Annotated in this window: 42 protein-coding genes (1 of these 42 only partly in view); 12 read left to right on the top strand and 30 right to left on the bottom strand. The window is 40.5% G+C overall.

Annotation, left to right across the window (positions count from 1 at the left end; translation table 11 throughout):
• Positions 1 to 479: 479 nt before the first annotated feature.
• A complete protein-coding gene (locus PHU20_RS13145) occupies positions 480 to 1,784 on the top strand; it encodes an NCS2 family permease (RefSeq protein ID WP_274825846.1) in 1,305 nt (434 codons plus the stop codon).
• Entirely contained in the window at positions 1,775 to 2,578 is an 804-nt protein-coding gene (locus PHU20_RS13150) for a 5'-methylthioadenosine/adenosylhomocysteine nucleosidase (protein ID WP_274825847.1), read from the top strand. Before PHU20_RS13145 ends, PHU20_RS13150 begins: the two co-directional genes overlap by 10 nt.
• A gap of 31 nt (positions 2,579 to 2,609) precedes the next feature.
• Here the strand turns inward: PHU20_RS13150 and PHU20_RS13155 are convergent, their stop codons facing one another.
• From PHU20_RS13155 to PHU20_RS13250, 20 genes are all read right to left on the bottom strand, one after another.
• On the bottom strand, positions 2,610 to 3,404 hold the full coding sequence (locus PHU20_RS13155) for a gluconate 5-dehydrogenase (protein WP_274825848.1): 795 nt from the start codon (positions 3,402 to 3,404) through the stop codon (positions 2,610 to 2,612).
• Positions 3,405 to 3,783: 379 nt separating this feature from the next.
• A complete protein-coding gene (locus PHU20_RS13160; protein ID WP_274825849.1) occupies positions 3,784 to 4,707 on the bottom strand; it encodes a polysaccharide lyase family 7 protein in 924 nt (307 codons plus the stop codon).
• 103 nt (positions 4,708 to 4,810) lie between these two features.
• On the bottom strand, positions 4,811 to 6,289 hold the full coding sequence (locus PHU20_RS13165) for a PKD domain-containing protein (RefSeq protein WP_274825850.1): 1,479 nt from the start codon (positions 6,287 to 6,289) through the stop codon (positions 4,811 to 4,813).
• Positions 6,290 to 6,311: 22 nt separating this feature from the next.
• Entirely contained in the window at positions 6,312 to 7,514 is a 1,203-nt protein-coding gene (locus tag PHU20_RS13170; RefSeq protein ID WP_274825851.1) for a hypothetical protein, read from the bottom strand.
• A gap of 12 nt (positions 7,515 to 7,526) precedes the next feature.
• Positions 7,527 to 9,122, bottom strand: a complete 1,596-nt coding sequence (locus tag PHU20_RS13175) for a RagB/SusD family nutrient uptake outer membrane protein (RefSeq protein WP_274825852.1) — start codon at positions 9,120 to 9,122, stop codon at positions 7,527 to 7,529.
• Between the two features lie 6 nt (positions 9,123 to 9,128).
• A complete protein-coding gene (locus tag PHU20_RS13180) occupies positions 9,129 to 12,341 on the bottom strand; it encodes a SusC/RagA family TonB-linked outer membrane protein (RefSeq protein ID WP_274825853.1) in 3,213 nt (1,070 codons plus the stop codon).
• 968 nt (positions 12,342 to 13,309) lie between these two features.
• Entirely contained in the window at positions 13,310 to 14,584 is a 1,275-nt protein-coding gene (locus tag PHU20_RS13185) for an Nramp family divalent metal transporter (protein WP_274825854.1), read from the bottom strand.
• Positions 14,585 to 14,588: 4 nt separating this feature from the next.
• The gene (locus PHU20_RS13190) at positions 14,589 to 15,257 is read right to left on the bottom strand and encodes a bifunctional 4-hydroxy-2-oxoglutarate aldolase/2-dehydro-3-deoxy-phosphogluconate aldolase (protein ID WP_274825855.1); all 669 of its coding nucleotides are present in this window, start codon (positions 15,255 to 15,257) and stop codon (positions 14,589 to 14,591) included.
• 6 nt (positions 15,258 to 15,263) lie between these two features.
• On the bottom strand, positions 15,264 to 16,487 hold the full coding sequence (locus PHU20_RS13195) for a 6-phosphofructokinase (RefSeq protein ID WP_274825856.1): 1,224 nt from the start codon (positions 16,485 to 16,487) through the stop codon (positions 15,264 to 15,266).
• 43 nt (positions 16,488 to 16,530) lie between these two features.
• On the bottom strand, positions 16,531 to 17,571 hold the full coding sequence (locus PHU20_RS13200) for a sugar kinase (protein ID WP_274825857.1): 1,041 nt from the start codon (positions 17,569 to 17,571) through the stop codon (positions 16,531 to 16,533).
• Between the two features lie 41 nt (positions 17,572 to 17,612).
• Entirely contained in the window at positions 17,613 to 18,377 is a 765-nt protein-coding gene (locus PHU20_RS13205; protein WP_274825858.1) for an SDR family NAD(P)-dependent oxidoreductase, read from the bottom strand.
• A gap of 31 nt (positions 18,378 to 18,408) precedes the next feature.
• The gene (locus PHU20_RS13210) at positions 18,409 to 19,698 is read right to left on the bottom strand and encodes an MFS transporter (protein ID WP_274825859.1); all 1,290 of its coding nucleotides are present in this window, start codon (positions 19,696 to 19,698) and stop codon (positions 18,409 to 18,411) included.
• Between the two features lie 181 nt (positions 19,699 to 19,879).
• On the bottom strand, positions 19,880 to 20,590 hold the full coding sequence (locus tag PHU20_RS13215) for a FadR/GntR family transcriptional regulator (RefSeq protein WP_274825860.1): 711 nt from the start codon (positions 20,588 to 20,590) through the stop codon (positions 19,880 to 19,882).
• 439 nt (positions 20,591 to 21,029) lie between these two features.
• Positions 21,030 to 22,370 carry a RagB/SusD family nutrient uptake outer membrane protein gene (locus tag PHU20_RS13220; protein WP_274825861.1) on the bottom strand — a complete coding sequence of 447 codons (1,341 nt, stop codon included), beginning with the start codon at positions 22,368 to 22,370 and terminating at the stop codon, positions 21,030 to 21,032.
• A gap of 9 nt (positions 22,371 to 22,379) precedes the next feature.
• Positions 22,380 to 25,553: a SusC/RagA family TonB-linked outer membrane protein gene (locus PHU20_RS13225; RefSeq protein WP_274825862.1), complete on the bottom strand. Its 3,174-nt coding sequence runs from the start codon at positions 25,551 to 25,553 to the stop codon at positions 22,380 to 22,382.
• Positions 25,554 to 26,204: 651 nt separating this feature from the next.
• The gene (locus PHU20_RS13230; RefSeq protein WP_274825863.1) at positions 26,205 to 28,463 is read right to left on the bottom strand and encodes an alginate lyase family protein; all 2,259 of its coding nucleotides are present in this window, start codon (positions 28,461 to 28,463) and stop codon (positions 26,205 to 26,207) included.
• A gap of 13 nt (positions 28,464 to 28,476) precedes the next feature.
• Complete coding sequence (locus tag PHU20_RS13235; protein ID WP_274825864.1) at positions 28,477 to 30,813, bottom strand: polysaccharide lyase 6 family protein; 2,337 nt, start codon at positions 30,811 to 30,813, stop codon at positions 28,477 to 28,479.
• 320 nt (positions 30,814 to 31,133) lie between these two features.
• On the bottom strand, positions 31,134 to 33,047 hold the full coding sequence (gene gndA / locus PHU20_RS13240; protein ID WP_274825865.1) for an NADP-dependent phosphogluconate dehydrogenase: 1,914 nt from the start codon (positions 33,045 to 33,047) through the stop codon (positions 31,134 to 31,136).
• Between the two features lie 59 nt (positions 33,048 to 33,106).
• Positions 33,107 to 34,822, bottom strand: coding sequence for a dihydroxy-acid dehydratase (gene ilvD, locus PHU20_RS13245; RefSeq protein ID WP_274825866.1), 1,716 nt, complete (start codon positions 34,820 to 34,822; stop codon positions 33,107 to 33,109).
• A gap of 123 nt (positions 34,823 to 34,945) precedes the next feature.
• The gene (locus PHU20_RS13250) at positions 34,946 to 35,989 is read right to left on the bottom strand and encodes a polysaccharide lyase family 7 protein (protein WP_274825867.1); all 1,044 of its coding nucleotides are present in this window, start codon (positions 35,987 to 35,989) and stop codon (positions 34,946 to 34,948) included.
• Positions 35,990 to 36,579: 590 nt separating this feature from the next.
• On the opposite strand from PHU20_RS13250, the gene PHU20_RS13255 reads away from it, so the two are divergent.
• The 10 genes from PHU20_RS13255 (at position 36,580) to PHU20_RS13300 (ending at position 45,307) form a co-directional block, all read left to right on the top strand.
• A complete protein-coding gene (locus PHU20_RS13255) occupies positions 36,580 to 37,539 on the top strand; it encodes a TIM barrel protein (protein ID WP_274825868.1) in 960 nt (319 codons plus the stop codon).
• A gap of 24 nt (positions 37,540 to 37,563) precedes the next feature.
• Positions 37,564 to 38,289 carry a ribonuclease activity regulator RraA gene (locus PHU20_RS13260; protein WP_274825869.1) on the top strand — a complete coding sequence of 242 codons (726 nt, stop codon included), beginning with the start codon at positions 37,564 to 37,566 and terminating at the stop codon, positions 38,287 to 38,289.
• Positions 38,290 to 38,493: 204 nt separating this feature from the next.
• Positions 38,494 to 38,922 (top strand): SoxR reducing system RseC family protein, encoded by a 429-nt coding sequence (locus PHU20_RS13265; RefSeq protein WP_274825870.1) that lies wholly within the window; start codon positions 38,494 to 38,496, stop codon positions 38,920 to 38,922.
• Between the two features lie 6 nt (positions 38,923 to 38,928).
• Positions 38,929 to 39,837: a Fe-S cluster domain-containing protein gene (locus PHU20_RS13270; RefSeq protein ID WP_274825871.1), complete on the top strand. Its 909-nt coding sequence runs from the start codon at positions 38,929 to 38,931 to the stop codon at positions 39,835 to 39,837.
• On the top strand, positions 39,830 to 41,158 hold the full coding sequence (gene rsxC / locus PHU20_RS13275) for an electron transport complex subunit RsxC (protein WP_274825872.1): 1,329 nt from the start codon (positions 39,830 to 39,832) through the stop codon (positions 41,156 to 41,158). The genes PHU20_RS13270 and rsxC overlap by 8 nt, the downstream gene beginning before the upstream one ends.
• A 7-nt stretch (positions 41,159 to 41,165) precedes the next feature.
• Positions 41,166 to 42,176: an RnfABCDGE type electron transport complex subunit D gene (locus PHU20_RS13280; RefSeq protein WP_274825873.1), complete on the top strand. Its 1,011-nt coding sequence runs from the start codon at positions 41,166 to 41,168 to the stop codon at positions 42,174 to 42,176.
• A 2-nt stretch (positions 42,177 to 42,178) separates the two neighbouring features.
• Positions 42,179 to 42,775, top strand: a complete 597-nt coding sequence (locus PHU20_RS13285; protein WP_274825874.1) for an RnfABCDGE type electron transport complex subunit G — start codon at positions 42,179 to 42,181, stop codon at positions 42,773 to 42,775.
• 4 nt (positions 42,776 to 42,779) lie between these two features.
• On the top strand, positions 42,780 to 43,385 hold the full coding sequence (locus tag PHU20_RS13290; RefSeq protein ID WP_274825875.1) for an RnfABCDGE type electron transport complex subunit E: 606 nt from the start codon (positions 42,780 to 42,782) through the stop codon (positions 43,383 to 43,385).
• 1 nt (position 43,386) lies between these two features.
• Entirely contained in the window at positions 43,387 to 43,962 is a 576-nt protein-coding gene (locus PHU20_RS13295) for an electron transport complex protein RnfA (RefSeq protein ID WP_274825876.1), read from the top strand.
• A 316-nt stretch (positions 43,963 to 44,278) separates the two neighbouring features.
• A complete protein-coding gene (locus PHU20_RS13300) occupies positions 44,279 to 45,307 on the top strand; it encodes a LacI family DNA-binding transcriptional regulator (RefSeq protein WP_274825877.1) in 1,029 nt (342 codons plus the stop codon).
• Positions 45,308 to 45,486: 179 nt separating this feature from the next.
• Here the strand turns inward: PHU20_RS13300 and PHU20_RS13305 are convergent, their stop codons facing one another.
• The 10 genes from PHU20_RS13305 to PHU20_RS13350 all read right to left on the bottom strand — a co-directional run.
• A complete protein-coding gene (locus tag PHU20_RS13305) occupies positions 45,487 to 46,788 on the bottom strand; it encodes an MFS transporter (protein ID WP_274825878.1) in 1,302 nt (433 codons plus the stop codon).
• A 76-nt stretch (positions 46,789 to 46,864) separates the two neighbouring features.
• Positions 46,865 to 47,533 (bottom strand): bifunctional 4-hydroxy-2-oxoglutarate aldolase/2-dehydro-3-deoxy-phosphogluconate aldolase, encoded by a 669-nt coding sequence (locus tag PHU20_RS13310; protein ID WP_274825879.1) that lies wholly within the window; start codon positions 47,531 to 47,533, stop codon positions 46,865 to 46,867.
• Between the two features lie 17 nt (positions 47,534 to 47,550).
• Complete coding sequence (locus PHU20_RS13315) at positions 47,551 to 48,591, bottom strand: sugar kinase (protein ID WP_274825880.1); 1,041 nt, start codon at positions 48,589 to 48,591, stop codon at positions 47,551 to 47,553.
• Between the two features lie 26 nt (positions 48,592 to 48,617).
• Positions 48,618 to 50,024 (bottom strand): glucuronate isomerase, encoded by a 1,407-nt coding sequence (gene uxaC / locus PHU20_RS13320; protein WP_274825881.1) that lies wholly within the window; start codon positions 50,022 to 50,024, stop codon positions 48,618 to 48,620.
• 148 nt (positions 50,025 to 50,172) lie between these two features.
• Positions 50,173 to 51,009, bottom strand: coding sequence for a 5-dehydro-4-deoxy-D-glucuronate isomerase (kduI, locus tag PHU20_RS13325; protein ID WP_274825882.1), 837 nt, complete (start codon positions 51,007 to 51,009; stop codon positions 50,173 to 50,175).
• Positions 51,010 to 51,511: 502 nt separating this feature from the next.
• Entirely contained in the window at positions 51,512 to 52,132 is a 621-nt protein-coding gene (locus PHU20_RS13330) for a response regulator transcription factor (protein ID WP_274825883.1), read from the bottom strand.
• Between the two features lie 945 nt (positions 52,133 to 53,077).
• Positions 53,078 to 54,757, bottom strand: coding sequence for a PorP/SprF family type IX secretion system membrane protein (locus PHU20_RS13335; RefSeq protein WP_274825884.1), 1,680 nt, complete (start codon positions 54,755 to 54,757; stop codon positions 53,078 to 53,080).
• A 156-nt stretch (positions 54,758 to 54,913) separates the two neighbouring features.
• On the bottom strand, positions 54,914 to 56,134 hold the full coding sequence (locus PHU20_RS13340; protein WP_274825885.1) for a TolB-like translocation protein: 1,221 nt from the start codon (positions 56,132 to 56,134) through the stop codon (positions 54,914 to 54,916).
• Between the two features lie 336 nt (positions 56,135 to 56,470).
• Complete coding sequence (locus tag PHU20_RS13345; RefSeq protein WP_274825886.1) at positions 56,471 to 56,653, bottom strand: CPXCG motif-containing cysteine-rich protein; 183 nt, start codon at positions 56,651 to 56,653, stop codon at positions 56,471 to 56,473.
• A gap of 4 nt (positions 56,654 to 56,657) precedes the next feature.
• Positions 56,658 to 57,671, bottom strand: partial view of a TolC family protein gene (locus PHU20_RS13350; protein ID WP_274826339.1) — the 3' portion only. It continues 339 nt past the right edge of the window; only the last 1,014 of its 1,353 coding nucleotides appear in the window; its start codon lies off the right edge, out of view; the stop codon is at positions 56,658 to 56,660.

The following is a 57,671-nucleotide window of genomic DNA, read 5'->3' on the forward strand; positions in this document are numbered from 1 at the left end:
GACAGCGAGAGCTGTTTGGTTTTGAATTTGCACTTTTGATAAGAAAGGAACACCGGAGGTAATCCTTCCGCGATCACAACACTCTCAAAACCACGCTATTTGGCGTGGTTCTTTGTTTTATGGAAAGTCCGAACGCAGTTCGAGGACTTGGAATAAAATAAAGAAACGACAGCGAGAGCTGTTTGGTTTTGAATTTGCACTTTTGATAAGAAAGGAACACCGGAGGTAATCCTTCCGCGATCACTTCACTCAGAAAACCACGCTCACAAAAGCGTGGTTCTTTGTTTTATGGAAAGGCCGAATACAGGCTTCCCTAGCGAGAATTGCCCATCTTTCCAATTCCGATTTACCAATTAAACCCCATCAAGACCGTACTATTTTCAAAAAGCACTTATATTCACTGCTCATTATACAATACTGTCAAAAAACTCCTGAACATCACTCTTTAAAAAATAAGTTATTTTTAATTTAAAGGCAGATTGAAGAAACGAATCACATCTATCCGCACTGAAATATTAGCCGGGATAAGCTCCTTCTTGGCCACTTTTTATATTGTAATCGTTAATCCGGCCATCCTCTCAGAAGCGGGCATGCCATTTTCCGCAGTAGTTACCGCTACGGTCCTAGTATGCTGTTTTGGAAGTATTATGATGGGCGTTTATGCTAAAAACCCTTTTGTGATTGCACCGGGAATGGGATTGAATGCATTTTTTACCTATACGGCGGTCATAGGACTTGGACTTAGTTATGAGGCTGCCTTGGGTGCCGTATTTTGGTCCGGTGTACTTTTCCTAATGCTAAGTGTTTTAAAAGCAAGGGACAAGATCGTACAGGCCATACCCCATTCTTTACGCTATGCCATTGCCGCGGGGATTGGACTTTTCATTTGTTTTATAGGCTTTCAAAACGCACATTTTATAGTGGATGACCCCGCTACCCTAGTTAAAATGGGAACCCTGAAAGATCCGGTTTGTTTGACTTTTTTAGTGGGATTGGGCGCTACAGCCATTCTTATCGCCAAGAAAATTCCGGGAGCCATGATCTTTGGCATCGTATTTACCACCTTTTTGGCTTGGCCCATAGGGAGGTGGTGGGGAGACGCCTCATTAATTAATTTTGGAATTCCTACCTTGGTCAACTACAAGGGCATTTTTTCCATGCCCGATTTCAGCCTTTTTCTAAAAGCCGATTTGATCGGATCCCTACAATATGCCTTTTTACCCGTTATCTTTGTCTTTGCCTTTACCGATCTCTTCGATAGTCTTTCGACCTTTGTGGGCCTTGCAGAGGCCTCCGGGCATAAAGACGAAGATGGCAATCCTAAAAACCTGAAGAAATCCTTATTGGTAGATTCCCTCACCACGATTTTTTCCGGATTGATGGGCAGTAGTTCAGGTACGGTATATATAGAATCCGCCGTTGGCATTCGGGAAGGCGGTAAAACGGGACTTACGGCCATAACCGCCGGACTTCTGTTCTTACCCTTCTTATTTTTCTCCCCACTACTGGCCATTGTTCCGAGTATTGCCACATCAATCGCCTTGGTACTGGTGGGTTCCTTTATGATGAAACCCTTGGTAAAAGTGGATTGGAATGCCGTGGACGAAGCCATTCCCGTATTTTTGACCATGGTTCTTATGCCATTGACCTACAGCATTTCAATAGGGATTATTTTTGGATTTCTGAGTTGGACATTGCTTAAACTGTTTACGGGAAAGAAAGAAGAAATCAATCCCGTACTGATTATCATCAACCTGCTATCCCTTTTATTCCTATGGGTTTAAAAAAAATTCTCCTATTCATTCCGATATTGGGGTTTTGGACCCTTTCTGCCCAACGGATTGCCATCATGGGGGCCATGGATGAAGAAATAAGTATGCTTGCCGATTCCTTAAAAAACAAAAGAGAAATCGAAAAAGACGGCATTACCTTTTTTACCGGCAAACTTAAAAATCAAAAAGTAGTGTTGCTTAAAGCTGGTATAGGAAAGGTGAACGCTGCCTATAGTACGGCCATATTAGCAACTAATTTTAAACTGAAAGCGTTGCTGTTTACCGGTGTTGCCGGAGGATTAGCACCGGAAATCAATCCAGGGGACATCGTAATAGCCCAGAATATGGTACAATATGATTTCGGCGAATTGAAAGCCGGGGTTTTCAAAACCTGGCCTACTAAAAATGTATCCGAAAATAATGCCCGTAATGCCTTATACCTACCCGTAGACCCCTATTTATTGGATTTATTTGAAAAAACCTCCCAACACATCCAATTAACACCCTTAAATGGCAACTTCCCTCGATTTTTTATTGGTACCATAGCGACCGGGGATACTTTTCTAAGCGATACCCAAAAGGCCAAAGACCTCTATTCCCAATTCGATGCCTTGGCCACTGAAATGGAAGGTGCTGCGGTAGCACAAATCTGTACGATGTTGAAAATCCCATATATCGTCGTTCGCAGTTGTAGCGACAATGCAAACACCCAAGCCCATACCGATTATTTTAAATTCGTAAACGTTGCTGCACGCAATTCTGCCCAATTGGTCTTAGCTGTATTGGAGAATTATGAACGACCATAGGTGATTAGGACCATGTACGGCAACCGTAGATTCATTTTTCGTTCGATGGTTTTCCGATCGTCGCCAAAATGCCCCCGTCAACATATAATATATGCCCATTTACGAAATCGCTGGCCTTGGAAGCCAAAAAGATCGCAGCTCCTGCCAAATCATCGGGATCGCCCCATTTTTCGGCTGGAGTCCGATTGATGATAAAATCATTGAACGGATGCCCTTCCACACGGATAGGTGCCGTTTGTGAGGTCGCAAAATACCCCGGACCGATGCCATTGGTCTGTATATTATGCTTGGCCCATTCCGTGGCCATGTTGCGGGTAAGCATCTTAAGACCTCCCTTGGCGGCAGCATATGCCCCGACCGAACTTCTCCCAAGCTCGCTCATCATGGAACATATATTGATGATCTTTCCTTGTTTCCGTGCGATCATCGTTTTAACGACATGTTTTGATACGATAAACGGACTCACCAAATCAATATCGATTACCTGTTTGAAATCGGCAACTTCCATTTCTTCCAGAGGGGTTCGCTTAATGATCCCAGCGTTGTTCACTAGAATATCTATTGGCCCTACTTCATCCTGTATCTTTGCAATGGCCTCTATGACTTCGGTTTCATCGGCCACATTGAATTTATACCCAAAAACCTTGATCCCCCAGCCTTCATATTGCTTTACCGCAGCCGCTATTTTTTCCTGTGACGAATTGCCGCTGACGACCAAAGTTGCACCTGCTTTTCCCAAGCCTTTGGCCATGGCCATTCCCAACCCATGGGTACTGCCCGTTACCAATGCAACTTTTCCTTTTAAACTGAATAAATCAAGAGCCATACTTTTGTTTTTATTTTTAAATATAAAATGCTTCTAATGATGTGCCCTATGATAGACCATAAAGGAACATCTCGATTTAAAAATATAATTTTTTAATCCCGCGACCAATATATATGGATCTTAATATGCAATAAACATACGTGGTAATGGCAATACCCCCAACTTTTATCGATTGCCTGTTTTTACAATTACCTATCGGGGTCTAGGCTTAAAGCAAAAAAAATAGCGGGGAAAAGCCCCGCCATTTTTCAGTAACAACCATTTTGGGATCATACCCAGAACTATTTTAATTGGGCCATAAATGACCCCATAGAAGTCCAAACATGGGAATGGACATGAAAGAAAACCCTTATTGCCATCCCTTTATATCAGGACATTATCAATGCTTTACTTCCAGCTCATAGAATCTTACCTTGGCATAGGAACCTTCATCCCTGGATTGGAAATAATTCCCTGCTTTAAAATAATTTTCGAAAATACCCCATTTTTTCATGTGGATATTTTCGTACACCTTGTATTCGTTATTATTCAGAATGATTACCATTTTCCCTTCGGAAACCTGAACCTCCAGTGTAAACTTGCTGAAATCCACTTTTTGCTCAAAATTGAAACCTTCATCATCGTCCCAAGCCTCCTCATGTAACATCTCCTCATAAGGTGCATTTAAATTTTTAAGCACTTTGGTTTTGACCCTGATTTTACCTTTATCCCAGTATATTTTCAATATTGGAGGTGCATTATTGTCTTTTGCCCCGATCAATTCTTTTTGTTCATTGGTCAAACGGCCATGGATCTGCATGATAATGGCCCTATGGTATTTACCATTGGAGTCTTTTGTAACCTCATCCATTGCTAATTTGCCTTTCATGGTCCCTCCTTGTTCAAAGGTCCAGTTGACATTGTTGTTGCCTGGCTCCATTTGCTCCCTTAGTTCTGACCTTGTATACTTGGTATTTGCGGTTTTTGAACTTGTAGGCATCGCATGGAACACAATGGCCCCTTTAGAAGAGTCGATATACATATACGGCCTAGCGATTTCATTTGACGCAAAATCCAAGATCTCTGGCGGCTCTATCTCATAAGGCTTCCCTTTTTCGTTCGTTACGGGCAAAGTAACTTTCCAATGACTTAAATCGATTTTGGGAAGTTTTACTTTCTTCTTTTTCTTTTTCTTTATTTTCTTCCCAACCTTAGTCTCCTTTTGTACCGTATCCCCGTTACCCTCTTGTGCATGGCACACGGCGTTTACTGATAAGAAGGTCACCAATAAAAGACCATATACCCCTAATCGGAATTGTTTCATTTTAATTTTATTTGATTTTTTGGGTGTACTCTCCCACTACATTTTTATCATTTACATGAGCACACCCAAAAAATTCATTTTATAACTCCATCAATCGGTTTTATTAGAAGCCCGGAGTGATGATATCTATATTATCCATAAACACTTCATTACTGCTGTCAACAGCATTCAACGCCCTTACATATATTACAGCGATATTCGCTGAAGCCTCAAACGTGAATGTAGTTGTGGTAAATGTATCGTTGGTACTTGAAGATTTAGAACTATTAAAATCGTTCGTAATGTTATAATACGCATCAGCATAATCTTCAATTCCCACTTCTGTGGTTATCTCGGTATTCAAAATGAACACTTCCGTATTGATTCCTTCCGCCTCCGAACGTGTATCGATGGTAAAGGTATATTCAACACCCGGTTCAACGGCCACTACTTGGTATAAACGACGACAACTATTGCTTAGTTTAACACCTCTACCCCCGCCGGCATTAGGTCCGAATTTATTTCCATCACTCGTAGAACCCGGTTGCTCATTGGTACAATAGGTAGCATCTATATAAGCATTCAATTCCGTATTATTCCAAATTGCCCTATACGGACTGTCTATTGTTCCTAGCGTATCATCAACCACCGTACTATTCGGGGTCATATCCCATGCATCCGCATTATCACCGGTCTCTACGGTATGATCGTTACACGTACTATTTTGAACAACAACCTCGAATGTAGGTTCAATACCTCCCACGGGAACGGCCTTGGTAATACTTCTAGACACCCCGGCCTCATTGGTAGTGGTCAAAGTCACATCATAGGTTCCGTCGGCAGCATACGTATGTGAAGGATTAACCTCTGTTGAAGAATTTCCATCCCCAAAGTCCCAACTATGCGAAACCGCTAAAATTGAAGCATCCGTAAAAACCACATCCAAAGTAGAAACTTCAAAAGTAAAATCAGGTACGGTAGATAACACCAAGCCTTCTATATTCTTACTCACTGAAACTTGAGAACCTAAATAATTGGTTGCTGTTAGGGTCGCCACATAGGTATCGGCAGTTTTATAAGCATATACCGGACTAAAATCAGCGTCGTCCTCTGTATCTTCAGCATCCCAAGATACCGATTCCCCATCGCCAAAGTCCCAAACCAATGCACTGGCACCGGTAGTCTGGTTTTCGAAAGTCACTTCCGAATCGATCATGGTAAAATCAAAATCGACGCTAATGGGGGAAACCTCCGAGGTAGCCTCGGCTACTAAACCATCCGAACTTGTTGTGGTCAGTTTTACCGTATATAAGCCACCGGTGGCATACGTATAATCAGGATTTGACTCTGTGGAAGTATTTCCATCCCCAAAATCCCATAAATACGAAGCCGCATCGGTCGAATAACTCCTGAATACCACTGATAGATTATTATCGGCATCGGTCGTTGCGGTGAACAACGTATTAGGCTGTATATTATTTACGTTTCCTGTGGGCGGCTCAAACTCTTCATAACCATCATCAAAGCATGATGCGAGTCCCAAAAACATAAAAAGCAAAGCAAAGACGCTTCTATTGAATTTTTTGATTCTTTTATATTCCATAATATTAAATTTTAAGACCCAATTATTGTTTTACTGAAATTTCAAATGCATCAAGCCTGGATTCAACACCTGAGTTGGTTGCAAAAATGATTACCGTTTCATTTTCCCCTGCTTCGAAGGTTATCGCATGCTTTTTAAATACATTATCGACCCTTCCGACATTATTATCGGTTCTAGAAGCAATAATATTCGCTTCAAGCTGTGCTTCGGCATAACTCGATGTATTCGGGGTTAATATGGATACTTTCATCTCTCCATAGCTATCCTCTTCGAAAGCCGTGAAATACGTCATCACGTAGGTTGCTCCGGGAGTAACCTCAATTTCTTGGTAAGCCACCCTATCACCCCCTGCAGGGAATTTAGCGGCTTGTACCCCATCGGGTAAATTTGGTGTATTTACCGGATCGGAATCCGTATTGATCTGAATAACGGTCGTACCACCTCCAAGTGGACTCCATACATCATTACTGGGAGCCCTCCATGAGTCCCTACCGTCACCGGTTCCATCGAACAAGCTATTGTCCTCAAAACTAGGTTCGGAAATTTCGGGTACCGGAATGGTCGGTACGGCTTGGTTAACCGTTATCAATTTTTCGGTGTAATCGGATTTACCCAAATTATCGGTTACCGTCAAACCTATGGTATATTCCCCTGGACCGGGAAATGAAAAAATCAACTCCTGATCGTTCAACGTGGCAGCTGCCAATGCGGCAATCTGGCTTTCCAAATCAGCAACGTTTTGCAAAGTCTCCTCTGAAAGTGCAGCTTCAGCGGCAGCCAATTCAACTTCCAATACAGCGATCTCAGCTTCCATGACATCGATCTTATCCTGATCGGTCTCACAAGGTATTTTAAATTCCAGATCGGCAATTTTTTCTTCCAAAGCCACAATCGTTGCCAACTCGGCTTCGATCGATTGCTCAAGAATAGGCAATTCGCTATTGATCAAGGTCACACCTTCTGACGGCGTAACGCTCCATTCATAGCCCGTACCATTAACCGCTAAATTTGAACCTGCTTCAAAATTAAATTCATATTTAGCCCATATCTCTACATCATTACAGTCAAATTCCGAAGAAGTAATTTCTGTATAATTATAAAAAGGCGTAGGACCTGTAATGTCTTCCAAATCACCTACATCAGCCAAGTCATCACTGACACAAGAAGCCAGGGATACGAACATCCCTAAAACTATATATTTTAATTTATATAAATATGTATTCATAATCATGAGGTTTTAGTATCCGTTGTTCTGTGTATAAAAATTAGGTAAATTGTCTATTTCCCTTTGTGGGAAAGGAAGATATTTCTTTTCACTTGTGTAGAACAAACTGTTTTCGTTTGAAAACTCAGTTAAAACATTATCCGCTTCACCAAAACGTATTAGATCGTACAAACGTTGGTTCTCATAAACAAACTCGACCCTTCTTTCCGCCAATAGATCTTCTTTGGTTAAATTCGCCACCTCTTCAAGACCGGCCCTAGAACGCACTTGATTAAATGCATCGATAGCCCTTGAATCGGTAGTACTGTTCGCTCCTGCCAAAATCGCTTCTGAATATAACAACAACACATCGGCATACCTTAATACGATCCAGTCGTTATCCCCTATCTCACCATCGGTTGGGAATTTAACGTTAAAGGTATCTTTGGTATCATCGGAGGGATCATAAGACAAGGCATCGATACTGGCATAAAACCTTACGGGCTGTAGTTCGGGGGTCATTACTTCCAAAAAGTCAAGTGATGCAATGTTTACCCCATTGGATGGCCCCTGTAAGGTCATGGCAAAACTGAACGATTCCGAATCCGTTTCCACCTGATCGTCCAAACCACTATCACTGGTTACATAATTATCGCTACTTACCAAATCGTAAGCTATTGAGAATATGACCTCATCGTTGATTTCATAAGCGGAATCATTTGTCCAAGAACCATCAAGGACGCCATCGGAGTACCCATCGGAAATGGAGTTCCCGAAAACATGGCCATAATCGATGACCAAATTAGCGTTATACTCATCGTCTGTAATCAGATCCACTGAAGTATCGGATGGGTCTGCATTGAACTCGAACTGTTCCGCATTATCCCTTTCGGTATATAATAAATCGTAATTATAAGTAGTATTGTTCTCAACGACAGACGCCAATAAGAGTTCGGCTTCCGTATAATTGGGATTAGGCTGACTTAAATACGCTTTGGCAGCCAAACAAATAGCAGCCCCTTCGGTAGGGCGATATCTATTTTGTTCTACCCCGTTCAAATAGGCGATCGACGTTTTAAAATCATCGATGATTTTCTCGTACACCTCCGACTCCGGCAATTGTGGGTAATCCAAAGCTTCCTCTGTGGTTACGTCCAACACTTTATCGATATAGGGTACATTCTGATAGGCCCTAACCAAGTTGAAATGACATAAAGCCCTCATGAAATAAGCCTCACCAACCGTATACTGCTGATCTTCAGGTGCCAAAAACCTATTGTCGATAATCGTATTCGCGTGTTTAATGGTGTGCATATTATTGGAATAATAAGTAGATACATCCCCATTATTCGCATCTATATTATATGCATTAAGAGCAGGGTAATTCCCGTTTTCGGTATTGGCCCTAACATTATCGGATCGTAACTCAACCAATAAGAATTCATTTGCAGGAATTTTTTGGTAGGCATCCAAAACCCCATTTGCCAATAATTCAAATCCATTGTTCGTTTGCAGTAACTCCTCGATTGAAAGTGCCGTAGGGTTACTCAGGTCCAGTTCTTCCTCACAACCTGTGATTAAGGCCATTAATGAAAAACAAACTATTATATTTTTATATATTTTTCTCATAATTAATTAAAATTGAAAGTTCATCCCTACTGAAATCGTTCTGACCACCGGACCATCACCTCTTTGATAGCCAGCTGTTAATGGCGTATTCGCATTACTTGAGGTTTGACCTGCAGCTTCAGGATTAAACCCTTCATACCCATCTGCGGTAAGGAACAGTAAATTCTCACCCGTTACATACAATCTTAGTCTATCTATATTGTGTTTAGAAGTAAATGATTCTGGAAATGAAAAACCTAAAGTAATATTCCTTAATGCCACGAAAGAAGCATCTTGTATATGATCATCGGTATACCTTCTATGGACCGTTAAATCGGCATCGGGGAAATTGGCTACCTCATTTACAGCCGACTCACTGGCATAATACAGTTGGTCTAAATCCGCGACCCGAACCTCAGCCCCATGGGAACCTTGCCATTGAAATGAAAAATCGAAATCATTATATTTAAAATCAGAACCGAATCCCCATGTAAAATCAGGATATGGACTACCTAATTCCGTTCTATCCTCATCATCGATAATACCATCATTGTTCAAATCTTTTACATAAACATCGGCATAGTCGTTATTGAACCTGTTGAATGGATTGTCTACCCACTCCAACGGAATTTCCCTATCATAAACCCATCCGTAGAATGAAGTTATGGGCTGACCTATTTTGGCAATGAATTCGGTAGGTCTGGTATCCTGATCGATTCTGGAAATAATCTGCTCATTATTACCTAGACTCTTAACGGTATTCCTGTTCAAGGAGAACTGACCTGATGCCAACCAACTGAATTTTTCAGTAGTCAAGATCCTTGAATTCAATTCAAGTTCTATACCTTCATTTTTAACTTCACCTATATTTTGCAACCAATTATCCGTGCCATATGTAGCGGCTACCGGTGCAAAGAGGATTAGGTCTTCACTGGTCCTTGTATAGTAATCGGCTGCTAAGGTTACTAGCCCCCTACCGAATGTAACATCGATACCAGGGTTGAATTCAACCAATTTTTCCCAACCTAAATCCGAATTTGCCAAGGTTACCGCTTTTACTCCGGTCTCTCCGTTATATCCGATGGTACTGAAGGTCTCTTCAAACCTGTAAAGGGATTCAAATATGTCGCTCGAAATCTCGTTAGACCCTGAAACACCATAACTGGCCCTTAATTTCAAAAAGGTAACAAAATCGCTATCCGATAGGAATTCTTCATTGGACATTACCCAACCCACAGATGCTGCCGGAAAGAAACCGAACCTTGTATTCGACCCGAATCGAGTACTACCGTCGGTACGGGCAGAAACTTGTAAAAGGTATCTGGAATCATAATCATAATCCACCCTTCCAAAATACGAAACCAGTTTATCGGTTCCATTATCCGTATAGGTAGTCCCTCCATCCGCAATGGCAATATTATTGTTAAAATCATCGGTATACCCTACGGCCTCCGATTCTTGAATGTAAAAATCCCTATGGGTGTACTCAAACCCGAGTATGGAGTTAAGGTTATGCTTTCCAAAACTCTTCGTATACTTAAGTAAGGATTCGAAGGCATATTGATTCAATTCCTCACGTCGCTCCAATCGGTAAGATTCTTGATCTCTATTCTCTTGCCCATATAAATAATCGGCCTCATTGGTCTTATTATGTCTAAATACCCCTGATATGGATTGTCTAAAGTTCAGCCCTTCCGCCAATTCAAAGTCAAGGTAGGAAGAAGCATTCAACGTTAACTTTTTCTTGAGCCTGGATCTTTCCAAGTAATGCACCAAAGGATGTACGTTTTTTGTGGTCGACAGGGTCAAACCGCCCGAAGTCAGATCACTGACCAAAGGAAGTCCGGTATTAGGGTCCCTGGCAATTGATCTTGAATCATTGGCATCAACCGTAAATACGTGATCGAAAGCCCTTGAAAAACCATAACTCCCTACCCCGATATTTTCGAATAGTTTACCTGCATCACCGGGATCCGATTGGGTGATATACTTTAAATGCTCTTCATTTAAATAGAGGGGAATATGCCCATATTGTCTTAGAGGGTCGGTAAATCGCGTAGGCACCCTTACCTGGTCATTGTAATTAACACGTAAATTTGCCCCAAATCTGATTTTCTCATTTTTTGATTTACTATCGACTTTTATTCGAGCGTTATATTTCTCAAAGCTATCGGTCAATACGATACCTTCATCATCGAGATATCCGAAAGAAGCGGTATAATTGGTCAATTCAGTACCACCCCTTACGGCCAAGGAGTGACTGGTAATAACGCCCCCATCAAAAATTTCATCTTGCCAATTCGATTCACCTCCGCCTAATGAAGCTATGAAATCCATAGCCTCCAGTTCTGCATAAGCCGTATTATAATCCCCAATGATCCTATCATAATTTTCACTATCAACGGAAATTGCATTCACTGTGCTCTCCAAACCGTTCAACCGAGCCCTTTCATCAGCGATTGAGGTATTGAAATTATTGTTTTTGGTAGCATATTTATATCCGGTAAACGAGTTATAAAAGAATTTGGTTTTTCCTTTTACCCCTTTCTTTAACGTTATCAAGATAACCCCGTTGGCCCCTCGAGAACCGTATATTGCCACAGATGATGCATCTTTCAATACACTGATGGACTCGATGTTATTATTATCGATAGACCCTAAAATATCGGAATCAGTACCTAATACAACCCCATCAACAACAATCAGTGGAGCAGACGAACCCGTAATGGACCCTGGCCCCCTTAAGGTAATCTTGGGATCACCACCTGCCTCAGAAGCCACTGTTTGGATTCTTAAACCGGCTACCCTACCCTTTAAGGCATCCTCAACACGGGATACGGAAACGTTCTCGATGTCCTCTCCGGAAACTTCGGTCAAGGCACTGGTTACACTGGTCTTTAATTGATTTCCGTAACCTATTACGACCACTTCCTCCAATTGTGCCGCATCGGTAACAAAGGTAATATCCAATCTTTCTTGGCCATTTATGGTTACTGTTTGTGTGACAAATCCCAAATAAGAGAATTGCAGAACATCCCCATTGGATACTTTAATGGAATAATTGCCATCAAAATCCGTTGCCGTACCTGATGTGGTACCTAAAATAAGGACATTGGCGGCTGGAATGGGAATATTGTCGGAATCCGTTACCGTACCCGAGAGCACATATCCGTCTTGTGCGAATAATGTAATATTGAATAACATTACCGCGACTAAAGTTAGTTTAGTTTTTAAATTCATTTGTAATCTTGATTATGTTCATAAATAATACAGGCCAATACCCAAAGTGGGAATTGACAAATGGGATATTGGAATCTCGAATATCCGTCCTTACTTGAACACAGTGCCCGCAAAAGAAGTCAATGATAGTTCATAGAACCTTCTTATGAAAAGCCTGCATACGTAAAGTAGTACATGTTTTAACGATTAACCTTTGGTCAAAAGAAAGTGACCATTACTGAAGGTTTAGGTTTGTGCTATCCTTATTTATCCAGCTAATTTCATTGAATATAGAATTTGATTGAGTTAGTAATTGATTTTGTTGTTATTTGTTATTTGGTCATCCAAACTGGTTTACCAATTTGGTTTACCAAATATATGTTATTTTTTCGTTAAAACAGATGATTTGGCGACTTTAACATTTTTAATCCGTTGAAATTTCGATTATCGGATAATAATTACCCTTAAAATGATGAATTTGTAATAGTTATTCTGAACCTCGAATATGGATTATGTAGAAAAAATCCCTGTTCTATGCATATCCAGCCCAAAGCAAACCCATATCCCCTCTCATTTTTAGCTGTTTATATATTCCGAGAGGCAGATTTAGGCGCATTTTCCACTCAAAATTGCCACATACTACTAGCAAAAACTTCGAATACGCATGTGCCTTATTTAAACTTCAGAAAAAAAGCAAACGGCCCAATCTAAACGGGTGTCCTTTTTATGGGATACTGCCTAGGTGTCACTAAATATCAATTGTCAAGGGAGGACCCCAAAAGTCGTCATTAAAGGTAAAAATTGAACTTAAAAGGTAGCCAAAGTGAACCTTCGGCCTTCTACGCACATATTGTTGCTTATAAGTTCAAATCGAAGAAAGATCAATAGTCGTATAGAATTACATAATGATCAAAAAAAAACCACAAGTACACATCTCCCTATCCGTACGATGTGTTCACGAATTTATAATCTGAATTCGGTTTGCTTGATTAAAAATAATCTAGCAAGGCAAGAATTCCGTTATAAGAAATAACGCATGAAAAGAAGAATGCTCCTAGCAATCCCAAGTTGACTAAAATATTCGTTTTGTATCCTTTCATGATTTTCTTGTTATTGATAAGCAAAACAATTCCAATAATGACTACGGGAAGAACAAAAACATTGAACACCTGGGACAATATCTGCATTTCTATGGGATTTGCCCCAAACACAGGAACAATCAAAGCAAATAAACATGCTATTGCAGTAATAATCCTAAATTGGACCGAATTCGTATCCAACTCCCCAGACTGATAATCGGCCAACAAAATAGGAGCAATCAAAAGACAGGGAAAAATTGAAGAGAGACCGGCACTTAATGTACCGAAAAAGAACAACGTTAAAGCAAACTTGCCAGCAACGGGTTCCAAGGTGTTTACCATATCCAATACTTTGGTAACGGGTTGGCCTTGATGAAAAAGAGCACCACTTGCCACTGCCATAACCGATCCACTGATGATAAACACCAAAATAGCAGCAGTAATGGAATCTTTCTTTTGTTGCATAAGATTATTTATCGTCCAACCTTTTCCTTTGATAAAAAGAGGTCGAGATAAGAAAGTAGCGGACGCCATGGTAGTACCAACAAATGCAGCTACCATCATTTTCCCCCCTTCAACTTGAGGTATAGATGGCACTAACCCCTGAAGTACCTCCACGGGCAAGGGATAAACCATAAACAAGGAAACAATGAACGACAAACCCATTATGGTTACGAACACAACCAAGATTTTTTCAAAAAAATTATATTTTCCTACCCATAAAAGCGCGTACATAACCCCTATCACAAGAATGGCCACAATTAACACGGTTTCATACTTATACCCTTCCAATTGCGGAAAATAAATCAAAAATATCTCGTAAATAATATTGGCAGAAATACCGAGAATACCCATTAGGGAATTCCATTGACCAAAAGAAATTCCAACAATAATCAAAATGGCCAATAATTTACCGCTCTTAAGGTGCTTTTTAAAAGCAAAAAGAGCGGTTTCCCCTGTAATCAAAGCATATTTTCCATAAACGTACATTAAAAGCCCCGAAAAGACACAGCTAATCAGCAATACCCATAACAACTGCATGCCATACGTACTTCCAGCAACGATCATTGAGGTAACGCTACCGGTACCAATAGTGTATCCGATAGCAAAAATACCAGGTCCAAAAGCCAACACCAATGCAAGCAATTGTTTAATCAGTGAACCACTTGCATTTGGCTTTTCCATATCACTAACCCCTTACTTTTTTAATCGTTTCCAAGGCTTCTTTAACCTTCAGCTCCAAACCGGAATAATCTTTATTTGCAAGCACCTCTTTGCTTATTAATTGAGAGCCCATACCAACACAGGTTACTCCTGCTTCGAACCAACCTTTTAAATTCGAAGGTTCTGTAGATACACCTCCTGTTGGCATTACACTTGTCCAAGGTTGTGGACCTTTAATCGCTTTTACAAAACCTGGGCCATATGTAGATCCCGGAAATAACTTAACGATTTCACATCCCAATTCCTCTGCCCTGTTGATTTCGGTCAAAGACCCACAACCTGGCGACCACAGTACTTTTCTGCGATTACATGCAATGGCTATATCTTCACGTAGTGAAGGGGTTACGATAAAATTCGCCCCTAATTGCATGTATAAGGAAGCAGCCCCTGCATCGGTAATGGAACCCACCCCTAAAATCATGCCGGGCAATTCGGCTATGGCGTATTTGTTCAATTCGCCAAAAATCTCAAAGGCAAAATCACCTCTACTGGTAAACTCCATCAATCGAGCCCCACCATCATAACAAGCTTTAAGTACTTTTTTACCCAATTCAATATCTGGATGATAAAACAAAGGCACCATGCCTGTTTCTTTCATCACGGATGCCACTTCAATTCTTGAATATTGTGCCATATCTTTTTATTTTTTATTTAATATTTTTTTGAAATCATACGCTGAAGGATCTTTCAAATACTTTTCGGCAGCGTCATAATCCCTTTCTTTTATATAATCTAAATTTTGAAAACACAAATTTGCGAACTCGGATTCAATTTCCACCAAACGCGGCGGAATTTTACCGCTCTCGTCCTGCATATCGGCTAAAAACAAAGGTTTTATCTCTCCCCTTGAGTTTGCACTTACCATACAGCCACTTAGCCCTTGATCGTATAATTTCTTTACCCCTATGCCAAGCAGTGTGCATAGCGTTAGATCAAATCCAATGGGTCTACAACAGCGCAGTTCATAACCCAATTCCACAGGCCTGCTTTTTACGTCCAACCCAAGTTTTTCCAACTCCTTTTGCAGAAGTACATTTAAAATATGCGATTTACTCACATTCCCCAATTCAGGATGGCCATGGTCGTCATAGGTGAAGTTTATCCCGATTTTATCCAATTCGGATTTGGGCATTGAATGAAAAACACCTTCACTGACCATTGCCACACCATATTCGACACCTTTGATCTTTCTTTTTACAATGGAAGAAATAATAAGTCGAATGACCTTATCGAGCGTTAGATCGGTTTTATTGAACATCTCAGGGATAACCATTATCGGAAAATGGCAACTAGTGGCTATTCCGAATGCCAAATGGCCTGCCGATCTTCCCATGGCGCACATGACGAACCAATTGTGACTTGTACGCGCATCTTCATAGGTCGTATTGGCGATTCGCACCCCTTCATCCTTAGCGGAATGGAACCCAAAAGTAGGATTCCTATCAGGCAAAGGCAAATCGTTGTCAATTGTTTTGGGAACATGTATATTGGAAATCAATATACGCTCCTTTTCAAGATATGCAGTAATCCTATTGGCCGTAGAGGCGGTATCATCACCGCCAATACTGACCAACAGTTTTACATTATTATCCAAAAACAGCCTTGTATTCAGCTTTTCATCACTAGGTTTAAACCTACTCATGACCAAGGTAGATCCACCTCGACTAAAAATTCTATCGGCATGATCAAAATCAAATTCCTTTATTTTCGGGTTTTGACTGAAAATACCCCTAAAACCTTCATGCAATCCAAAGACCCTATAACCGTCCTTTAAAAAAACCTTGGCCACCGTACTGATCACTGAATTTATTCCAGGTGCGGGTCCTCCGCCACAAATAATCAAGATTGATTTACCTTTGGTCATATTAGAAACGCTTTTTGGGTATTTAGGTATAAAATGGAATTGATTATCTGGCAACTCGACCAGAGGCATCACCGCCCATTAATTTTTCAACCTCAGCAACGGTAACCAAGTTCGCATCGCCTTTGATCGTATGCTTCAAACAGGATGCTGCTACTGCAAAATCCAGAGCATTTTGATCATCTTCGGGATATTTCAATAATCCGTAGATCAAACCACCCATGAACGAATCACCACCACCAACACGATCCACGATATCGGTAATCTGATATTGGCGTGTCTCATACATTTTTTTACCATCATATAAGACTCCTGCCCATGTATTATGTGAAGCGGAAATAGACCCACGAAGAGTGGTTATCACTTTTTTGGCACGTGGGAATTTTTCCATCATTTGCTTACATACCGACAAAAACGCTTCTGCTTTCACGTCATGTCCTTGGGTCTGTACGGTAAGCCCTTCTGGTTTAATGCCGAAATGCATTTCCGCATCCTCTTCATTACCCAAGATGATATCGCAATAGGATGTCAACTCTGTCATGATCGCTTCACGGTCACCTCCATATTTCCACAATTTAGCACGATAGTTCAAATCGGTGGAAATGGTTATTCCTTTTTCACTTGCGGCCTTTACCGCTTCCAGGCATACGTCTGCTGCCCCTTGTGAGATAGCAGGTGTGATTCCTGTCCAATGGAACCATTCAACGCCATCGAATACAGCATCCCAATCGATCATTCCTGATTCAATTTCGCTAATTGCAGAATGGGCCCGGTCATAAACGACTTTACTGCCTCTACTTACAGCTCCCGTTTCAAGAAAATAGATTCCCAAACGGTCCCCTCCATAAACGATTTTATCGACTCCGACACCACGCTTACGCATTTCCATAAGGGCGCATTCACCGATATCATTTTTAGGAAGTCTCGTAACGAAATCCACGGGAACGCCATAATTGGCCAAGGAAACGGCCACATTTGATTCACCCCCTCCATAGACCACATCAAAACTATTGGCTTGTGAAAATCTTAAAAATCCAGGAGGTGCCAATCTTAGCATTATCTCTCCGAAAGTAACTACTTTTTTCATTTCAAAATCGGATTAGTTAATTTATGTTTTTATACTATAGTTTATATTCCTAAACCTTGTCCACCACCAATTTGGATAGTTTCCGCAGTAATGAAGGAAGCATCATCGCTTACTAAAAACGAAATTACCGACGCTACTTCTTCAGGTTGCCCTAATCTGCCCAATAGAATATTGTTTTTCCATGAAGCGAACACTTCCGGTTTTGTGGATTTGATCTGTGCGTGGAAAGGTGTATCGATCGTACCTGGAGACACCGCATTTACCCTAATTCCGTATTCTGCCAAATCTTTGGCCAAGGCTCTGGTAATGGCATGTACACCAGCTTTTGATGTTCCATAGATACCAGCGCCCGGTCCACCGGCATTCCATCCAGCTATGGAAGTATAGTTGATAATTGAAGCATTCTCCCCTTTTTTAAGGAAAGGAATAGCTGCTCTTGAAGCGAAAAATGTAGAGTCAAGATTTAAAGCCATAACGAATCTGTAAAATTCAGTAGTCATTTCTTCAAACCTGGATCTTCCACCTAAACCACCGGCGTTATTGACCAATACGTCAATTTTACCATATTTTTCCCCTATTGCATTGATATTCGAAGTTACTTCTTCTTCTTTTGTAACATCAAATCCGTAATATTCAGCAGTAATACCCAAAGCGGTCAGCTCTTCGATTCTTTTTGCCCCTTGCTCATCTTCGATACCATTTAAAACAACGGTATACCCGTCTTCACCCAATCTTTTTGCTACTTGGAAACCAATTCCGCCTGTGGCCCCGGTTATTACGGCTACTTTTCCTTCTAATTTGCTCATTTTTATAAAAATTAATTATTTAATAATTCTGTTATTTTTCTACTGATTGAATATTTTTTGCGAAATAGTATATGGCTCCAACGCCTAATGGAACAAAAACCGCAATTGCAACGAAAATTGGCGTATAAGAAATTTTTTCTACGACTATAGGAACCAAAAAGTTCATGATAATCACAGAAAACACCCCGATCATTCCGCCCAATCCGGCCAATGATCCCACGGATTTTCCACTGAAGAAATCACTTGGAAGCGTTTGCACATTACTGATCGCAAACTGGAATCCGAATAATACAAAGAATACGATAATCATGAATTTTATGGCCGTATCACCATAAAGTACGGTTGCAACAAGCCCTAAGAGCATTATGATACCACCAATTAATATCGTTGTCTTTCTCCCTTTATCGATTGAGTTGGTTTTCGCAATGATCTTCCCTGAAACGAATCCACCGGCTATACTTCCTATGGCCGCACCCACATAAGGGAACCATAAGAACATCCCTACTTCCTTTACATTAAAACCATACACATCGAACAGGTAAATTGGCATCCAACCAACGAACAGCCACCAAATCGGCTCTAGAAAGAATCGTCCAACGACTACTGCCCATGATTCTTTATACGAAAGGATTTCCATTAAACTTTTTCCTTTGGTATCCTTCGTGGCCATTTGATCCGCTGCACTCTGACCTTCCAATATGTATTTTTGTTCTTCTTCGGTGATCCATGGGTGCTTTTTTGGTCCTGCCTTGTTGATCAACAACCAAGGAATTATCCATAACATCCCAAATGAACCTACCACCATAAAAGTGATCCTCCAACCGAAAGCAACATATAAGCTTGCAATAAGCAGTGGTGCAATGACCGAACCTATGGATGCTCCGGCATTGAACAGTCCCTGTGCAATAGCACGTTCTTTAATGGGAAACCATTCGGCATTACTTTTTACCGCTCCCGGCCAGTTACCGGCTTCGGACAATCCCAACGTACTTCTAAAAAAGGCTATGGAGAACAACCCACGTACCGTTGAGTGTAAAAAGGATGATAAACCCCATATCCCAATACTGAGGACATATCCTATCCGGGTCCCGACCTTATCAAACAGCTTACCTGAGAACAATTGTCCCAATGCATAAGCAACCATAAAGATATTTAGGATCAATGCATAATCGTCTTTTGTCAATTGCAAGGAATGGGCGATCGTCCCTTCTTTATCCAATCCGCCCCACATGATACCCAGCGCACTTCGGTCTATGTAATTTACAACGGTAGCTAAAAATATCAATCCAATGATTACCCACCTTAATCCTTTAACTTTCATATTTAATTGTTTATTTATTGAGAATTTACCCGATTTTAATAGTCGTATAATAATTAACGTAACGAATCATTAGACCTATGATCAATTCCGGTCTGTGCAATAATTCACCATTTGTGGCCCTATTAGTTAAGAAAGATAAAAATGTAAAGTTCTATCTTGCCCCTCTACCTTTTGGTAGTGTCTATTCTATATTATAGCAATATTCATATAGCATTTTAAAATGCACTTTCATTTTCTCCTTGGCCAACGTAGGGTCTTGGTTTTTTATCGCTTCGAATATTTCTTCATGCTCTCGTATACGCAAACCCAATCGCTCTCGATCCACATTACATACATGGTATTTTTCAAAATTGGTAATGATCTCCGGTGTTATGATCAACATGAACATATTCAAGGTACTATTACCACTTGCTTTAGCTATGGAAAGATGAAACAACAAATCTTCCTGAACGGCATCTTCCCCTTTGTTCACCTTGTCGGCAAATGCATCAAGGGCTTCTTTCATATGGGCCAGATCTTCTTCAGTTCTTCGTAATGCCGCCAATCTACAAGTCTTCAATTCCAATAAAATACGGGTTTCTACAAGCGCCTTGAAATCAGGCGCCTCCAGTTCGAGGATATCCTTGAACATTCCTTGCATGGCAATTGGTCCGATATCCGCTATGAAGGTTCCACTTTGTGGTCTTGATTTCAACAGGCCATAGATCTCCAGCTTTTGAATGGTCTCCCGCAAACTACTTCTGCTCACCCCGAATTTTTCAGAAAGCATACGCTCTGAAGGCAGTTTATCACCAGGCTCTAAATTTTTAAAATTTATTAGGTCCCTAATTTTGGCTATAATCTCATTTTGTACAGCCCTGTTTTCATCTCTAGTAAGGAATTCAATCTTCATTTTAGTTTATAACAAAATTGGTTAACCAGATTGGTTTGTCAAAAATAAACAATTAATCGAACATAAAAAGTATTCGATATGTTTTATCGACAATCTCTTAAAATGTCCTGATAATTTGGAGTACTGGCCAAAAAGGGCCAGTACCACCAAACATAAACTAACTCAACTACCAATCAAAACTTATATCTTCTTTATAAAATACATCCATCCCAACATAATCCAACCCAAAATTCAAAACCATATACCACAATTGGCTTCGCTCCCCTTTTAGCCATGTGAGCTTTCTTCGTAAGGAGTCCATTACAATGAAAATATGCGCAAATCGATTTTTCTAACAATTCAAATTAATGATAATGCCATTTTGCCAATATAAAGTAACCATACTTAACTTACACAATCACGTATAAATGGCATTATCACTTATTATCTAACCTAACTCCTAATAACCTGGGTTTTGGGTAATCACCCCATCGGTGGCAAGAATTTCAGAGACAGGAACTGGGAAAATATGATAATTACTATCAATAGTTTCTCCCATTTCAGCATCAACGGTTCCTGTTCTAACCAAATCAAACCATCTTTGTCCTTCAAAGGCCAATTCCAATCTTCTTTCATCCAAGATAGCCTGCCTAACATCGGCTTGCGAACTTACTGTTCCGGTTAAACTGGTCAAACCTGCCCTTGATCTTATATCATCCAACAAAGGAAGCACGGTTGATGCAGGAGAACCATTTTCATTCAATGTTTCTGCATATAACAGAATAACATCTGCCAATCTCAGCTCTATCCAGTCATGTTCCGCTCCTAAATCCCCTTCTTTTGGAAATTTAATAGCCGTCAATCCATCTTCACTAAGCGTTACCGTCCTTCTTAAATCGGTACCTCCACCACTGGCATCACTTGCATCAAAGGCAGCGACCAAATCCGGATCCACTGGAAAATCGGATTTTGAATCATCACCAACAAACCAATTCCAAAAACGTGAAGCAAAAGAGTATTCATCTGTTATGGAACTTACTATTTGGGTCGAGAATATGATTTCAGAATTCTCCACCTCATTTTCCACACCGAAAATCTCATTAAAATTCTCTTTCAGTTCGACGCCCGCAGCGGCAGCCCCGTTGACAACAGCGGCCAAATGTGTCTCTGCACTGCTATAATCCCCCCTGGAGGCATATACTTTCCCCAACAAGGCCTGGGCAGCGATCTTGGATGCTCGACCACTAGTTATTTCAGAATTGTCCAAAGCGGCAATGGCATCTGTCAAATCAGGAATGATAACATTATTATAGACATCATTGGCCGGCTGCCTTACTAAAATAGACGTATCCGTTAAGCTTGGATCGGCGTCTAAATTAACCGTTACATCCCCAAAAACCTGCACCAGTTTAAAATATGACAAAGCCCTTAAAAATTTTGCCTCACCAATCTCGGTAGCATCCGTAGAATTTTCAATTACATTGTTCGCACTTAATATCGACTTGTACAATGCTGTATAGAATGGTCCGAAGAATTGGTCTTCCATGGCCGTCAGACCATTATCGTATTCATCGAATTCAGTGTATGGGGGTTCGAACATAAAAGCATTGTCAGACCTAAATTCACCCATTACTGCCATTGGGGTAACAGCACCGAGCTGATAGTAATAGGCTGCATTCAAAACACCATCGAATTCGGTCAATGAATCTGAACTGGCGATATTGGATGGGTATTGATCCAAATCACTATCACATGCCAGTATCAAGAACAACGACCCCAATAATATATATATTTTTTTCATTTCTTTTATTTAAAAATTAACATTTAAACCAATCGTAAAACTTCTAACGATGGGAGCCGCACCAACTTGCGCCCCGTAGGTTGTCGGTCCAAGATAATCACTACCCGAAGTCTTTACACCCTCTGGGTTATAAGAGGTATAATTATCCGCCATTATATACAATAAGTTAGTGGCCGCGGCATATAACCTAACAGAATTCAGTCCCAACTTCTCAGTAAGTTCTGGCTTAAGCGTGTAACCAACAGTTAGGTTTCTTAGCGCTACAAAAGAAGCATCTTGTAAATAAGCGTCTGTTTGAAATCTTTTGCCTATATAATATTCGCCATTATTATCGGCAATGCCATCACCATCGGCATCAAAACTGTCCACTAACCTGCCGCCAAATTCTGACCCATAGTAATGAGGGTCTATATTGTATACTTCTGCACCATGGGATCCCTGGAATTGGAACGACATATCAAAATTCTTGTAACTTAAGCTATGCGACATACCCCAATAAAAATCCGGGTTATTCGAGCCAAGTTTGACCAAATCCCCACCATCCTCAACGGTTCTTGTATTGTCTATCACTCCATCATTGTTTTGGTCTACAACATAAGCCGTACCCGTCTGATTATTTGGATTTCTCGTTCCATCCTCCAAATAGATCATTTCAACATTCCCTATGGTCTCCAATCCCCACATTTCTCCAATTTCACCACCTACATAATTTCTAAAGACAGGACCTCTACCGCTCTGGCCGTAAATTGTTTGCGGCAATTCCTCAAGACCTCCCAGGTCTTTAATTTCGGTATTCACTGTAGACAGGTTGGCATTAAAACTCCAAGAGAAATCTTCGGTATATATTACCTTGGCATCCAACTGAAACTCCCAACCGGAACTTCTCACATCACCCGAATTAAGTACAATGGAAGTAGTTCCCAATACTTCAGAAACACTTTGATTGATCAAGATGTCTTCAATGTCCGAGGTATAATAATCCACACCTAATCTAAAACGATTGTTTAGAAAACCTAGGTCAACACCATAGTTGGTCTCCGTATTGGTTTGCCATGTTAAATCCGAGTTTGCCACATTTTCCGGGATTAAATATCCTGTACCGAATATGGTTGCTTGGGGCTCTAATAGACTCAATGCATCATAAGACCCTAAAAAAGAGGTAGTTCCCAAAGACCCAGCACTAAATCTTAGTTTTAATTGACTCAATGTCTCGTTATCCTCTAAGAAAGATTCATTGTGCATATTCCATCCTAAAGAGAGCGCTGGGAATGTTTCGTATCTTTTATTAGCCCCGAAACGGGAGTCGCCATCCCTTCTGGCTGAAACCGATACCAAAAAACGATCGTCATACGCATAGTTGATCCTTCCAAATACACTCTCCCTATTCCTAGTTTCGTCTCGCTCCGTTACGGTGATATCCTCAGGATTGAACAGATTATAATTTTGAATGGCGGTATCGGGTACATTAGAACCATCCAAAGCGGTCCCTTTCAATTTCGTAGATTGGAATTCAATACCGGCTACTGCAGCTATATCATGCTTGCCAATTTCCTTGGCATAATTCAAAGTAGTTTCACTCAATACGGAAAATACTTTTAGATCTTCTTGGTCCATATACGTTTGAGAAGTACGCGCTCGTGAATCATACCCAAGTAATCTATGTTCATAGAATTGTGTATCCTTAAGATCCCCACCTAAAACGGTTTTGACGTTCAACCCATCTATGATTTCGTATTGCAAATAAGAACTAACGTTACCGAAAAACGTTCTTTCCCAACGTTCCGTATTATCGAGCTTTGCAGCAGGGCCTGCATCACCAGAGCCCCCAATACCATTATTTGCCCTACCATAATGCCAATCTTGGGCCGCCATACCAGGTTCTAAATCATAAATACTACTTGCCTCATAGGTAGAACCCCTCCAACCATTGTCAAAGGCAGCAAGTCCCAATGCCTGGGCTTCCGCATCCAAGGCTTGCACGAATGCAATAGACTCCGCTGTGTGGTAAATTGGATGAACACCATAAGCTCTTAAAAGGTCCCTCATGTCATGACCTAAGATATCCCTATGTGAAGTGAACCCATTGAAACTTATACCTGTCCTAAACTTTTCACCCAGTTTGGCATCTACATTCAAACGCGCGTTCAATCTTTCAAAACCTTCAGTAATGATTACACCCTCAGCGTTCTGATAACCAATGGAAGCGAAGTAATTTACATCGTCGGTACCTCCGCTCATACTAAAATCATGGCTCATAGCATTCCCACTTCGAAAAAGCCAATCTTCTGGACTTATGGCACCCGGTGAATTCTCATAGGCACTTAATCTATATTCCACAAAAGCAGGATCAACTTGAGAAAGGTCCCAATTACCGGCAGCAATCTCAGACCGTGCGAAGGTAGCCCATTCCGGTCCTGACTTAAGTATATTGTCGCGGTACTTGCTTGAGAAACTCGTGTAAGCATTATAGCTGAAACTTGCCTTACCTGTCTTACCTTTTTTAGTGGTGACCAAAATAACACCATTTGCTCCTCTAGAACCATAAATTGCAGCGGAAGCAGCATCTTTTAATACCTCCAAACTTTGGATATCGTTCGGGTTCACAGTTGCCAGATTACCTGAAATTGGATATCCGTCGACAACGATCAGTGGACTTGAATCCCCTGAAATTGATGATGCCGCTCGAATTTGGATTTTAGGATCGGCACCAGGTGACCCGTCTTGATTTTGGATCAAAACACCGGGCAACTTACCTGCCAATGCATCATCGACCCTTGCAGTCTGTACAGCTGCAACATCTTCACCCCCAACTTGGGCAACAGCACCGGTTAAGTGCGATTTTTTACGTGTACCGTAACCAACAACTACAACTTCTTCCAAGAGCGCCGCATCTTCTTTCATGATAATGTTAACTTGTTCCTGACCGGAAACAACAACAGTTTGGGTAACATAGCCCAAATACGAAAATTGAAGCTCCTCACCATTTGCAACTTCCAATTGAAACATTCCGTCAAAATCGGTTGCCGTCCCCCTTGTTGTATTTACAATGATAACGTTTACGCCCGGAATGGGAACATTTGCCTCATCTGTTACCGTACCCGAGAGTACATAACCATCTTGTGCAAATAATGATATATTGCCGAGCAATAATACCATTAAAATTAATTTCGATTTTAAATTCATTTGTAATCTTATTATGTTGATAGTTTTTACATTTCAATACCCTTTTAAAGTATTGATCATATGAGATATCTTGATCTCCAATCCCCCTACCTTACCTGCACACCATGTTTCTAAAACAATCTCTGAATTTTATTGATTTTTGAAGAAAGCATGTTTTTCCGTAAAGCATTATAAGTTTTGATTGTCTCCCTCTTCTGAAAAGAAGGGATCGTTGAAATGGATCAGGTTGGCACCTGTCCTTTTTTTTTAGTATTCCCTGTCTAATTTCATTGAATATTGATTTATTTGAGTTAGCATTAATTTTATCTAGATTTTTTTGGTTATCCAAACTGGTCAACCAATTTGGATAACCAAATATATGTTATATAAGTGTTAAAAAAAAATCTAAACCCAATTTTTATGTTAAAATTTGATTTAGACTTAATTTTTACCCCCTAATTTTTATGAAATATGTAACACTCCTTTTGAAAATTTAAGGTTACTTCCTAAAATCCTCGGGACTTGGACAGAAAACAGGAATTGAAATACCTGGTTTTGGATAACTTGTCCTACGGAGTACATGGGGTGGAAAATACCCCCACTATCTTAAGATTTTGGTCACGCCACCGATTGTAAATTCATATTGACCAATAAAGGAAAGATTGGATATTGCTATTGTTTTTTGATTTTAATACAATTGAAAGGACCCGACCATTTATATTGCGTATTGTCAATATTCAATTCATGTATTGTTTCCGAGGATGCATCATTATTGGAAATCACTACTATCAATTCATGTCCATTCTTATCCTTAATGGATACCCCGGTGTAGTTTTCATCATTACCAACCAGCGTTAAATTTTCTATATTGCTATTTGAATTAACAGCGAATTCCGACACTGGACTATAACCTCCGTGGGGTTCAATAACCGATACAAATGCAGTATTCTGTGCTTTTCGGCGCACTATAAAGGAAGCATCCCTTCGTAAATTGAATTCAGGATCATTGGCACCCAATCTTGTGAATAATAGTTCATCGGATCCCTCAGCGGTCGTAGTCAATGTATAAAACCGGCCTTGGTTCAAAAATGATAGTTTAGTATTCTCCGTTAACGGATTACCTTTTGCCTCAAGCCATAAATGTTGATAACCGTTATCATCACCCAAAGCCTGCAAACTGGATGGCGTTTCATACTCAAAATTGGCTTTCATGACCTGGCCCATAAAGTTAAATGGCAGATCATACTGGTTTTCCTTATCCGAGATGATATTAAAAATATCCAACACAAATGGCCTCTCGTAATCCGGGTCTTTTATCATCACCAAAGTTCGGTGCATCAATGTACCGGGATAGGCATTTTCCTCTTTTGCACTGATGATCTGAAAATCGGGATCCGTAATATTTGAAAAGACTAATTCTGAATGATGCTGACTTCCAATTTCATATTTACCGTTAAAATGGGAAACCATGTTCTGTACGACCGTGTTATGGGCCACGGTCTGTTTTGCCCACGTTTTATTTTCCTTTAAATAATTACCCCCGCCTTTTTGTTCGATGTTGACAAAACGTGCAAGTCCATAATCCTGTAGTACTTCATCCCCTTGGTCATATAAGGAATATGACAGTTTATCATAATGACCATGACTCAGCCCCTGTGCTGCATATTTAAAGACCAACGACAGTTCTTCTTGGCCATACCTGAGAATACCAACACCACCTTCATTCCCTTCGGGACCGTCACTGAGTAAAATCGATTTTTTCACAAAGGGTTGTTCTCTATTTTCCTTTAACCCCAATGCTACTGAAAGTCCGGTATCATCCAATACCACTTGGTCTTGCTTTTTGGCGATACTCAACAACCCTGGATTATTACCTCCAAAATGATAGGCGATATCAACTGCAGTAACCAATTCACGGGAATAATAGGACATACCCTTCTGACCATCATTGAGCGGAAAGAATTCCCCATCCTTATCCGAAAGGTTTAAAAGGGCATCAACAGATTTTAAAAGTACACTATCCTTGTGTGCAAAAATATTGAGTTCTGGCCTAACATTTTGCAACCCTTCAGCAAAAATCAGAAATGGGTACATGGCATATCTTTGATAATAAGGCCCCTCGGTGTAATACCCGTCAGGAGAGAAAGGCTCGTCCAAATTGGCCAAAAAACCTGCTTTCTTATCTTTCGAAAAAATAAAACCACCATCATTATCCTTTGCATTTATATCCAATTTAGCATCTTTAATACCATATAAAGCCCGAGCGATCAATTCATCATCACCCATGACCAGACCGATCATGCCTACAGCGGCATTGCCCCATGTACTATGGTTATGTATCCTGTTATAAAATTGGGGATTACCAACCGATATAAAATCGGCAAAAGGCCGAAAGAGGTTCTTTTCCAACTTCTTTCTTTCTTTACTGGATAGCCAATCATACACACAATCGTATGCTTGACTCACATAGACCAGCCAGTTCGAATCATTCAGACACTGCCAAAATAATTTGCCTCTAGCGTAGGAACGCTCCTTGGGGTGTACCGGTAAGTCTTTGTACATTGCTTCATACTGAAACAACATATCGCGTATATAAATAGCATATTTTTCATCTTCAAGAATCTGGAACAATACCCCGGCTTTTTGTAGAATAATGAAGTTTCTCTTATGGCGTTCGTGGGTATACCCCCCAGAATAATCCTTAGGAATCGGGGTATGGATACCCAAGGCGATTTCCGCATCGACTTCCTCTTGAACCTGTTTCAAAGTAGTATCGAAAATAGGGATACTTCCCAATTCGGCCCTTATCTTTTCAACTCCCGCCTTGGTCAATATCAAATTAGGGTGTTCTTGGGCATACCCTTGTATGCCGAACAATAGACAAACTATGGAACAAAAGAATAGGATTCGACCCCCTAGTGCTTTTTTCATTTTCATTTTTTTATTATTGAACAGCCCCAAGATTTAAACCATCCGTTCCCTTTTTCAATAATGGGGAATTTTCCTTTAATACAAATTCTGACTCATTTGCGAACTCAATAGGCAAGGTCCATAGGTTTTCGACATGATACTTTTGATCTCCGGTGACTTTAAGAAGATCCGATTTATAAAAGTTATTGTTCACCACATTGACTATGGGCTCCCCTACAACCAAATGCATATCGACTCCTTTACTATTATTGAAAAGATTATCCTTGATGTCGGTAACCTGAACACCATACAACGACAAGGCCGTTTGGTATTTATTTTTTGCTCCATGGCCTACGTTATCCATGGTATTGTGTTCCAACTCTAAAAAAGGACCAAAGGTACTTTCGTCCTTTCCTCCCCTATATAACCTTAAAGCCGCACCCTGTACATCTGAAAGCACGTTGTTTTTCATGATAAGGTATTCAACGTTATACGCTCCGATATCGTCAGTTTCTTTGTCCAATGCGGCAATATGACCTGTAATATTCTTGAATCTTGAATTTTGAATGCTAATGGTATCGGCGAATGTTCCTTTGGCAACCCGCAATACATCAAATGAATGATTAACGACAAAATTTTCGAAATCACAATTGTCAATGAATAATTTATAGTTTTCGGTCATCGACTTTTTACTGGTACTGATTACCGAATTCCCTGCATAATCCGGCGAGCTTGCCCCATCGAATTTCACGTTCTCCAAAGACAGACTTCCACCGTTTTGAATTTCGAAAGCCATCATACGCTCAAACAAAATAACCGCCTTTTCTTCACCTGACGATTTAAAGGTTAGTGGATGCTTAACCTTCGCCGCCTTGGTCAACAAATAGGTCTCCCCAGATGTCAACTCCAAAATATCGCCCGGTCCAGAATTTTTCGCTGCCTCGAACAAGGTATTGATGCCCGGTTCTACCTGTATTGTTTTTCCGGAATTCAAAGCCACACCTTCATCCACTTTAGAATACCAAGGTATTCCGGTATTTTCTTTCGTGGCAATTTTTGGGCTGATCGTCACCTTGTTCTTAATTTTATCCGAGGTAGGGATTAAAAAACCTTGCTCGTTTTTTACTAAGGTAATATCCGCGTTTTCAAAACCTTGCTTGATACTTGTTACATTGTTTTGGCCTAGAATATTATCTTTAAACGTAATACCACTTATATCGTCATAAACCGTAAAGATGTCTTTTTTGTTTTCGTTATAAAAAATGTTTTCCGAAATCTCTGAAGACTTAGGGGCTTGACTTCTTTCCGCATCACTTCCCGCACACAATTGAATATATTCACAATTAATGAACGTATTATTACTTAACTTAGAGTCTATTACCGGTACATAACGATTTGGCGGGGAATTCGGCACACCGTTCATCATTACGAATGCCCCCCTGAAACGATAACCCGTTAAACCAATATGGTAGTTATTTATAACCGTTTGTGTTTCGTTAATAATACGGACACCCCCTGTACTTGGTTTGTTGTTCCCAATAAATACATTGCCATCTACCAATGTTTCATTCCCATGACGCATCGTCAACGTTCCCGTGCATTCATAAAATGTATTGTATTTAAAGGTGTTATTACAAGCTTTGTTGGATATGATTTCATGTTCCCCATTACACCTATCAAAATAATTGGATTCGACAAGGGTATTGGAGCTTTCCAGGGCATGATGACTTGTCCCGATCCTTAAAGTTTCCCCACCATTGTTACCAAAAGTAGGTCTGGGACCAAAATAGTTATGATCTATTTTATGATTGTTTTCCCTACTGTCCTCAGTATCCAAACCAACGATCATGGTAACCCCTAAATTCTTTTTCCCGACGATATGGTTATGGTCGATGCGATTGTTTTTTCCATAGATCGTAATCCAATAATCCTGAACATGGCGTTCAGGGTTGGTATAATTATCGATAACACATTCCGTTAAGCGACTATTACTAGCCATTTCTTCCTTATTTTTCCGGAATGAAATAACGGCATTCGTAGGCGTATATCCATTTTTAAAAACAAGACCTTCCACAATTAAATGTTCTCCCGCAATCTGCAGATTGGAAGCACCTTCCAGAGTTACCTTACCTTTTTCCTCAACTGTTAATTTAATAGGATGTTCTGCAGACCCCTTACCTTCAAAGACTAATTCGGCATCTTTCCAGACACCATTTGCCATGGTAATAACATCTCCCGGTTGCGCATTGGAAACTGCATCGTTGAATTCAGAAATATCTTTTACAAGGGTTCCACTATCCTTTTCATTACACGAAAAAAAGAAAAGTAAAAGGGCGCAGATTCCGAATAAAATTGAGCGTTGATTTTTCATGATTAAATTGGTTAACCAGTTTGGTTTACCAAATATATAGATATTTCTTAAGGAAACAAATTTTTCGATGCGAAATTAATCCAAAACTATGCTATATTAACATTTGTAAGAAAACCGATGAAAACAAACAACCCAACCCATATACCAATTTAAGAATCAACACTAAGGAAAAACAAAGCCGTAGACCGTCTGAAACATTCCCTTGGACTTGTTTTTATATACTTCAATGGCTATTAAAACATTCCCATTCCATAAAAAAACTAAAGGAAATGCAACCTTTTTAATGCTGGGACAAGACCTGTATTAAGTTTAGGTGGTTATTACCAGTTGGTATGATAATATTTTCCCGAATCATCATCGATCCTTTGATAGGTGTGCGCCCCAAAATAGTCCCGCTGTGCCTGAATTATATTTGCTGAAGATTTTGCCGTTGTATAGCTATTTAAAAAGTTGATGGCTTCACTTAAACATGGAATTGGCCGTTCATTCAATATACATTCCGCAACCACCTTATTTGCACTAGGTTTTAAGGATTTTATATATTGAATTATCTTGTCATTTTTCAATATGGAAGCCGATGATTTCAATACTTCGACCAATTCAACCATTAAATCGGATTTAATGATGCAACCTGCAGTCCATATTCTGGCAATCTCGCTTAAATTCAAATTCCAGCCATAGGTTTCTGAAGCTTGATGAATCATTTTCATTCCTTGAAAATGATTAATGATCCTCGCAAAATGATATGTGTTCAATAAATCATTTGATGATATATCGATAATTGATGAACTGTTTTTCCTAAAAACCTCATTAGCTTCAACCCTATCTTCTTTATAAAAAGATACGTAACGAGCAAACAAAGCTGAAGCGATCATTGTGGTTGGGGCACCCAATTCCGCCGTGGCGATAGTTGCCCAATTTCCTGTTCCTTTATTTCCGGCCTTATCCAATATTTTATTGACCAACCAATCCCCACCCTCTTTTTTACGGAGAATCGATATCGTAATTTCCAATAAATAACTGTTCGCGGTTTCTTTCCAACCTTCCAGAATATCTGCGATTTCGTCTGGATCCTTTCCGGTGGCCGTAAGTATCCCGAATACTTCCGCCAATAACTGCATTTCGGCATATTCAATTCCGTTATGCACCATTTTCACAAAATGTCCACTTCCTTCAGGCCCAATATACGTGCAACAAGGTAAATTATTATCGTCTTTAGCTGCTATTGATTCCAAAAATGGCCTTACTTCGTTATACGCACTTAGGTCTCCACTTGGCATAATGGATGGTCCTTTAAGAGCACCTTCTTCCCCTCCAGATACGCCTGTACCTATAAAATGGATATTTTTGGATTTTAAATATTCAAATCGTTCTTTGGTTTTGTTGTAGTTGGAATTCCCTCCATCGATGATGATATCTCCCGTTGACAAATGTGGCAGTAAATCGTTAATAACAATATCAACGGTTTTACCGGCATTTACCATCAACATGATCTTACGAGGTTCTTGTATAGATTCCACAAACCCCTTTAAATCATCAAAAGGTTGGGATATTGATAATTCTTCATGTTTATTTTTAAAATCCAGTGCTACATTTTCTTCGATGCCTTCAACATGTCTATTGAACATGGAAATTCTAAAGCCCTTATTGGCTAAATTCCTGCAAAGACTTTTTCCCATGACCCCTAAACCCAATAAACCGAATTCTGATTTTATATTTATTTCTTTATCTTTTAATTCTTTAATAATATACTGGACTATCTCCTCTGGACTTAAACTAACATTAACTTCTAAAGCCTCCTTTGAATACTCTAAAATGTCAAATTGGGATTTCAATAATTCTGGAGGCATAAAATGGTTTTCTCTTTTATCTAAGCGTTCAAAAATTTGATCAAAAGACCCCACTAAATGAACCCATTCTACTTGACCCTGAATTTCTTTTTCTAGAATATCCCGGTATGATTTTTTTAATGCAGAACAAACTATAATGCAACTGTTTTCCTCTAGTTGGTCTTTTGCAAGTTTATTAATTTTAACCAACCAGTTATACCGGTCCTCATCGGTTAACGGTATACCGTTACTAAGCTTTCTAATATTTTTTTTAGGATGAAAATCATCTCCATCAAAAAATGGGAGCTTTAAAGCTTTAGACAACATATGTCCAATGGTGCTTTTTCCGCAACCAGAAACTCCCATGACATAAATTACTTTTGTTTTAGACGCCTCTTCATTCATATTATACAATTATGTTGTTCACTTAAAAACAGATTTCCACTATTGCTGTAGGTTCTATTTTATTGAATGGCCCCATCCATAGCCGATGATACTGATTTTGTAAACCTTGCGAGTAACCCTTTTTTAAATTTGTTTTCGGGTGCTACCCAATTTGATTTTCTGTTTTTTAAAATAATATGGATTTCACTTGCTTCTTTGGGCACTCCATTAACTCCAATTAGGTCTAACCTTCTTCCCGGAATATCAATTCTAATTAAATCATCATCTTCAATTAGGGCAATTGGCCCACCCTCAACAGCTTCTGGTGAAACGTGACCAATGGCTGGCCCACGGGTGGCTCCTGAAAAACGTCCGTCTGTTATTAAGGCAGTGGTTGAAATTAATTCTGCATCACTTGCAATGGCTTCGGTGGTATAAAACATTTCTGGCATGCCACTTCCTTTTGGACCTTCACACCTAATAAAAACGGCGTCTCCTGGTTTTATTTCTTTACTTAATACCGCTTTTAAGGCTTCCTCTTCGCTTTCAAAAACCCTAGCTTTCAGAGTAACCTGTTGCATTTCTTTAGCTATAGCAGAGTGTTTTGTAACTGAACCCAAAGGAGCAATATTTCCTTTTAAAATTGCAATAGCACCTTCTTCATTTAAAGGGTTTTTAGCAGGACGAATAACATCTTCCGGTTTTATACCATAAGGCGCTAAATTTTTATAACAATCATTATAAAACCCATTTTTTTCTAACTCATCAAGATTCTCTCCAACTGTTTTTCCTGATACGGTGAGCTCATCTAAATGAAGATACTCTTTTATTTCTCGCATTATTCCTGGAACTCCACCTGAATAGATAAATAATTCTGCAGGATATTTTCCTGATGGTCTGCAATTTAACAACCAAGGAATTTTTCTATGTATTTGATCGAATAAATCAGCATCTAACTTAAACCCAAGCTCATGTGCAATGGCAGGCATATGAATTAACGTATTAGATGACCCCGCAATGGCCGCATGCACCATAATAGCATTTTCAAAAGCTTTTTGAGTTACTATTTTAGAAGGTACAATATCTTTTTCTATAAGGGACATCAAACTTATGGCAGAGTCTTTGGTTACCTGCTCCAACTCATTGGAGACTGCAATACGTATGGAAGCCCCTGGCAATGTTAAACCCAGTGCTTCTGCCATTATTTGCATGGTTGCTGCAGTACCTATAAACGAACACGAGCCACAAGTGGGACAAGCGCTTTCACGTAAAGAATCAAATTTTTCTTTAGTTATCTTACCTTGTTCATAATGTGCGCTATACATTCCTATTTGCTCTAAGGTTAACATTCCCGGACCGGATTTCATCACCCCTCCAGGTATTATAATAGAAGGAATATCCAACCTACAAGCTGCCATTAGTCTGGCTGGCATTGATTTATCACATGATGTTATGAACAAAGCACCATCAAATGGTGTAGCGGACAACTGCGTCTCAATCATGTCACACATAACATTTCGTGAGGCGAGGGAGAAATTCATCCCATCGTGTCCTTGTGCTTGACCATCACACATATCCGTACAATAAAAACGAGAACCTTTTACATTGATTTCTTTCAAGGTTTCACGCGCTATTTCAACAAACTTATTTAGATGTACACTTCCTGGATGACTATCCCCAAATGAGCTTTCAATGGCTACTTGAGGCATAGCCAATTCTTTTTTAGTCCAACCGGCACCAATACGCAGAGAATCCATCTCTGGAGCAAGCTCTCTAATTTTCTGGCTTTTCATCATAGTTTATTCCTTATTTCATTAATCATCCCTACTAAAAAAAGCTTGAGAATTCTTTCCTTTTTTGATTATTCAACATCCAGAGCTATTTCCTAACAGATGATCCTTTAATTATAGGATTCTTTTTTAAATTTCTGGTTTAACGCCCTCACCAACGGTACCTTCTCTAAACCAAACCTCGGCATAACAACCGTTTGCATATTGTTTGGGTATATCGCCTCCATAGGTTTCCGAACCCGTACTCCAAACAATATTATCTTCGGGATTTTTACCATTTGTTTGATTGTATGCCCCTTGTTTAAAATTCTGCATTTCTCCGGCATAAGCGTTTGGTTTTTCCGTACCATCCCTACCAATTGCAGAATACAAGTCTATTATTTGTTTTGGAATATCCGATTTGTTCACATAATCGGACTTGATCAAATTTTTAGTGAACAGTTTGGTCTCATGACCATCACTGGTAAACTTAAGATACATTATACCATTATATACATTAACCTCATAACTAAATTCTTCGCCTAAGGCAATACCATCTTCAGGTTCTTCAGGATATGTGTTTGGGCTGGTTCCTACGACGGACATATCATAACCCCAAACGGCCGTCGAAAAATCCCATCTACCATCATTACTTCCTTCTGTATTGATCTCATAATTCCAAAATACAGATCCTTTTTGGTGACCAGGGAATTTTTTGTAAAAAATTTTCAATGGCTCATTTTCATGGCCATCATTACCGTGTATTTGCCCTACTACCACAGCATAGGAAGCAGCGACCCTAGCATCACCTGAAGTAGAAACATGTTGCACTTTCAAGGTACCTGTCAGTTTTCCCCCAGTTTCGGTTGTCCAATGTTTTTTTTGTCCCAACTCCGTTCTTGTATTGCTCGAATTTGGCGAAGTAACACCCGAATTGGGTGTTTTATATACGACCCAGTCCGTCGAACCATCATTTTCAACATAAAAAAAGTTTTCTTTTTCAAAATTCACCAATTCTTCTGAGCGGGTACCATCGCCTAAAAGAATTTTCCATTCATCCATAAATGGGATAACATCACTTGGGTACTTAATCGATTCTTCAATTTGCGGATCTGTACCTGAAGTCGATTCGGTTTTATTTTTACAGGCAACCAACGTTGAAAGTGCCCATATAATTATCAATGATTTTTTCATTTTATAAATTTGATATTTTGTTTTAGCGCGTCAATTATAGATAAAAAATCCCTTCAACTTCTGTATTTTATGAATTGGATATCTGAAAGCCTAATTATGAAATGCCCATCATTCCCCAAAATATTCTTCCGTACCTTATTTCATAAATTCAATGGAAATACCTTCACAAACACTTTGTGCCAAAATGATTATTTCACTCAAAAGGGCTTTTTCAACAATATTATTGCGTTCATCACCTGTTTTCTTGGCTGATTAATGGGCAAACCCTAAAACCTGCAATGAAGATTGAAAAAGGGCATTAAACTTCGTACATTAACTGGTTAACCAGTTTGGTTGACCAAATATATGTATATTTGTAGAAATGACAAATTTTTAACACTACAATCCTAAACTTATATTTAAGGATTGGGCTTAATGATGAAAAGGCAAAAATTATCCGTATCCTATTGAATCCTGTTTAGGCCAGCAACCTATATCCCGCTAGCCACATCATACAAAAGATGAGGTTCGGAAGGTTGCATCAAGAAGGATAATTCATGGACAAGGGCTTAACCAAGAAAACCGAAAATCAACCTTAAAATCCATAGCATATGAAACGTAGCAGAAGAGATTTCATAAAACAATCAGCCTTAGCCGGTTCGGCACTGGTTTTTCCTTTCCCCGGCATTGCCCGAAATGCATTTGAAAATTTCAAGAACCCCGATGTAGGCCCAAACGTATTCCTCTTTTCGAAACACCTTCAGTTCTTGGATTATGATGCCATGTCAGAAGCCACAGCCGATATGGGCTTTAACGGGGTAGACCTTACCGTACGGCCCAAGGGTCACGTCTCACCTGAAAAAGTCGTAGATGAATTGCCCAAAGCCGTTGAGGCAATGAAAAAATTCGATTTGCTTCCCCTGATGATGACGACCAATATTCTAGATGCTGAAAAAAAAGAATCCCTGTCCGTACTAAAAACGGCCAGTGCGTTGAATTTTACCCACTACCGTACCGGATGGCTTTCCTATCCTGAAAACAGGACGATCGAAGAAAGCCAAGCCCTATATGCCCAACAGTTCAAAAAACTGGAAACCGTGAACAAAAAGTATGGCCTGATAGGAGGCTACCAAAACCACGCCGGCAACCATGTCGGCGCCCCAATCTGGGACATACCGCCCATACTTGGGCATTCCCCAAACGAACATATGGGCTGTCAGTACGATATAAGACACGCAATGGTCGAGGGGGGCACCTGTTGGGAACTGGGTTTAAGACACATACGACCTTATATAAATTCAATCGTAATCAAAGACTTCAAATGGGGGAAGGAGAACGGAACATGGAAACCCGTGAACACCCCGCTTGGTGAGGGCATGGTAGATTTCGGCCGGTACTTTTCCTTATTGAAAAAATACAAGATCAACGTTCCCATTTCCCTTCATTTGGAATATGACCTCGGCGGGGCCGAACGCGGGGAATCCCAAATAACGATCCCTAAAAAAGAGGTATTCAATGCCATGAAAAAAGATTTGGAATTCCTCAAAGAAGCTTGGGAAAAAGCCGAATAAGTAAACTTCATATAGCATTTCAACATGGGAACAAATTTAAACACAACCAAGGAAAAACTTAAAAAAGTCAGTACGGCTACAATAGCTACCTGCTTGTTTAAGAGAGGCTTAAAGAACCAATTTATCCAAGATGTCAAACCATTGAAACCCAACAAACCCAACATGGTCGGTGAGGCCTATACCCTAAGATATATCCCGGCTAGGGAGGACCTTAACCCTATAGAAGTGTTCAGGGACCCCAAACACCTTCAACGAGTTGCCGTCGAGGAATGTCCGAAAGGGGCCGTCCTGGTCATCGACAGTAGAAAAGATGCCCGCGCCGCTTCGGCAGGTTCCATTTTAGCGACAAGATTAATGGTCCGTGGTGCCGCCGGACTGGTCACCGATGGTGGGTTCCGGGATTCAGCCGAAATTGCCGCGTTGGAACTTCCTTCATATCACAATCGTCCTTCCGCACCTACCAACCTTACCTTACACCAAGCCATTTCAATCAATGAACCTATTGGATGTGGTGACGTTGCGGTATTTCCCGGCGATATTTTGGTAGGTGATGATGATGGCGTCATGGTGATACCGGCCCAAATAGCCCATGAAGTAGCCGAGGAATGCATTCAAATGACCTTGTATGAGGAATTTGTCATACAGCAAGTGAAAAATGGACATGCGGTCATAGGACTTTACCCCCTTGTTGACGAAAAGATCAAAAAGGAATTTGAGCTTTGGAAAAAAAACAATGCCGATAGTTTGTAGTTGCCAACTATCAATTCCCTAATTTTTAAAAAGGGCGGAAGGATAAATTTCGCCCCTTATTTTTTAAGCACGTTCTTTAGAATGATTCCAAAGAGCTAAAAATCAACGATCCACTTTGCCAATCCTGACATTTGTCATGTTATCCACAAACCGATAAGCTTATTTTTATGTCCAGAATTTAAGAGACTAACTACCATTTTTAAAATGGATTCAGGGATATCAAACAAAGATGCATATATACACTCCGGTGTAATTTCCAAAAAGAGCAATGGTTCGCTTATTGTTTCTTTGGACGAGAATGTGCATTGTGAATCTTGTCGTGCCAAAAGCACATGTGGTATATCAGAATCCGGTTCCAAAGAAGTCGAAATCCCCAATTCCGGGCAATCCTTTACCTTGAACGAACCCGTAAACGTTGTCCTTAAGAAAGGACTGGGACTTAAAGCCGTTGTCTGGGCCTACATATTCCCTTTTTTACTTATGGTAGGTACGCTAATCGGCTCCTCACTATTCCTTGAAGAATGGATGGCAGGCATTGTATCCCTTTTAATATTGATCCCCTATTACCTTTTACTCTATATTTTAAGGAACACCTTTAAAAAAACATTTAAAATTTCCGTTGTAAAAATATAGTTAACGATGAATGAATCCATACTAAATAGTGTCCTTTTACTGGTTTCCTTAGGAGCGGTTACAGCCTTGGTGCTATACATTGTCTCCAAAAAATTCTACGTTTATGAGGATCCATTGATTGCTGTGGTAGATGACATACTACCTGGGGCGAATTGTGCCGGATGCGGTTCTCCCGGATGCAAATCATTTGCAGAAAAACTAGTGGGCACCGAAGATATCTCAGATTTATTTTGTCCTGTAGGAGGAAATGAAGTCATGAAATTGGTAGCCGAAACCTTAGGGAAAGAAGTCTCTGAAAAAGACCCAACGGTCGCCGTGGTACGTTGTCAAGGATCCTGTGAGGTGCGCCCAAAGACAACAGAATACCAAGGCCCGAAATCCTGTGCCATATCGGCCATGATCTATAGTGGCGAAACGGATTGCCAATATGGATGTCTGGGTGACGGGGATTGTGTTACCGCCTGTAAGTTCGATGCCATGTTCATGGATGAAACAACCGGATTGCCGGTGGTCATAACGGACAAATGTACTTCATGCGGAATGTGTGTCGAGGCATGTCCGCGTGATATCATCGAAATGCGGCCAAAAAACAAGAGGGACTTAAAGGTCTTTGTGGGTTGTTTGAATGAGGAAAAGGGTGGTATTGCCAAAAAAGCATGCTCCGTTGCCTGTATCGGGTGTTCAAAATGTGAGGATGTTTGTCCAAAAGATGCCATTACCATGGTAAACAACCTAGCCTATATAGACCCCGAATATTGTACCTTATGTAGGAAATGCGTACCCGTATGTCCTACCCATTCCATTATTGAAACCAACTTCCCTCCTAGAAAGGAAAAAAAGGTAGTAAAAGAAAAAAAGGTAGTCGCTGAACCTTCGGGTGAAGTTAAATCGGTAAACCTTACAAAAGATGCTTAAAACATTCTCAAAAGGTGGTATCCACCCCCCAGAAAACAAACTTACATCAGCAAAGGACATTAAGCGACTGCCAGCGCCCAAAGTGGTTTACGTTCCCATAGCACAGCACATCGGCATCCCCGCTGAAATCATTGTCGATAGAAAAGACAAGGTGGAAATCGGACAGGTTATCGCCAAATCGGGCGGATTCGTTTCTTCCAATATCCATTCCCCCGTTGCGGGTACCGTTACAAAATTGGATATGATCATCGATTCCAGCGGATATAAGAAACAATGTATCGTAATACGTACCGACGCCAAGAACGAAACCAATTTTCAGGAAATCGATTATCCCTTAAAAAAGGAAATTGACCTTGAACCCGCAGAAATCGTAAAACGCATTTCAGACTTCGGAATCGTAGGTTTGGGCGGGGCGACCTTTCCCTCCCATGTAAAGCTCAACGTCAAGGAAGATAAAAAGATGGATTGTCTTATTATCAATGGGGTCGAATGCGAACCCTATCTAACGGCAGATCATAGATTAATGCTCGAAAAAGGGGAAGAAATCGTCGTGGGCATAAAAATCCTAATGAAAGCCCTACATGTAAACAAGGCCATCATCGGAATTGAGGACAATAAACACGATGCCGTAGAACTCTTTAAACGATTGACCGCCAACGAGAAACAAATACAGGTTGCGGCCTTACAGGTCAAATACCCCCAAGGAGGCGAAAAACAATTGATCAGTGCCATTTTGGATAGAGAGGTCCCCAAGAATGGCTTACCTATGGATGTTGGGGTCGTAGTGAACAACGTTGGGACGGTCTTTGCGATTTATGAAGCCATACAGCATAACAAACCATTGATTGAACGAGTGGTTACCGTGACCGGTAAAAAATTGAAAAATCCTTCGAACTTTTGGGTTAAGATCGGAACCCCAATCAAAGACCTCATCGAGGAAGTGGGAGGCATGCCGGAAGGAACACGTAAAATAATAAACGGTGGCCCCATGATGGGAAAAGCCATAAAAAATACCGATGTACCCGTTACCAAAGGTACTTCGGGCATCCTGATTGTAGATGAGGACGAAGCTTGTAGGGGCGAAGTAAAAAATTGCATCCGCTGTGGTGAATGTGTCAATGTATGCCCCATGGGATTGGAACCCCACCTTCTAATGAACTTATCGGAAAAAGGCATGTATGAAAAGGCAGCGCAAGAAGATATCATGACATGTATCGAATGTGGTTCATGTAGTTATGTATGTCCTTCAAACCGTCCTTTGCTTGACTATATCAGGTTTGGAAAAAATATCACGAAACAATTAGCATCTTCAAAAAATTAACTACATAATGGATAGCCCCCAAATTGTTATTTCAGCTTCCCCACACCTTCATTCCGATAGAACTTCAAAAAAAATAATGTACGATGTGGTCATCGCATTGGTACCCGCTTTTTTGGTATCGTTATATGTATTCGGATTTAATGCGCTGATTACAACATCGATAGCCATTGTCTCTTGCTTATTATTTGAATTTCTGATACAGAAATACCTCATGAAGTCCGAGGTGACCATAACGGATGGATCGGCCTTATTGACCGGTATCTTGCTAGCGTTCAACGTACCTGCGGGACTCCCAATTTGGATGATCATCGTAGGTAGTTTAGCGGCCATCGGCATCGCAAAACTCTCTTTCGGAGGATTGGGCTTCAACGTTTTCAACCCTGCTTTAGTCGGTAGGGTTTTTCTTTTGGTATGTTTTCCGGTACAGATGACCCTTTGGCCCTTGGCGGTGGTAAACAATACCTCTATCGCAGATGCCGTTTCCGGGGCCACCACTTTGGGCATTATAAAGGAAGGGCTTCAATTTGGACAGACAATGGGCGAGTTAAGCTCCCAAATCCCTTCGAACATGAACATGCTTTTGGGTATTACCGGAGGGTCTTTAGGTGAGATGTCGGCGATTGCCTTGCTACTGGGAGGCCTGTATCTTATGATTCGCAAAGTCATCTCCTGGCATATTCCCATAACAATTTTATTGACCATGGCGGTAATGACAGGTGTTTTCTGGACTATAGACCCTGAACATTACGCCAACCCCATAATTCATTTGTTATCCGGTGGTGCCATTTTAGGGGCCTTTTATATGGCCACGGATATGGTCACGAGTCCCATGACCAAAAAAGGGATGGTGATATTCGCCATAGGTATCGGTTTAATCACCGTTATCATCCGTTTTTATGGGGCCTATCCCGAAGGAATCTCTTTTGCCATTTTAATCATGAATGCTTTTGTACCCTTAATCAACAGTTATTTCAAACCTCGTAGATTCGGTTCTAAGATCAAAGCCAAAATAATGTAATTATGAGTAAAAAGGAATCAACATTTTTGAACATGGCCCTGGCACTTATCGTAATTACCCTTGTGGCCGGATTCTCCTTGGGGTTTGTGAACGACCTGACCACAGGACCTAAAGCAGCGGCAAAACTGGCCAAAAAGGTCAATGCCCTTAAGGCCGTACTACCCGAATTTGACAATGACCTTGTTTCGGAAGTAGTTAAAATAAAAACCCCCGTAGCCAAGGATAGCCTGGAAATATATCCTGCTTTCAGCAATGGGGAATTCGTTGGGGCAGCGGTCATTGGTGCCTCGGAAAAAGGTTTTAGCGGTTTGGTAAAGATCATGGTAGGTTTTACACCTGACGGAAGCATACAAAACGTCGTTGTACTTGAACAAAAAGAAACCCCCGGACTGGGCACCAAGATGAAAGATGAAAAATTCATTGGCCAATTCCGTGATAAAAATCCATCGAACTTCAATTTAAAAGTCTCCAAAGATGGTGGACAAGTCGATGCTTTGACCGGCGCTACGATCAGTTCTAGGGCCTTTACCGAAGCTGCACAAAGTGCTTATGACGAATATATCCTAATCAAAGATTCCATAACCAAATCGAAGAAATAAAATTATGGCCAATACCATTGATCAAAAGCAAAATTTCTTAAAAGGCATCGTCAAAGAAAACCCCGTCTTTGTCATGCTTTTGGGAATGTGCCCCACATTGGGGGTTACCTCCTCGGCATTCAACGGATTGGGGATGGGGGTTGCCACCCTATTCGTATTATTGATGTCGAACACCGTGGTTTCCCTTGTGAAATCACAAATACCGAGTAAAGTCAGAATCCCCGCCTTTATCATTATCATAGCATCGTTTGTGACCATTGTAGAAATGGTCTTGGAAGCATTTATCCCTTTTCTCTACGAGCAGTTGGGCATCTTTATCCCGTTGATCGTCGTGAACTGTCTTATCTTGGGAAGAGCCGAGGCCTTCGCCTCTAAAAACGACTTAAAATCCTCGATATTGGATGCCCTAGGTATGGGACTGGGTTTTGTAATTGCCTTGACCGTTTTAGGTGCCACCCGTGAAATTTTGGGAAATGGAAGTATTTTCGATTTTAAATTCGTGTCGGAAGATGCGAACACTTTCATACTTTTCATCTTACCTCCAGGAGCTTTCATTGCCTTGGCCTACCTCGCTATCCTATTTAATAAACTAACCGTTAAAACAGCTTAAAATGGACTATATCGTAATACTCATAGCCGCTGTATTCGTCAATAATATCGTACTATCGCAGTTCTTGGGAATATGTCCCTTCCTAGGCGTATCGAATAAAATATCAACCTCGATCGGTATGTCGGGGGCCGTAATGTTCGTCATGACCATTGCCACGACCGCAACCTATCTATTGCACAACTATATCCTACTTCCTGCAGGTTTGGATTATCTACGTACCATAACCTTTATCCTGGTCATTGCCGCCTTGGTACAAATGGTAGAAATCATACTTAAAAAAGTAAGTCCGCCATTATACCAGGCCTTAGGGGTTTTTCTTCCGTTGATCACGACCAACTGTGCGGTGCTAGGTGTTGCCATTTTAGCGTTGGGACTTGAGAACAGTAGTCTTTTAAAGGCGGTATTCTTTGCATTTTCCAATTCGCTAGGTTTTGGTTTGGCTTTGATCGTTTTTGCCAGCATTCGTGAATACTTAGAGCTTGCCAATATTCCTGAAGGCATGAAAGGGGTCCCGATCAATCTTTTGGTGGCCGGACTGTTATCTTTGGCATTCTTAGGGTTTACCGGTTTGGTATAAACCCCGTCTTTAAGCCATTCATAGACCATTCGTTTGCCGGGGTCGATTTTCATTTTTATGTGGATATGTAAGTCAACACTCCCAAAGCCGATTTCCTAGAAATCCATCGATTCTTGACTCCCTTCCACCTGAAAAAAAGCGATGATCATTTTCGTTTTTACCGGTTGCCTCTCTTTATAATTGAAGCTTGGCTTCGTATATTATCACAAATAATTACGTTATCTTTATTCTTTAAAAGCTTTTTGTGTAATCGATAACACAAATAGTAAATGAGTAAAACAGCAAGGGGATAAGTCTTTCTTGTAAGCAAAAAATAATGAGCAAAAAGACCACGATTTATGATATCGCAAAGGCATTGAACATTACTGCGGCTACGGTATCCAGAGCCCTTAACAACAACCCTAGAATAAGTGAGGACACTAAAAAACTGGTGTTGGAGACCGCCGAAAAATTAAACTATAAGCAAAATAGGCTGGCCTTGGCCCTAAAGAGTGGCAAAAGCAAGAATGTGGGGGTTGTGCTCCCCCTGATCAACAGAAACTTATTCTCAAATGTTATTCGGGGCATTGAAGAGGAATTGAATCCCATGGGCTACAATGTCATCATCTGTCAGACCCATGACGAAGAAAAAAAAGAAGCGGATATTATACAGAACCTATTGGATGCCCAAGTGGACGGTATCATCATTTCGATTGCCAGATACACCAAAAACACCAAACACTTAGAACAGATCCTAAAGAAGAACATCCCTTTGATATTCTTTGACCGTAAATTGGAAATCAAAGGTTCAAGTTCGGTGACATTGGATGATTTTCGCGGTGCCTATGAAGCTACACAACATTTGATCGAACAGGGCTGTACCAGAATAGCGCATTTTACGGTCGATCGCTCCGTAGACATTTATAAGAAACGATTTGACGGCTATAAGCAAGCCTTGATCAACAATGGAATCGACTTTAATGAAGATTATGTAATTGCTTTGGAAAGTAAAATTGAATCGGGGAAAGAGGCCGCCAAAAAATTAATGGCCCTCAAAAATCCACCAGATGCCATATTTTCAGCAAGTGACCTTGGGGCGTTAGGGGCCATACAATATCTCAGGGGTATCGGTATTCGAATTCCGCAAGATTTCTGTGTCGTCGGATTCAGTAACGAACCCTTTACCCAGTTTATGGAACTCACGATAAGCACCGTAGACCAAGCTCCGATCTTAATGGGAAAAACGGCTGCCAAGGTTTTTTTGGAGCAAATGAAATCCGAGAAAGTAACGATCGAAAGGCGCATGGTGCTCAGTCCCAGTTTAAAAATTCGTAAATCATCTTCGAGGACAAATCATGCCGAATAGGTAAAACCCTGCTATCCCTTGATTGATTCCCTTTGTACAAAAAACATATTCAAAAAAATCAACCAATTAAGATTACCCGTTCTATATGGGGTAATTTCAATTGGTTGATTTTCCTTAAGCCCGATACCGATCCTATTCCATATCCTTTACTTTCCCTAGGCATGGGATAAACTGTAAATCTACTTTGTAATAAGATTTAAATTCTCATCCAAAGGTGTCATCTTTGGCATTAATAAATGAACAAAACCAAGGATAATCAAATAACTGGAACCGGCAATTAAAAACGCCCAGAAATACCCCGTATTACCTGCTTGATCCAATACGGATCCCAATGCCTTATCCGCCACTATACCGGCAACAGCCCCGATCATTCCTCCAATACCGACAACCGAAGCTGTTGCTTTTTTAGGAAACACATCAGAAGCCAAGGTAAAGATATTGGCCGACCAGGCTTGGTGACCTGCCGCACCCAGGCCGATTAAAAATACGGCTATCCATTTATTTTCGGTAATCGCGACAAAACTCACTGGAAGAATGATCAAGGCACAAATAAGTAGTGTTATTTTTCTGGCTTTATTAATAGACCATCCTTTTCTCATAAAGGCACCTGATAGATATCCACCAAAAATACTTCCGCCATCAGCTAGGATATAGATTACAAAGAAGGGTAAGGCAATGTTCTTGATATTCACATCAAAAGTCGCTGCCAAAAATTTAGCCCCCCAGAAAAGGTAAAACCACCATACGGCATCGGTTAACTTAGCCAAACCAAAAGCCCAAGTCTGACGTTTACCCAGAACACTTTTCCAAGGTAACTTCTCATCATTTTCAATAACGGAATCACTCTGTATATAGGTCAATTCCTCTTTGGAAACTTTAGGATGCACTTCAGGTTTCTTATACATTTTCAACCATAGTCCCACCCAAATGGCACTTAACACACCTGTAAGCAAAAACGGGATTTGCCAGTTTTTTCCATTTTCATGAACGATCCAACCGATGACAAATGGGGCGGCAATGGCACCGATACTGGTCGCAGCATTAAAGAGCCCCGTGGCAAATGCCCTGTCTTTTTTCGGAAACCACTCCGCGGTTGTCTTAATAGCGGCGGGAAAATTTCCAGCCTCACCAAATCCTAGACCAAAACGCGCTGCTGCGAACCCGATAACGCTAAATCCCGGTTGCACCAAAGCATGCAGCATTCCAAAGAAACTCCATATTCCGATAGAAAGGGTATATCCTTTTTTGGTACCCAGGCGATCGATCAAACCTCCCATCGAAAGCAATCCAATAGCGTATGCTACCTTAAATGAGATCATTATGTTCGCATAATCACTGTTTGTCCAATGAAACATTTTTTCCAGTGTTGGTGCCATTACTCCGATGATACTTCTATCAAAGTAGTTAATGGTGGTAGCGAACATCAACAGCGCTAAAATCCTATACCGATAAGTCCCTATTTTTTGAGGTTTGTCTTTCATTTCTTTCTAGTTTGGTTTAATATTATTGTTGAATTTCCCTTCCAAATAATCTTTTAAGAAAAATAAAACTTGATTTCTATTTTCTTAAATCCTTAATAAGGCTCAAGGCAGCTTTAACATTGGCTGTCAGTAATCCATAATTTTGGGTCTCCAATATTTCTTTTGAAATCAATTGTGAACCCATCCCTACACAGGTTACTCCGGCACCGAACCAACCCTTAAGGTTACTTTCCTCTGTACTGACGCCGCCAGTAGGCATAATGCTCGTCCATGGTTGTGGCCCTTTGATCGCTTTTACGAAGCCTGGACCATAGGTAGAACCTGGAAAAAGTTTAATGATCTCACAACCAAGTTCTTCAGCTCGGTTTATTTCTGTCAATGACCCACATCCCGGGGACCAAAGTACCTTTCTCCTATTGCAAACCATGGCAATATCTTCCCGTAATGAAGGGGTTACTATAAAATTGGCCCCCATCTGCATGAACATACTTGCTGCCCCTGCATCTGTAATGGAACCTACCCCCATGATCATCCCGGGCAATTCCTTAATGGCATATTTGTTCAATTCCGAAAATACCTCAAAAGCGAAATCGCCCCTTGCCGTAAATTCCATTAAACGGGCTCCCCCATCGTAACAGGCTTTAAGTACTTTTTTTCCCAATTCGATATCGGAATGGTAAAACAAGGGAATCATCCCCGTTTCTTCCATCACTTTTGCAACATGTAATCTTGAGTATTGTGCCATAATGTTTATTTTCTATTTTAACGTGCTACCCTACCTGAGGCATCACCTCCCATTAATTTTTCAACTTCATCCACGGTCACCAAATTCGCATCACCTTTTATGGTATGCTTTAAACAGGATGCGGCCACTGCAAAGTCCAATGCATTTTGGTCGTCATCGGGATATTGTAAAAGCCCATAAATCAAACCTCCCATAAAGGAATCCCCACCACCGACGCGGTCTACGATATCGGTTATTTGATATTGACGGGTCTCATACATTTTCTTACCATCGTAGAGAACACCTGCCCATGTGTTATGGGATGCCGATATTGACCCTCTTAAGGTTGTGATCACTTTTTTTGCCTTGGGGAATTTTTTCATCATTTGTTCGCAAACAGAAAGAAAAGCCTCTGCCTTTACATCATGTCCGTCCTTATGCACATCCAATCCTTCGGGATGTATTCCAAAATGCTTTTCGGCATCTTCCTCGTTACCCAAAATGACATCGCAATAGGAAGTAAGCTCGGTCATGATGGCCTCTCGGTCACCACCGTAATTCCATAATTTAGCCCTATAATTCAAATCGGTTGAAACCGTGATTCCCATTTCACTGGCCGTTTTAACAGCTTCAAGACAAACATCCGCTGCACCTTGGGATATGGCCGGGGTAATACCTGTCCAATGAAACCATCCAGCACCATCGAAAACTTTCTTCCAATCGATCATTCCCGGTTTTATCTCACAAATAGCCGAGTGTGCGCGGTCGTATACTACTTTACTACCGCGACTCACCGCACCGGTCTCTAGAAAGTAAATCCCCAAACGGTCACCTCCAAAAACGATATTCTGCGTATTCACGCCCCGTTTCCTCATCTCCATAAGCGCACACTCCCCGATGTCATTTTTTGGTAGCCGTGTGACAAAATCAACAGGCACCCCGTAATTCGCCAAAGAAACGGCAACGTTAGACTCACCTCCCCCATATACGACATCAAAACCATTGGCTTGCGAAAACCTCAAAAAACCAGGGGGGGACAATCGAAGCATGATCTCACCGAATGTTACTACTTTTTTCATACTGTTAAGTTGGATTATAGTTTTTTTTAAAAATTGAAATATTCCTTTGCATTGTGATATGAGATATCCTGGATAAGTTTCCCCACCCATTCCATATCATTCGGTAATTGCCCATTTTGGATTTCGCTCCCAAAAAGATTGCATAAAATACGTCTAAAATATTCATGTCTCGGAAAAGAGAGGAAGCTTCTGGAATCGGTGAGCATACCTATGAAACAGCTTATCAAACCCATATTTGAAAGGGTGTTCATCTGTTTGGTCATCCCGTCTTTTTGATCTAAAAACCACCAGCCGGATCCAAATTGCACTTTCCCTTTTATGCTTCCATCGTTGAAATTACCGATCATACTCGCCATTACTTCATTATCGGCGGGATTTAGATTATAGATAATGGTCTTTACCAATTTATCCTTACTGTCCAATGCATTCAAAAATGCCGATAATTTTTGCGCTTGTGGAAAGTCCCCAATAGAATCCCATCCGGTGTCAGGGCCAAGAAGACTATGCATACGGGCATTGTTGTTCCTTAAAGCGCCTAAATGGAATTGCTGTACCCACCCGTAATCATGATAGGTCTCTGAAAGGAACAATAAAACCGCACTTTGGAATTTTGAAGTTTCCATCCCGGAAAGTTCCTTACCACTTCTTTTTTTCTTGAAAATGGCTTGCACTTCAGCTTCCGTAAAGGACTCAAAGTACATTTTATCCAATCCGTGGTCACAAAGCTTACACCCATTTTCATCAAAATAGGCTATTCGTTTGGCCAAGGCATCACACAAATCACCATAGGTATCGATCTCCTGCCCAACGGCAATTCCTAAAGCATCCATATAATCGTTATATCCTTCATGGGAAATAAAAATAGCCTTATCGGGCCTAAAGGCCGTACTCACCTTAAAATCCAGGTTCTTTTTCGCTATTTCCTGATGATGTACCAAAGTATCGATGGGATCTTCCGTGGTACAAACGACCTCAACATTGGCTTTACGCAACAAGTTTCGACAACTATATGCCGAAGAACCTAATTTTTCCGCTGTTTCCGAATAGATCCTCTCGGCTGAATTGTCGTTCAAAAGCTCATGGATATCGAAATATCGCGCCAATTCCAAATGCGTCCAATGATATAAAGGATTACGCATGGTATAGGGCACCGTTTTGGCCCAATGGATGAATTTATCCTTATCGGACCCTTCTCCCGTAATGAATTTTTCCTTTATGCCCAGTGTTCGCATGGCCCGCCATTTATAATGGTCCCCATTGATCCACACCTTGGTCATATTGCCAAAGATCCTATCTTCGGAAATTTCGTTTGGTGGGAGGTGATTGTGATAATCTATTATCGGCTGGTCCTTGGCATAGGTATGATAGAGTTCCTGAGCATATTTATTTTCCAACAGAAAATCGTCATTGATAAATGTTTTGGTTGAAGCCATATCTATTTTTTATTCCTTGTCTGCCAATGGTTCTAAAGCTGCTGAATATTGCGGCCATGACATTGGCCCTAATACTGTATTTGGCCCATTTTGGGACCATGATTTTCGCACACACTTTTTAGCCCGACAAACTATCCATTTTATGTTTTTATTTTAACTCGTTAGGTGCACAAACATCCATGTCCCCATAGTCCAAATTCTCTCCGGCCATGCCCCATACAAATGAATAGCAACAGGTTCCCGACCCCGAATGTATAGACCATTCCGGTGAAAGGACCGCCTGATTGTTCTCCATGAAAATATGCCTGGTATGCTGAGGCTCACCCATAAAATGACTTATGGTCTGCCCCTCTTCCAAATCAAAATAGAAATAGGCCTCCATACGTCTATTGTGCGTATGGGCCGGCATCGTATTCCATACATTGCCCGGCAAAAGTTCGGTAAGCCCCATTTGCAATTGGCAAGTTTCCACAATGCTATTCACGATAAGTTTGTTCAACACTCTTTTGTTGGCATATTTTTCATCGCCCAACTGTACCACCTCTGCTTCGCCAGCACCGACTTTTTTGGTCGGAAAACTTTTATGTGCCGGGGCTGAGTTAATATAAAACAGCGGCCGATCTTCCCCTTCACTTGAAAAAACGACCTCCTTCGATCCCTGCCCGACATACAAAGCTTCTTTTTTATTGAGCTCGTATACCTTACCGTCGACCGTTACCTTTCCTTTATCCCCTACATTCACTATTCCCAATTCCCGTCTGTCCAAAAAATTCTTGGACTTTAGGTATGGTATGGTCTCCAACTTTAAATCTTCACCCACCGGCATAACACCGCCAACAATGTAACGATCGTACATTGAGTAGGTCAATCGTATCTGGTTTTCGACAAAAAGGGTATCGATCAAAAACTCTTTACGTAATTCCTCCGTCCCATATTTTCTGGCATCAATGGGATTCGCAGCATATCTAAATTCGTGTTTTGTCATCCTATAAACATTTGCGCAATCGATTACACAAATATACTGGATTTTTAATAATACCCAAGAAATTAGCGGCAATTCTTTATTGAAATCTAAATTTTATACTCCCTATATTATTTGATTCTTATTTAATCCCAAAGATTTCAAGAATCGCCGATTCCATATCCAATAGTTGAAAACTCGGGATATCCCGTTTCCACAGTGTCCTATCCACTTCCACTATCGCGCATATACGCTACAGGCACGCGTCGTGATCCCATTTGCAAACCCCACATGATTTGCCAATAAAAATATAAGCAGGAGAACTTTTTTAGCAGACTTATCTTAGGGGCTCCCCTCCCCGCGGAACAAGGCCGCACAATACATCTTTAGCTGGCGGGGCTAGGTACGGCAATAGGGAAATCATAAAACCAACCTTTAAAAAAAAAACGCTTTCAAAACCCATAAGGTTATGAAAGCGCAATTATTACAAAGGGTTCGTCATTCATCTACATGGCAACCGAATACCTTACAATTGTCGTAATTTGACCAAAGCCTCCGATTTGGAATTCACATTCAGTTTCAAATAAATATTTTGGATATGAAAATTAATGGTACTCGTAGTGACGAACAATTTTTCAGCTATCATTTTATAGGTTGCCCCTTTACACAAATAGTCGATAATTTGATTCTCCCTATTTGAAAAACGTTGATATGATATTCCGTTTAAGTTCGATATGATGTTTTGAACAATGTCGTTGCTCATGGCGGCGCCCTCATATTTGATCGAGTTCAAGGCCGTATGAAGGCGATATTTGGTCAATGGTTTGGTAAGATACCCATTGGCGCCATTTTTAAAGGCTTTTTTCACAAGTTCAAAATCAGAACATTCACTGATCATGATAATCTTTACCTGGGAATCCTTTTTTCGAAACTCCCTGATGGTTTCCATACCATCTTCTTGCCATAATTGGGTCTCACACAATACAATATCGGGCATGATTTCCGCATAGTCCGACATGACCTCTTTTACGGAATCGTAAAGGCCTACAAGGGCATAATCCCTATAGGTCTCAAAATAAAAACGATATCCACGATGAAGTTCCCTATCATTGTCGACAATGATAATTTTTAACGTTGTTGTTTTCATAATTCGGGGGGTAATTTTGTTACATATATTATTGTTTTCTAAATTCTGATTTCCTTGAATTCGGGCACCCCCATAACCATTGGTGATGCTACGTATGGGCACAAAACAAGACAGTAGGGTCCTTCCTGGCTATTGGAAATAACCAGTGAAATGTCCTAAAAAGGAATATGTTGGAATAGTCTGGGAACAGGAAATAAAGGGAAATCCTTTCAACCCATCGAATCCATCCTTGTCTTTGCGAATAATTTAGCTGCGCCCTATAACCTGCCTGAACGGATGGTTAGGGTTTCGATAAGATTCGAACCGGTTTTCTTGAGAACGAAAACCGCTCATCGATGGCCATTGCGGGATTTTTACTGATTGGCACAACAGGATGTGCCCTCCTTTTTGTAAGTACTGTAGGTTTGGGTAAGCTTCCATTTCTTGGGGGGATTTGGAGGTTAATATTCGGTTGATATTGTTATACAATAATAGCCAAAATTGTAAAACCCCAATAATTTTTGTGGGGGTTTTCGTTCAAATGCACGGCGCAAAAAGGTGTAATCAATAATCTTCAATGATAATGGCCAAAAAATCAGAATACCTCAAAATATATTATTCCAATTGAAAAGGAGGGGAGTAAACTATCCCCCCGGATACCCCTCCTTATTTCAACCCAATCAGAAAATCTTTGCTTAACAAACAATATGGGAAAAATTGAAAAGGAGGGAATGAATGTTATCCCCCCGGATACCCCTCCTTTTTTCAACCCAATCAGAAAATCTTTACGCAATAAACGATATGGGGAAAATTGAAAAGGAGGGAATGAATGCTATCCCCCCGGATACCCCTCCTTTTTTCAACCCAATCAGAAAATCATCACATTGTTGTTGTATTTTTTATTATCACATAAGGTATTTATAAATGCCTTTAAGGTTCTCTATCCCGAGTATGACTTTAGGACACCTAGTCATTATATAGGTTTGCGGCGGTTGCTGAACTGTTTTGGACCTGCATGATCCATTTTTCATCGTTATATTCACCTTCAAAGTTTGAAACAATCGCTGTTTGGGCATCTTTTTTGTAATTATAATCGGCCAAATAAACATAATAAAGTCCGTTCGATTTATTATAGAATTGCTTCGCATCCAATCCTTGGTGTTTAAGCTTGTCCACAAAAGCACTCATATACCTTTTATTTTTGTAAACATTGACGATGACATAATAACCGGAGTCGACCCCTATGATATCCGATTGTCCCAAAACCTTTATGGGCAGCTTAACATAATCCATACGCTCCTGATCATTCATCGTTTTGGATGCCCCTTCTTTTTTATCATTGGCAGCTACCATGGTTCGGCCACCGTTCGCGAATTCATCCCCATTTGATTTTACATTCTTCTTCAGGTCATTGCGCAATACCCGGACAATGGTCTCAAATCGCCTTTCAAATTCATTATTACGGGCCTTTTCCAGGGAATCTTGTCTTAAAATAAGTTCATCCAATATCAAACGGTTTTGATAAGCAAGGTCATCCCTATCCACATCCCCGGTAATTTTAGGTGCTACGGGGTGTGTTTTCTTTTTCGCTTTATTTTGCTGATTTTCTTCCTTTAAGGCCAGTATCTGCTCTTCATAATTCCTTACAATACGGTCTATCCTATCATCTACCGATGTATCCGCATTTCCCCTTTTATTTTCATCGCTATCCTTAAAGGTATAGGCCAAGGTCACCTCATGGTTGAAACCGAGATCGGCATCTTCCTGATTTATATCCTTTTCCATTAAATAACCGATAGACATTTTTTTATTGATATTGAAACCTAGCCCCATTGATAATCCGTATACATCATCCAAAGAAGTCTGAAACCACCCGTAATTCGGCATATCCAACAATAGGGAACCCAAATAAGAAACGGAATCATCCTCATTTCGGCCAACTTGGACCATTGGCATTAAACGGGCATTTTTGAACAAGCCCCTATTTGTACCAAAAGCGTGGGTATATTGTACCGAAGCTTTTATACTCTTGTCGTTCAACTGGGTAATAAACTCATTTGTTGTTTGATTGAATTTGAACAAATCCTCGGCGTACAATCCAAAATCAAAACTTCCAACAGAAAGGGTAACCCCTGGTTGAATGGCGATCTTACTCTCTTTGCCAGCTTCCAGAACCTCGGGGTCATCCTCATTGGTAACGATCCTGTTTTGATCAAGTCCTTCATTGTAATACGAAATGTTCGTGCCGAAGGTAAGTTTACTTTTAGTGCCCAAGCGTACGGCAGTGGCGTAGTTTGCGTTAAAACCGAATTCCTGTACGACTCCCTCCCATTGACTATATACGCTAATACCCAAGGCAGTGTTCTTATTCAACTTGTTACTGAACCCCACGAAATAGTTCTGGCTATTATCTGCATAAGTGGCATATTGGTTCCTGTGCAAAATATTCAGGTACGATTTGTTCTCCCGAACCAACGAAAATGTCGGATTGATCAAAAACCGGTTAAAGAACAATTGATTGTGGTATGCACTTCGGGAACTAAGGCCCGAAGTTTCTTCCTGTGCGAATGAGGCAAAGACACTAAACATAATACAAATTACCATCAGCAATCTTGTCCCCTCTTTTTGTGTAGTTTTGTAACTCATCTTTGCGAAATTTTATATGATACTTTGGAGCTCCTTTTTTCAATACCATTACGTTCTACTTGGTATTAAAACCCTCTATGGCGCTTCGTTCAAATAATCCTGTTATATTTTTAAGATTTCATTCGTGATCTACCAATGCAAATACGCTTTCACCTATCACTCATCTTCAAAAACCGATGAACTATAGTCCATTTTAGCGTCATTGTTTATGGCCTGTAAGACATTGTATGCGGTATTCTCTTCAGGTATATAAGGCCCTGGCTGATCATATGAAAATGCGACTTGATGTAAATCACCTTCGTTATGGCCTCTACTGGAGACAATATAAGCCATGCTTTTTTCGGGCATAAACCGTATTGCGTAATCATCTTCACGGCTATTGAGGGTATCCCCTAAATTAACTGCGAGCCCCACACTGGCGTCATTAACCTGTGTCATATAAACATCCAATCCGCCCAAGCCTTTACGTCCGTTCGACGCAAAAAACAGCGTGTTTCCTCCTATGATTTTAGGATACATCTCATTTTTCTTGGTATTCACCTTGCCTCCCAAATTCTTTGCTACCCCCAAAGAACCGTCCTCACCGATGTCAGCGACATAAATATCATAATTACCATAGCTACCGGGCATATCCGATGTAAAGAACAATCGTTTACCATCATAAGAAACCGCGGGGTGCAATGCGGAATAATATTTTGGACATAAGGATACTTCCCTTATATTCCCCCATTTACCATTTTTTTTCTCGGCCTTATAGATCTTATGCACCATTTCCTTTTTTGAGAACAGACCAATAGGAGGTTTTACATAAACCGACTTACTGAAATATGCCGTATTTCCATCGGCCGTAAGGGAAACCGGGGCGTTGTAGCCATTTTCCCCTTTAAGCTCCTTATCATAATCCCCCAACAATTTTTGCTCAAATTCAAATGGGGAATCCAAAGGTTTGAATTTACGGTTGTAGGACTTTTTTGGTTTGTCGACCCCGTAATCGGCCTTTATGCTCGCAAGCCAATCTTCCTCGTCCATAGACACCACAGACCCTGAACCGGCTGTTTTTACCAGTGCGTAGTCATATCGCTTTTGGAATCCTTCACTCAAGTCATCCGCAGCACTAACCGCTTTTAATCTCTCGTACCAAAAAAGCGCCGTCTCGAAATTCTCAGCTAAAAAATGGGCATTACCAAGGTCCTGAAAAATTGCTTTTTCCTCGTACCCGAGTTTCCTCAACTCCAAATAATCCTTAACACGTTTATTTTTGACGTAACTATCGGAAATTCCTTCTTTAGGGCTACTCAGCTGTTGTGCATTCAACGGACAACAGAACAGTGAAATAATCAGGGCAAATGCCACGCTGTAGGTTATAGTATTTTTCATAGTGATAAGATATTGGGTTCTTATGGGTTCAAAGTTCACCAATAACAACTCACCTTGTACTAGTAATAATTCACAGGTTTTGGCATTTCAGGTCCTAAATGTGGTAATTCAACGATTTTTTTGGACTGGTTGACAGGATTTTTTGCTTTTCTAAAAAACAGATGATACCAATCGTCGATCTGTAGCCCCTACCTATTCTCCTCTACATAGCGCTACGGAAGCATGACCCAAGGGGTATTTAATATGATTTTCCAATGATAAATGGCTATGGTCCCTACCCACAAAATCGGTAATTCACGAATACCCCAGGGAACCTGATCAAGAAACAATCTTCTTTTACTGTTCCAAACTACGCACCTCAAAAGCGATCAATTCATTGGCCTTGAACATTGCGCTGATTTCCATTGGGTTACAACATACTTCGCAATCCTCTATATAGGTTTGTTCCGATATCGAGGCATCCAATAACATCGATATTTCTTCCCAGCAATACGGACATTGGAAAAAATGCTCGTGCATTGTCCTAAAGTGCTACGTTCAACAATTGCCCGGTAAGCTGTAGTAATTGAAGTTCGGCCAATTTGGCCTCGTATTTTGCCAAATTCTTATTGGTCTGGGCATTCAATAAATTTATCTGGGCCTGTCTGAATTCTATGGATGTTATCCTCCCTAACTGGAATTGCTCCCTGGAGCGTTCAAAATTATTTTGATTGGTAATGACATTTTGTTCTTGAATGCCGAAAATCACCAATTTATTTTCATAATCGGCCATGGCATTCCGAATATCCCGATCAACTTCGATTTCGATTTGCTTTTTCAATAATTCCTGGTTCTTATGGGCTATTTTCGCGTTCTTCACCTGTACGGTAGTACTACCCCCATCGAACAAATCCCAGGAAAGACTGGCCCCAAGATCAAAACTGAAATTATTGGTATTGGTTCCCGGGAAAAAAGCAGATGCCGCACTTTGGCTCAAGTTCCATCCATAGGAACCACTTAAATCGATTTCAGGGAGATAGCCCGATTTCTGTACTTTGATATCGTAAGCGTTTATGGCAAGGTTCCTTTCTGCCTGCAACAAGGAAACATTATTGAATTTTGCCTGTTCAACGAACTCTTCCAGTTTAAGCTTCGGAATAAAGGTAACCAAGGTATCGACCGAGTAGAGCATGGTTAGATCTTGGCTCAAAAGCACGTTAAGATCCCGTTTTGCATTCGACAATTCTTGCCGTGTATTCAACACATTGATACTATCATTGGTAATATCGACTTGTGCATTGAGTATATCCAATTTGGTACTTTGTCCGTACTCAAAGGCATACTCGGAACGCCTAAAACGATCCTTGGAAATATCGAGCGTTTTCTCCAATACGAACTCATTCTCTGTAAGCCGTGCAATCTCATAATAAACGCTGAACAATTGTACTATGGTGTTTTCAATGGTTTCCCTCGCCTGCAATTCACTCAACTGATATTGCTCCTTCAATTTTTTATAATTGTACAATCTTCCCAGACCATCGAACAACGTATAACTGGC

The organism is Maribacter polysaccharolyticus (assembly GCF_028882255.1).
GTDB lineage: Bacteria > Bacteroidota > Bacteroidia > Flavobacteriales > Flavobacteriaceae > Maribacter_A > Maribacter_A polysaccharolyticus.

Coding starts and splice junctions, on each gene's coding strand:
- PHU20_RS13150 (WP_274825847.1), top strand. CDS start 1,775: ATGGGTTTAAAAAAAATTCTCCTATTCATTCCGATATTGGGGTTTTGG.
- PHU20_RS13155 (WP_274825848.1), bottom strand. CDS start 3,404: ATGGCTCTTGATTTATTCAGTTTAAAAGGAAAAGTTGCATTGGTAACG.
- PHU20_RS13160 (WP_274825849.1), bottom strand. CDS start 4,707: ATGAAACAATTCCGATTAGGGGTATATGGTCTTTTATTGGTGACCTTC.
- PHU20_RS13165 (WP_274825850.1), bottom strand. CDS start 6,289: ATGGAATATAAAAGAATCAAAAAATTCAATAGAAGCGTCTTTGCTTTG.
- PHU20_RS13170 (WP_274825851.1), bottom strand. CDS start 7,514: ATGAATACATATTTATATAAATTAAAATATATAGTTTTAGGGATGTTC.
- PHU20_RS13175 (WP_274825852.1), bottom strand. CDS start 9,122: ATGAGAAAAATATATAAAAATATAATAGTTTGTTTTTCATTAATGGCC.
- PHU20_RS13180 (WP_274825853.1), bottom strand. CDS start 12,341: ATGAATTTAAAAACTAAACTAACTTTAGTCGCGGTAATGTTATTCAAT.
- PHU20_RS13185 (WP_274825854.1), bottom strand. CDS start 14,584: ATGGAAAAGCCAAATGCAAGTGGTTCACTGATTAAACAATTGCTTGCA.
- PHU20_RS13190 (WP_274825855.1), bottom strand. CDS start 15,257: ATGGCACAATATTCAAGAATTGAAGTGGCATCCGTGATGAAAGAAACA.
- PHU20_RS13195 (WP_274825856.1), bottom strand. CDS start 16,487: ATGACCAAAGGTAAATCAATCTTGATTATTTGTGGCGGAGGACCCGCA.
- PHU20_RS13200 (WP_274825857.1), bottom strand. CDS start 17,571: ATGAAAAAAGTAGTTACTTTCGGAGAGATAATGCTAAGATTGGCACCT.
- PHU20_RS13205 (WP_274825858.1), bottom strand. CDS start 18,377: ATGAGCAAATTAGAAGGAAAAGTAGCCGTAATAACCGGGGCCACAGGC.
- PHU20_RS13210 (WP_274825859.1), bottom strand. CDS start 19,698: ATGAAAGTTAAAGGATTAAGGTGGGTAATCATTGGATTGATATTTTTA.
- PHU20_RS13215 (WP_274825860.1), bottom strand. CDS start 20,590: ATGAAGATTGAATTCCTTACTAGAGATGAAAACAGGGCTGTACAAAAT.
- PHU20_RS13220 (WP_274825861.1), bottom strand. CDS start 22,370: ATGAAAAAAATATATATATTATTGGGGTCGTTGTTCTTGATACTGGCA.
- PHU20_RS13225 (WP_274825862.1), bottom strand. CDS start 25,553: ATGAATTTAAAATCGAAATTAATTTTAATGGTATTATTGCTCGGCAAT.
- PHU20_RS13230 (WP_274825863.1), bottom strand. CDS start 28,463: ATGAAAAAAGCACTAGGGGGTCGAATCCTATTCTTTTGTTCCATAGTT.
- PHU20_RS13235 (WP_274825864.1), bottom strand. CDS start 30,813: ATGAAAAATCAACGCTCAATTTTATTCGGAATCTGCGCCCTTTTACTT.
- gndA (WP_274825865.1), bottom strand. CDS start 33,047: ATGAATGAAGAGGCGTCTAAAACAAAAGTAATTTATGTCATGGGAGTT.
- ilvD (WP_274825866.1), bottom strand. CDS start 34,822: ATGATGAAAAGCCAGAAAATTAGAGAGCTTGCTCCAGAGATGGATTCT.
- PHU20_RS13250 (WP_274825867.1), bottom strand. CDS start 35,989: ATGAAAAAATCATTGATAATTATATGGGCACTTTCAACGTTGGTTGCC.
- PHU20_RS13255 (WP_274825868.1), top strand. CDS start 36,580: ATGAAACGTAGCAGAAGAGATTTCATAAAACAATCAGCCTTAGCCGGT.
- PHU20_RS13260 (WP_274825869.1), top strand. CDS start 37,564: ATGGGAACAAATTTAAACACAACCAAGGAAAAACTTAAAAAAGTCAGT.
- PHU20_RS13265 (WP_274825870.1), top strand. CDS start 38,494: ATGGATTCAGGGATATCAAACAAAGATGCATATATACACTCCGGTGTA.
- PHU20_RS13270 (WP_274825871.1), top strand. CDS start 38,929: ATGAATGAATCCATACTAAATAGTGTCCTTTTACTGGTTTCCTTAGGA.
- rsxC (WP_274825872.1), top strand. CDS start 39,830: ATGCTTAAAACATTCTCAAAAGGTGGTATCCACCCCCCAGAAAACAAA.
- PHU20_RS13280 (WP_274825873.1), top strand. CDS start 41,166: ATGGATAGCCCCCAAATTGTTATTTCAGCTTCCCCACACCTTCATTCC.
- PHU20_RS13285 (WP_274825874.1), top strand. CDS start 42,179: ATGAGTAAAAAGGAATCAACATTTTTGAACATGGCCCTGGCACTTATC.
- PHU20_RS13290 (WP_274825875.1), top strand. CDS start 42,780: ATGGCCAATACCATTGATCAAAAGCAAAATTTCTTAAAAGGCATCGTC.
- PHU20_RS13295 (WP_274825876.1), top strand. CDS start 43,387: ATGGACTATATCGTAATACTCATAGCCGCTGTATTCGTCAATAATATC.
- PHU20_RS13300 (WP_274825877.1), top strand. CDS start 44,279: ATGAGCAAAAAGACCACGATTTATGATATCGCAAAGGCATTGAACATT.
- PHU20_RS13305 (WP_274825878.1), bottom strand. CDS start 46,788: ATGAAAGACAAACCTCAAAAAATAGGGACTTATCGGTATAGGATTTTA.
- PHU20_RS13310 (WP_274825879.1), bottom strand. CDS start 47,533: ATGGCACAATACTCAAGATTACATGTTGCAAAAGTGATGGAAGAAACG.
- PHU20_RS13315 (WP_274825880.1), bottom strand. CDS start 48,591: ATGAAAAAAGTAGTAACATTCGGTGAGATCATGCTTCGATTGTCCCCC.
- uxaC (WP_274825881.1), bottom strand. CDS start 50,024: ATGGCTTCAACCAAAACATTTATCAATGACGATTTTCTGTTGGAAAAT.
- kduI (WP_274825882.1), bottom strand. CDS start 51,009: ATGACAAAACACGAATTTAGATATGCTGCGAATCCCATTGATGCCAGA.
- PHU20_RS13330 (WP_274825883.1), bottom strand. CDS start 52,132: ATGAAAACAACAACGTTAAAAATTATCATTGTCGACAATGATAGGGAA.
- PHU20_RS13335 (WP_274825884.1), bottom strand. CDS start 54,757: ATGAGTTACAAAACTACACAAAAAGAGGGGACAAGATTGCTGATGGTA.
- PHU20_RS13340 (WP_274825885.1), bottom strand. CDS start 56,134: ATGAAAAATACTATAACCTACAGCGTGGCATTTGCCCTGATTATTTCA.
- PHU20_RS13345 (WP_274825886.1), bottom strand. CDS start 56,653: ATGCACGAGCATTTTTTCCAATGTCCGTATTGCTGGGAAGAAATATCG.